The sequence below is a fragment of the Campylobacter sp. BCW_4321 genome (genome assembly GCF_001763075.1).
GTDB lineage: Bacteria > Campylobacterota > Campylobacteria > Campylobacterales > Campylobacteraceae > Campylobacter_D > Campylobacter_D jejuni.
The window spans coordinates 57,672-114,363 of sequence record NZ_MJYA01000035.1 but is presented as its reverse complement, the minus strand read 5'-3'; the positions used below and the strand labels follow the sequence as shown (position 1 = coordinate 114,363).

Here is a 56,692-nt window from a genome sequence, read left to right as displayed (position 1 = left end):
AAAATAAACCAAAAAGAGCAAAAAGATTTAAAAAAATAAAAGCATATAATAAAATTTGATCTAATTCCATTTTAATATACCTTAAAAGTATCTAAGCCAAGAGGGTAAATGGGCTTGTTCTTTTTTTAAAGTAGTCTCTTGTCCATGTCCTGGTAAAAGTTTAAAATCTTCTTTGTAAGTCATAACTTTTTCTAAGCTTTGTTTCATTAAATTTGCATCTGAATAAGGAAAATCCCATCTTCCTATGCTTCTATAAAATAAAAAATCTCCACTAAATATGATATTTTTACCTACAATTTCTATCATAGTGCAACCTGGCGTATGTCCTGGTAAAAAGTGAAATTTAAAATCAAATCCGCCTATAGAAATGATATTTTCATCATCAATCAAATAATCCGCTTTGCTAGATATAAAACCTTGATTAAAAGGATCTTCAAGCATAAAAGCATCATTTTTATGAATATAAATAGGGATTTGATAGGCTTGTTTTACTTTTTCATTATCCCAAACATGATCGTAATGTCCGTGAGTATTTAAAATCGCTAAAGGATTTTTTACATGTTTTTTGATGAAATTTAGCGCATCAAAACCAGGATCAATGATAATTTCTCCATGCTCACCAAATAAAATATAACAATTTGTCTCATAAGCTCCACAAGCTTGTTTGATAATTTGCATTTTTTGCCTCTTTAATGAAAAATTTGCCTTAAATAAATATAATTATACATTAAATTTTTAAAAGGCAAGCTTTATGGATTGGCAAAAGATAACAGAAAAAATGTGTGATTTTATACAAGAAAAAGTGAAAAATTCTCAAAGTCAAGGTGTGGTTTTGGGGCTTAGTGGCGGGATTGATTCTGCTTTAGTAGCAACGCTTTGCAAAATAGCTTTAAAAGAGAATGTTTTTGCTCTTTTAATGCCAACTCAAATTTCAAATAAAGCCAATCTCGAAGATGCTTTAAGGCTTTGTGCGGATTTAAATCTTGAATATAAAATCATAGAAATTCAAAGCATTTTAGATGCTTTTATAAAGCAAAGTGAAAATACTACTCTAGTATCGTTAGGAAATTTTGCAGCTCGCATTAGAATGAGTTTGCTTTATGATTATTCTGCTTTGAAAAATTCTTTAGTCATAGGCACTTCTAATAAAAGCGAATTACTTTTGGGTTATGGTACGATTTATGGGGATTTAGCTTGTGCTTTTAATCCTATAGGATCGCTTTATAAAAGTGAAATTTATGCCTTAGCAAAATACCTTAATTTGCATGAAAATTTTATCAAAAAAGCTCCAAGTGCGGATCTTTGGGAAAATCAAAGCGATGAGGGGGATTTAGGTTTTTCTTATGCAAAAATCGATGAAGGTTTAAAAGCCTTAGAAACTAATGACGAAAAACTTTTAAGAACGCTTGATCCTTCTTTGATTGCTATGTTAAAAAATCGCATGCAAAAAAATGCTTTTAAGGGAAAAATGCCTGAAATTTTGGAAATTTAAACAATGAGTGAAGAAAAAAATTATGAACTTTGGCTTGATAATTATTTTTTTAAGCCTAATTTTTGGCAAAAATGTCTTGCTTTTGTACTTTTACCTTTAAGTGTGCTTTATGCTTTTTTTGCGATTTTAAATACTTTTTTTCGTAAAAAAATAGTTTTTAAAAAGCCTGTTATTAGCGTTGGTAATTTAAGTTTTGGAGGTAATGGAAAAACCCCGCTTTGCAAAGCTATAGCAAGGGAATTTGATGACGTTTTTATAGTGCTTAGGGGCTATAAAAGAAAATCTAAAGGTTTGTTTGTTGTTAAAAATCAAAATGAAATTTTATGCACCTTAGCACAAAGTGGCGATGAAGCTATGGAGTATGCTTTTGAAGAAAATATCAAAGGTGTGATTGTAAGTGAAGATAGAGTAAAAGGTATTGAAAAAGCTTTTGAGTTGGGAGCTAAAATCGTTGTACTTGATGATGCTTTTTCTAAATTTCATATTAAAAAATTTGATATTTTGCTTGAAAGTAAAATCAAACCTTATTTTAATTTTACCTTACCAAGTGGAGCTTATCGTTTGCCAAAATTTTATGAAAAAAGGGCTGATTTTATTGCATTAGAAGGTAGGGATTTTGTGCGTTATTCTTTTGTAAAAGAAAATCCAAAGGCTGTTTTGGTAACTGCTATTGCTAAACCTTTTAGATTGTATGAGCATTTTATCAAAGCAAGGGCTTGTTATTTTTTTAAAGATCATTATGAGTTTAAAAAAGAAGAATTAGAAAATTTGCTAAAAAAACATAATTGCGATACACTAATGCTTACTTTTAAGGATTTTGTTAAAGTTAAAGATTTTGGTTTTAAATGTCAAATTATAGAGTTAAATATAGATTTAAAAGATACACTAAAAGAACAAATTAGAACTTATATTAAGGAGTTTGAGCAATGAAATTGGTCGAGAGTAGAAATGTAAATAATGTATCAAGCTTTAAGGAAGCTTTGATTAACCCAAACGCTCCAGAAGGAGGACTTTATTCGCCTTTAAATTTACCTATTTTTGAAGGAGAAAAATATGCCAATTTATCTTATAAAGATTTTGCTTTAAAGCTTATAGAAAGTTTTGGTTTTGGCGAAGAAGAGCTTTTTAAAAAGGCTTTGAAAAGTTATGAAAGCTTTGATGATAAAAATACACCTATTTCTTTGCAAAAAATCTCTGAAAAAACCTATATTAACGAGCTTTGGCATGGGCCTACAAGAGCTTTTAAAGATATGGCTTTACAGCCTTTTGGCGTGCTTTTAAGCGAATTTTCAAAGGATAAAAATATTTTAATTATCTGTGCTACAAGTGGCGATACGGGACCTGCAACTTTAAAAAGTTTTGAAAATGCAGAAAATGTTAAAGTAGTTTGTATGTATCCAAAAGGTGGTACAAGTGGAGTTCAAGAGTTGCAAATGCGAGCTTTAGATAAGGATAATTTGAAAGTTTTTGCCATAGATGAGGATTTTGATGCAGCGCAGCACACTTTAAAAGAATTGCTTTTTTCAAAAGATTTTCAAAATGAAATTAAAGCTTTAAATTATGAGCTTTGCGCAGCAAATTCTGTAAATTTTGGACGTATTTTATTTCAGATTATTTATCATTATTATGCGAGTTTAAAACTTTTTAATGAGTTTTTAGAAGAAGTGCAAATCATCGTTCCAAGTGGAAATTTTGGCAATGCTTTAGGAGCTTTTTATGCTAAAAAAATGGGAGCTAAAATTTCAAAAATCAAAATCGCTTCAAATGCGAATAATATTTTGAGTGAATTTTTTAATCAGGGCGTTTATGATTTGCGTGAAAAAAGTCTTAAGAAGACTATTTCTCCAGCTATGGATATACTTGTTTCATCTAATATCGAAAGACTCTTATTTGCGAAATTTAAAGATAAAAGAACTAAAGAACTGATGAATTTGTTAAAAAATGAGAGATATTTTAAACTTGAAAAAGAAGAATTACAAAGTTTGCAAGAAGATTTTGAGGCGGATTTTTGCACCGATGAAGAATGTATGCAATTTATCAAACAAAGTAAGATTTTAATCGATCCACACACCGCAACTTGTTTTAAAATGCTTGATCCTTTAAAACCTAGCATTATTACCTCTACAGCAGAATGGACAAAATTTACTCCAAGTATGATAAAAGCTTTATATGATAGGGATTCTAAGAATGAAAAAGAAGATTTAAAATTTATAGCTAAAGAGTTTAATGTCCAAGTTAAAGATGAAATTTTGGCTTTATTTGACTTGAAAAATAGCGATGAAAAGGTATTTGAAGCCAAAAATATAAAAAAAGAAATTTTAGATTGGATGCAAAAATGATTATTATTCCTGCAAGATTAAAATCAAGTCGTTTTCATGAGAAAATTTTATGTGATATAGGTGGAGTGCCTATGTTTGTGGCTACTGCAAGAAGGGTAAGTAGTGTGGATGAAGTTTGTATAGCTTTAGACGATGAAAAGGTTTTAAGTATCACTAAAGAATATGGTCTAAATGCGGTTTTAACAAGCAAAGATCATGAAAGTGGTACGGATAGGATTAATGAAGCATGTAAGAAACTATCTTTAAAAGATGATGAGATTATTATTAATGTCCAAGCTGATGAGCCTTTTATAGAATGTGAAAATTTATTAAAATTTAAAAAATTTGCAAGTTCTTGCTTGGATAAAAAAGCTTTTATGGCGAGTTGTTATAAAAAAATTACTCAAGAAGAAGCTATGGATCCTAATCTGGTTAAAGTGCTTTGCGATAAAGAAGGGTATGCCTTGTATTTTTCAAGAGTTAAAATCCCTTATGAAAGAGAAAATTACGAGGAAAGTTTTAAAGGGCATTTAGGCATTTACGCTTATAGTGTCAAAGCTTTAAGGGAGTTTTGTTCTTTATCAAGTTCTGCACTTGAAAGAGCGGAAAAGTTAGAGCAGTTAAGAGCTATAGAAAATGGTAAAAAAATCAAAATGCTTGAAATTTCAACAACAAGCATGGGGATTGATACTAAAGAAGACTATGAAAGGGCTTTAAAAATTTATTTAGAAAAATAACTCCACCCCAAAACGGAACAGATCTTGCTTATATTATTTTAATATATTTAGGTTGAAGGCAAAAAAATCTAAATCAAGGAATTAATATGAGTATCTTTTAGCATCAATGATAACTCAAACTATAATTCTATACTTTCACAAGCAAAAGCTAATAAAGAAAGTAAAGAAAATTCTAAAATAAGTTTTGCTAATGCTTTTTTAAAACAAAATGCTAGTAAATTAAATGAAATTCAAAGTGCAAATTCACAAACTTTAATAAGAAGTGAAGTATTAAATTCTACTAATACAACAAATACTAGCAATAATACTAATTTTAGTACAAGTAGTAAGACAAGTTCTCCTAATTATGATATATCTAGTGAATTTAAAAACTCTATTTATACTCTAAAATATAAACAAGCAGATATAAGTAATAATACAGCCTATGGTTATAGTGTAGATAAAGATGGTGATTTTAACAAAGCCGCAGGATTGCCTGAAGATTTTAAGATACATAAATCTACTTTGGATGAGATATATAACTTTAATGAAGCACAATATCAAGATATAAGAGAACAGCTAGGAATTTCTCGCTATTTTACCAATATCGATATGGCTGATACCATAAAACAATATTATAATCAATTTAATCAAATTGTTAATCATACTTTTAATGATACCAATAAAACAAGTTTCACTGAAGCAGATATAAATTCTATGCCTAAGGGTTATGCTATAAATGGTGGATTTTAATGATCCAAGCAATAGAATGAATATCACTCACCTAAGAGATTTTTCAAATTCTTCTATTACAAATATTTATCAAACCCCTGAACAAATGAAAGAAGCTGAAAGTTTATATATACAATCAGGATCTTTAATAGATGGCATAAATGGACATAGTTTTGGTTTATCTTTGGAAGAAATCAAAAATGTTTCTAAAGGTGAAGATTGGCAATTTAATCCTGATATGTCAGTTTATCCAAAAAATGAAGATGGAAGTTATTCTAAAGAAGCTTTGTTTATGAGTTTTTTAAAATCATATGGTAGCGGACAACCCGTTGAGAGTTCAGAAACTACACTTAACCCAAAAGTAGAAGCTTACAATAGGGCTATGGCTAAAGAAAGTTTTAATGGTGATAGCATTGCTTTAAATGACATCATGACAGGCAAAGTGGATTTTGCGGTTTATTAAAAGGTTATGCACAAGATGGCTGGCTTGATGCAGATATATATGCAATGGAAAAAGGAGTTGCTTGGCAAAATACAAGCATAGGTTATGGTGGAGCTTGGTTTGATAATCAGTTTAATCAAGCAAAAGCTAATGGCTGGAAAGCAAGTAACCAAAGTATAGACTCTTATGTTAATTCTATAATGGATAGATTAAATAATCTTATAGGGCAGACTAGGGTTTAAAGGTTTTAATTTTTTAAGTTTAAAACAAATTGCTAATAACAAAATAAGATAAAATTAGTATAATTTTTTACAAAAAATTTGAAAGGAAATTATGAAAAAAATTATTTTGATTTTTATCTCTTTTTTTGCTTTAAATTTGAGTGCAAAAGATTTGGTTGTAGGAATGGAGCTTGGATATCCGCCTTTTGAAATGAGCGATAAAACAGGCAAAGCAAGTGGAATTAGCGTGGATTTTTTAGAAGCTTTTGCAAAGAAAAACGGCTATAAACTTGTAGTAAAAAATATCGCTTGGGATGGTTTAATACCTGCTTTAAAAACAGCCAAGATAGATCTTATAATGTCTTCTATGACAATTACCGATGAGAGAAAGAAAGTGGTGGATTTTAGCATTCCTTATGCTAAGGCAAATTTGGCTATTTTAACTCCTTTGAACTCTGATATTACAAATATCAAAGATTTAGATAAAAAGGGCAAAGTTTTGGCTTTAAAGCGTGGTTCTACAGGGCATTTATATGCGGTTAAAAATTTAAAAAATGCAACTATTAATTTATTTGATAAAGAAAATGCTGCTATTTTGGAAGTGATTCAAGGCAAGGCTGATGGATTTTTTTATGATCAACTTACGATTTATCGCACTTGGCAAAAACATCAAGATACAACTAGAGCCATTTTGGCACCTTTTCAAGAAAATCCTGAGTTTTGGGGTATAGCAGTGCAAAAAGGTAATGCAGAACTTAAAAAAGAGCTTGATGAATTTATTGCAGAAAGCAAAAAAGATGGGCTTTTTGATTCTTTAGGAGAAAAATATCTTAAAGATGTTAAAGATACTTTTAAAAAGAATAATTTAGAATTCTTTTTCTAAGAAGGATTTTCCTTCTTAGGTTACAAAGCTTTCCACAAGCCTTTGCACTAGCAAATTCCATCCATCCACTAATACAAAAATCAAGAGTTTAAAAGGTAAAGAGATCATAGTAGGAGGTAGCATCATCATACCCATAGCCATTAAAACTGAGCTTACAACCATATCTATGACTAAAAAGGGTAGGTAGATTAAAAATCCTATTTCAAAAGCGGTTTTAAGCTCTGAAATCATAAAAGCAGGAACTAAAACCGTAAGGGGAACATCATCTATGGTTTTGGGATTGGGTAGATTGCGTATGCGATAAAAAAGGGCTAAATCTTTTTCGCGAGTATTTTTAAGCATAAAATCTTTAAAAGGCTTTGCTCCTTTTATAAAAGCCTCTTCATAGCCTATTTTTTCTGCTAAATAAGGTTTTATACCTTCATTATAGGATTTTGTAGCTACAGGTTCCATGATAAAAAAAGTTAAAATTAAAGCCAAGGTTACTAAAATAGTGTTAGGTGGCATACTTTGCGTCCCCATAGCTTGTCGCAAAAATGAAAATACCACAATAAGACGCAAGAAAGAAGTCATAACAAAAACTATACTTGGAGCGAGCGCAAGTATGGTTAAAACAATCACTATATTTAAAGTAGTAACAAGCTGATTAGGCGTATTGGGTGCACTTAAGCTTAAATTTACTGTAGGGATAGTTGCTTCAGCAGCAAATAAGCTCATGCTTAAAAGTAAAAATAATAATATTTTTTTCAAAATTTAAAAACCTTTTTTGTTTTTTATTAAAGAAATTTAAATTTTATCTTTTGATGACTAAAAACTAGTTTAAGGGTATTAGGATTTTAACTTTAAACTGCTAAAATAGTCTTTTAGACTTCTTAATAACAAAGGTAAAAAATGAAAACTTCTATTTTGATTTTAGCGGCAGGATTGGGCACTAGAATGAAATCACAAAAGCCAAAGGTTTTGCAAGAGCTTTGTCAAAAAAGTGTGATTTTACACATTTTAAAAAAGGCTTTTGCTTTAAGTGATGATGTAAGTGTAGTTTTATCGCATCAAAAAGAACGCGTTGAAAAAGAAATTTTAGAACATTTTCCAAAAACACAAATTTTAGAGCAAGACTTGCAAAATTATCCAGGAACTGCAGGAGCTTTAAGGGGGTTTGAGCCTAAAAATGAAAGAGTGTTGATTCTTTGTGGCGATATGCCTTTAGTTGAGCAAACAAGTTTGGAAGCTTTGTTAGGTAATAATGCAAAATTAAATCTAGCAGTTTTTAAAGCAAGAGATCCTAAAAGTTATGGTAGGGTGGTGATAAAAAACGATAGCGTTGAAAAAATTGTTGAATTTAAAGATGCAAATACACAAGAAAAAGAGATAAATACTTGCAATGCTGGGGTTTATGTGATTGAATCGAGACTTTTAAAAGAGCTTTTACCTTTGATTGATAACAATAATGCGGCAAAAGAGTATTATTTAACCGACATTGTAAAACTAGCAAAAGAAAAAGATGTGATGATTAAAGCGGTTTTTGTAGATGAAGATGAATTTATGGGGATTAATGATAAATTTGAACTCAGTATAGCTGAAAATTTCATGCAAGAAAAAATTAAAAAATACTGGATGCAACAGGGTGTGATTTTTCATTTACCGCAAAGCACTTTTATAGGTGCAGATGTTGAATTTGTAGGTGAATGCGAAGTATATGAAAATGTAAGGATAGAGGGTAAAAGTAAGATTATAAACTCTATCATTAAAAGCTCAAGTGTGATAGAAAATTCCATCGTAGAAAATAGCGATGTAGGGCCTTTGGCACATTTGCGTCCAAATTGTGAGTTAAAAAACACTCATATAGGAAATTTTGTAGAATGTAAAAATGCAAAGTTAAATACCGTAAAAGCAGGACATTTGAGCTATTTAGGAGATTGTGAGATAGATAGTGGAACTAATATAGGCTGTGGGACTATTACATGCAATTATGATGGGGTAAAAAAGCATAAAACCATCATAGGAAAAAATGTTTTTGTAGGTTCTGATACGCAATTTATCGCGCCTGTAAAAATCGAAGATGAAGTGATCATAGCAGCAGGAAGCACGGTAGGTATCAATGTAGAAAAAGGTGCTTTGTTTATCAATAGAGCAGAGCATAAGATGATAAAAGATTATTATTACAAAAAATTTCAAAAATGAAAACCATACTTTTGGCTATTAGTGGCAGTATAGCTTTTTATAAATCTTACGAGCTTATTTCTTTGTTTAAAAAAGAAGGCTTTAGGGTAAAAGTTTTGCTTTCTAATGGTTTGTTAAAATTTGCTAGCAAAATGAGTTTTGAAGCCTTGGCTGATGAGATTTTATGCGAGGAAAATGAAAGTTGGCAAAACTCAAACAATCACATAGTTTTTAGCAAGGATGTAGACCTTGTTTTGTTTGCCCCTGCAAGTGTTAATTCTATCAATAAACTTGCTTTTGGTATAGCGGATAATCTTTTTATCCAAACCTTAATCGCAGCAAATAAACCTCTTATCATAGCTCCTGCGGCAAATACAAATATGTTTCATCATTTTAGCACGCAAAATTCTTTAAAGATACTTAAAGAAAATAAAGCTTCGATTATAGAGCCTATTTGTAAAGTTTTAGCTTGTAAAGATGAAGGCGTAGGAGCCTTAGCTGAAGTTAAGGATATTTTTAATATCACCAAAAGAGAGCTTTTAAAAGAAAAGTTTTGGTGTGATAAAAGTGTAGTTATCACAGGTGGTGGCACAAAAGAAAAGATCGATGATGTGCGTTGTGTGAGTAATTTTTCAAGTGGAAAAATGGCAAAAGCCATAGCTGATGCTTTTTATTTTTTAGGAGCTAGGGTAAAACTTTTAAGCTCTGTGGAATTTGATACGCCTTATGAGCTTTGCAAATTTGAAAGTTCTAAGGAACTAAAAGAGCTTTTGGATAAAAATTTAAGTCATGACTTTTTGATTATGACGGCTGCAGTGAGTGATTTTATCCCTCAAAGTGTAAAAGGAAAAATTAAAAAAAATGAGCATTTACAGGGTTTAAACTTGCATCTATCTTTAAATGAAGATTTGCTTAAAACTTGCAAATTTCAAGGCAAAAAGATAGGTTTTAAGATGGAATTTGATTCTCAAAATGCCTTAGAAAATGCGAAAAAATCTTTAAAAGATAAGCAACTTGATATGGTTTGCCTTAATATCATTGGTCAAAAAAATTATTTTGGAAGCTATCAAAATGAACTTTATTTTATCACTTTCAACAATGAAAATAAAAGCACCTTGCAAAGCAAAGAAAAATTGGCATTTGAATTAGTAAAATGGTGTGAAAAATTATGAGTATGATTAATTCTACCTTGCCTATACAAATGAAAGTTTTGGCTAAATCAGGCTATGGACACTATACGCTTTTGTTAAATCACAAAAAGATTCAAACCAAAAGCATGATAGAGCTTGAAATTGGCGCTGAATATTTAGCCGAACTTTATATGCAAAATGGTGGAGTTATACAATTTAAACATCTTTCAAAGCGTCCTAATTTCAAACCTTTTGAAGAGGGATTGGCTTTAATAATCGCTATTTTAGAGGATAAAATTTCTTATAAAAAATTCATCATACAAAATCTTTTAGATTGTAAAGATATAGAGCGTTATCAGATATTAAAAGAAATGCTTTTTGCAAGTTTTGAAAATATTTATCATATTCCTTTTATCTTTGAAAATAAATCTTGCTTGTTTCAAATGCGTAAAAGAGCAAAATATTTAGAAATTTACTTATATTTTAGTGTTTTTGGAGCTTTGAAAATTTTAATAGATTTACAAGGTGTTAGCGTTTTTACACCTTTTGCCAAGGTACAAAAATTTTTAAACGAACATTTAGATTTTAATGTATCGCAAGAAAACAAGATTGAACCTTTGTTTGTTTTCAAAAGGCTTTTTGATTTTAAAGGATGAAAAATGAATGAATTAAAACACCTTGCTGTTGTTATGGATGGTAATAGGCGCTGGGCTAGGGCTAAGGGTTTTTTGGCAAAACTTGGATATTCCCAAGGAGTCAAAACTATGCAAAAATTGATGGAAGTTTGCATGGAAGAAAATATTTCAAATTTAAGCCTTTTTGCTTTTAGTACGGAAAATTGGAAGCGCCCTAAAGATGAAATTGATTTTATTTTTGAACTTTTAGATCGTTGTTTGGATGAAGCTTTAGAAAAATTTGAAAAAAATAATGTGCGTTTAAGAGCTATAGGTGATTTATCGCGTTTGGAAGATAAAGTAAGAGAAAAAATTACCTTAGTTGAAGAAAAAACAAAGCATTGTGACGCACTTTGTGTTAATTTGGCTATAAGTTATGGTGCAAGAGATGAAATTATAAGAGCTGCTAAGCGTGTGATCGAAAAAAAACTTGAGCTAAATGAAGAAAATTTAACGCAAAATTTAGATTTACCTTTAGATGTGGATTTGATGCTTCGCGTTGGAAATGCTAAAAGACTTTCAAATTTCTTACTTTGGCAGTGTTCATATGCTGAAATTTATTTTAGTGAAACTTTATTTCCATCTCTTACCAAGAGAGAATTTAAAAGGATTATTAAAGAATTTAGAAATAGAGAAAGAACTTTTGGAAAATGATACTTTTCATAATAATTCTAGGGGCTTGTTTGGGTTCTTTTTGCACAAGTTTGGCAAGTAGGATAATTGAAAAAAAGCCTTTTTTTATCTCGCGCTCTTTTTGTTTTTCTTGTGATGCAAAATTAAAATACTATGAAATTATTCCTATTTTTTCTTATATTTTTTTAAAGGCAAAATGTCAAACTTGCAAATGTCATTTGCCTATTTCTTTATTAATCAATGAAATTTTAGGCATAATTTTGCTTATTTTGGTTTATTTTTTAAGTCAAAATTTTTATGATTTTTTATTTTTATCTCTATTTTTATTTAATCTTTTCTTGCTTTCTTTAATTGATATTAAACTCAAAGCCGTACCACAAATCTTACTTTGGAGTGCTTTTTTATTTGCTTTTTTTTACGCCTTTAGGGAAAGTGAAATTTTACATTTTTTGATTTTTAAAGAGTTTAGCAGAGGTTTTTTACTAAATGCTTTTAGTTTTGGAGGATTTGTTTTTTTATTAAAAAGTTTAGTTTTTTTTCTAATGAATTTCCAAAAAAAAGATGAAATTTTAGAAAATTTGGGTGATGCTGATATTATCATTATGTCTTGTATAGGTGGAATTTTAGGTTTTGAGTATGGATTTTTAGTATTATTTATAGCTTCTATTTTAACTTTGCCTTTTTTTATTTTTTTTAAAATTAAAGCAATAAAAGAGCGAGAACTTGCTATGATACCCTTTTTAAATATCGCTTTTGTGGCAGTTTTATTTTATAAAAACTTAGGATTATTCTAATGAAGCTTAGTTTAAGATATGTTTTAAATCAATTTTTAAGTACGAATTTGTCTATATTTTTCGTACTTTTTGCTATTGTATCTATGGTGTTTTTTATTCAACTTGCAAAACTTACTTCAAGCATAGAGATTAGTTTTTTGGATCTTTTAAAGCTTTATGGATTTATGTTGCCTAGAATTTTAATTTTTACCTTGCCTATATCTTTTTTCATTTCTTTAACTTTGGCTTTGTTTAGACTTTCTAAGGAAAATGAAAGCATAGTACTTTTTACTTTGGGATTTTCACCAATGATTTTGGCAAAATTTTTCCTTAAAATTGCAAGCTTGATTAGTGCTTTTATGCTTGTTGTGGCTTTGGTAATGATACCTATAGTATTTGAGCTTCAGGATAACTTTGTAAACTATAAAAGCACTCAAGTGAAATTTAACTACAAAACAGGAGAATTTGGACAAAAATTTTTAGACTGGATGATTTTTATGGAAAAACAAGATAGTGATAAGTATGAAAACATAATTATGTATCGCCCTAAACATAAAGCTGATGATAAAGAACAGCTTATCATAGCCAAAGAAGCGCATGTGCAAAGAAAAGACGATAGCTTTGCTTTTAGCTTAAATCAAGGCAAAATGTATAATTTTGAGCAAGGTCAAAGTATTTTTAGTGGAGAATTTGACACTTTAGTAGTAAATACTCAGTTTAATACAGACAATCTTCAAACAAAGAAATTTTATGAATACTGGAATGATTTAAACGAAAATCCACAAAGAGCAAGAGAATTTGTGATTTATACAACTATAGCCTTGTTTCCACTTGCTAGTACGCTTTTTGCACTTTGTTTTGGTTTGGTTACTTATCGTTATGAAAAAGGCTATGTGTATTTAGGTATGTTTGGAGTGATTGCTATATATTTTGGACTTTTAAGTTCTTTTTCTCAACCTCCAATTTTGGCTTGCCTTGGAATTTTTTCTTTAAGTTTATTTGTTTCGGCTTATTGTTTTAAGAAAATGATTTTGAGTCGTTATTGATGAAAATAAAAATTATATTTTCTTATGATGGCTCTGCTTTTTTAGGTTCTGCTACTCAGCCTCATAAAAAAGGTGTTCAAGATGCTTTAAGTGGGGCTTTATCGCATTTGGGTATTTTTTCACCTCTTTTGATGGCTTCTCGTACGGATAAAGGAGTACATGCAAGCTATGCTGTAGCTAGTGTAGAATGTGGAGATCATTTTGTAAATTTAGAATATCTTCAAAAACAACTTAATAAATTTTCCCATCCTTTTATCCATATCAAAAAAATTGAAAAAGTAAAAGATGATTTTGAGGTAAGATTTGATGTAAAAAGTAGAGAATACCGCTATATATTTTCTCACTCTTCTTATAGTCCTTTTATGGCTTCTTATGTACATTTTTATCCTAAATTTGACCTAGGTAAAGCTAATGAGCTTTTGGGTTTTTTTGTAGGAAAAAAGGATTTAAAGTTTTTTTGTAAAAGTGGAGGGGATAATAAAACGACTTTAAGAGAAATTTTTATTGCTAGAGCTTATGCTTATAAAGATTTTAGCATTTTTCATTTTAAAGCTAATGGTTTTTTAAGAGGGCAAATTAGATTAAGCGTAGCAAGCGTTTTAAAGGTTTTAGAAGGAAAAATGAGTGAAAAAGAACTCAAAGAACAGATTGAGGCTAAAAAGCAATACAATCACTTTTTAGCACCGCCAAATGGGCTTTATTTAAGCCGTATATGTTATTAAAAACTTTCATAGAAATTAAACGCCTTTTGGGTTAAAATTTTTCTTATTTCTTCTTGATGTTCTTTGCCTTTGGTTTCTAGGGTAATTGAAATCATCGCATCGCCATAATCAAGCTTGGTGGAAAATCTATCATAGTCGATTTTTACTATATTTGCATTGGCTATTTTTAAGCTGTCTGTAAGGTGTAATAATGCCCCAGGTTTATCTACTAAAGTAACATGAATTTGCATTTTTCTGTAAGATTTAAATAAACCTTTTTCTATGATGATATTTAGCATTTGTGCATCGATATTGCCTCCGCTTAAAACTACGCCAATTTTTTTATGATTTTGTGTATTTATTTTTTGATGAAGTAGGGTGGCTACACTCGCAGCTCCTGCGCCTTCAACTATGATTTTATGTTTTTCAAGTAAAAACAATACCGCATTAGCGATTTCTTCATCATCAACTTGGATAAAATCATCTACGCATTCTAAAATAATATTAAAATTAATAGGATTTGCATCACGCACAGCAATACCATCGGCTATAGTGCGTACGCTTTTTGCATTTTTGATTTTTTTAGCATGAAAACTTTCATACATTGCAGGAGCTCCTTTGGCTCCAACGCCGATGATTTTAATGTTTGGATTGATTTGTTTAGCTGCACTTGCGATACCACTTATAAGTCCTCCACCTCCAACAGGTGCGATAATCATATCAAGATCACTTATTTCATCAAGCATTTCAAGCATCAAAGTTCCTTGTCCTGCCATTACAAATTCATCTTCAAAAGGATGGATAAAACTAAGATTATTTTCTTTAGCATAAGAGGTTGCAAAAGTATAGGATTCATCAAAATTATCTCCTTTGAGTATCACCTCTGCTCCTAAGGCTTTTGTAGCAGAAACTTTTAAGAGCGGAGTGGATTCTGGCATTACAATAACCGCTTTAATGCCAAATTTTTTTGCACTAATGGCCACGCCTTGAGCATGGTTTCCCGCACTTGCGGCAATGACTCCATGTTGTTTTTGTTCAGCGCTAAGATTGGCTATTTTATTATAAGCTCCACGAATTTTATAAGCACCTGTAATTTGTAAATTTTCATTTTTAAGATAAATCTCACTTTGACAAATATCACTTAAAAAAGAAGAGTATATGAAAGGAGTTTTGTTTACAAACCCTGAAATTTGTTGTTTTGCTTTGTAAATTTTATTAAGCTCTAACACTATTTTTCCTTTGTTTTAAAATACGGATATTCTAGCATAATGCAACGATTTTGTATAAAATTTATATCTAATTTTTTACATTCTTCTTTGGCTGTTTCATTACTAATACCAAGTTGAAGCCATAGGTTTTTAATATTTTTTTCAACAAGCTTAGGAAGAATTTCTAGTGCCGCTTCGCCTTTTCTAAAAAGTATAAGTGTATCGATTTTTTCTTCTATTTGATCTAAATTTCTATAAACTTTTTCATTTAAAATAAACTCTTCTTTAGGATAAATAGGAAAAATTTTATAATTTTTTCTTTGTAAAAATTCTGCTACCCTATAAGAAGCTTTTGTCTTATCTGGACTTAAAGCAAATATGGCAATATTTTTACTTGTATTTATAATATAAGAGATAGTTTCTTTTTCATTCATTATTAACCTTTGTTTTGGTATTTTATCTTAAATGATTAAAAAATTAACTAAAGTGAATTCAAAAAATGAAAAAAGTGTTATAATATAGCAAATTCCGAAGTTTAATAAGGAGGGAAAAATGGAAGAATTTTATCCATATACTTTAACAATCCATCTTCTTTGTGCTATTTTGTTTATAGGTTATTTGTTTGTTGATGTATTTGTTTTGGGCGTAGTTAAAAAGAAAAATCCTAATTTTGACAAAAGTCTTTTTAGTGCTACTGGGGTTAAAATAATGCCTTTTGTGGTTCTTTTGCTTTTTTTAAGCGGAGGTGCTTTGGCAGGTTTTCATTTTAAACCTTTAAATTTACTTTTTGCTATAAAAATTATTTTGGCTTTTGGAATTTTATCTTTAGTTGTTTTTTCTTTATTTTGTCATTTTATATTAAAGAAGAAAAACCCGCTTGGTGCTTTTATCCATCCTTTTGTATTTGTGCTTTGTATCGCGATAGTAATACTGGCTAAATTAATGAATTATTTTTTTATACCTTGCTAAGAAATACTCCACATTCAAGATGTGGAGTATTGGCAAATTGATCAAAAAGAGCAAACTCTTCCACTCTATGTGTTAGACTTAATTCTTTTAAATTTTCTTTTAAAGTGATAGGATTGCAAGAAATATAAATAATATTTTCATATTTTTTTATTAAGTCAATTACGCTTTTATCAAGTCCTGCACGGGGTGGATCAACTAAAACATGAGAGAAATTAAAATCATCTAATCGAATATCTTTTAAACGAAAAAATTCTCTTTCTTTTTTGATAGCAAGACTTAATTCTTCGCTTGAAAGTCTTGCAAAGTGGATATTTGTTGTATTGTTAAGCTCGCAATTTTTTAAAGCAAAATTAATATTGCTTTTTGAAATTTCAGTGGCTAAAATTTTAAAAAAGAATGGTGCTAAAGCTAAAGTAAAATTTCCATATCCACAGTAAAGCTCAAGTAAATCCATTCTTTTTTGAGTGCTTAAAATTTCACATACCCAAGTAATCATTTTTTCATTTATAGCAGTATTAGGCTGAATAAAACAATCGTTGTTAAATTCATAAAATATTTTTCTATCTTGAATATTTAAAGTTTGTCTTAGATTTTCTGTTTTAAAAATAAGTTTTTTGCCTTTACTTCTTGCTATAAGGTTGATATGAAGAATATTGCTTAAATTTTCTAAATTTGACTTTATATCTTCTATATTTTTATGATAAAGTAAAGTTATGCTAAGTTCTTGCTTTGTGGTTAAAAACTCCACGCCAAAAAGTTTTTCTTTTAATTTGCTATCTTGACGCAAGCATTCTAGAAGTTTTGGCATAAAAGCGCAAATTTTTTCATCAGCAAAATCTAAATATTCTATAATGTACTTTTTTTTGCTTTTTGGATCAAACATTGCATAAAAAAGAGTATCATTTTCATGATAAAATGAAAGTTCAACTCTTGTACGATAATGTTTATCTTTTGAGGCAAAAAGTTTAAATTCCTTTGTATAAAATTCTTTAAAATATTTTTTTATGAAAGAGTGTTTTTCATCTAAAGTAAGAAAATTTCCAAAATTTTCAAGACTCATGGAACTTTCTTTCCGATGAGTCTTAGTAAAAGCGCAATAAGTATAAAATTTAAAGGCAAGACAAACCAAACGCTAAGTCCTAAAGATACAGGAATATATCCAGCGATTAAAGAAATACCACAGATAAATAGAGCATAAGGAATTTGTGTTCTTACATGCTCCATATGATCGCATTTTGCACTCATAGATGAAAGGATTACATTATCTGAAATTGGTGAGCAATGGTTTCCAAAAATCGCACCTGTTAAAACGCAGCTTATATTAATGACCATATAATGATGCATAGCATTTGCATCCATACCATTGATTTTGGCGATTTCATGAGCTAAAGGCACAGCCAAAGGCATTAAAATCCCCATAGTTCCATAGCTTGTTCCTATGGCAAAAGAAATGGCTGAAGCAAAAGCAAAAATAGTAGCAGGTAAAATAAACTCAGGCAATTTATCTGCAAGTAGACTGGTGATAAATAAAGAAGTTCCTAGATCTTTTACTATACTTGAAAGCGACCAAGCAAATAAAAGCAATACTATGGTAAAAATCATGGTTTTCCAGCCATATATCCAAGTTTCTACCGCTTCTTTAAGATTGAAAATTTTACGACGCACCCCGATAAAAATCGCTGCAATAGCAGCAAACAAAGCAGCTTGGAATAACACCACAGAAGAATCAGCATTTCCAAAAGCAGCCCTAAAAGTTTCAAAAGACAAAGGATTGGCACTTGCTTTTGCAAGTTCTTCGCCTTCTAAAGTGCTAAGTCCATTAAAATAAAATCCTAATATAGCTAAAATGATTAAAGTAAAAATAGGAACAATAGCATCAAAAGCACGAATTTTAATACCTTCTTTTGGCGCTAAAAACTGATCTTCTAATTCAGCAGTATCTAGCGTGCCTGATTTAGGTAGAGGTGCAATTTGTCCTGTGGTTCTTGCACGCACTTCAGCCTTGTACATAGAGCCAAACTCACGTCCCATGATTGCAGTCATGACTACAAAAAAAAGCATGAAGATATTATAAAAACGATAAGGTATGGTTTCGACAAAAATTCCAAAAGCACTAATATCGCTAATGCCTATGTGTTCATAAGCGGTTTTAATTAAGGAAACTTCTAAGCCTATCCAAGTGGAAATTACAGCTATTCCTGCCACAGGAGCTGCGGTAGAGTCGATAATAAAGGCAAATTTTTCACGAGAAATTTTAAATTTATCCGCCAAAGGACGCATAATTGGACCTACGATCAGTAAATTAGCATAATCATCAAAAAATATTAAAAGCCCTAAAAACCAAGTATTAACTTGAGCTGATACAGCTGATTTGGCTCTTTTGGCAAATTTTAATGCTACAGCTTTTGCACCACCCATTTTTGTGATAAGCGCCACAAGACCACCTATACAAAGAATTTGTAAAATGATTCCCGCATTTACTGGATCAGAAGTTGAACCTAAGATATAAGAAATAATCTTTGAAAAAGATTCTACTGCAGTATTATAAAAATTTACAAAAGCTAAATGTTGTGCTTTGAAAATATTTGCAGAAAGGCTAAGTAGAAAAGTTCCACTTAAAACTCCAGCAAAGAGTGACAAAATAACATCTTTTGTGATAAAGGCTAAAGCAATAGCAACTAAAGGTGGTATAAGCGTAAAAACTCCAAATAAATTAGCATTTGCAGCTGCTTCTGAGGAGTTTGCAAATGCAACTAAAGGTAAAAACAATAAAACTAAAAATTTATTCATTCATCTCTTTCTATATAAAATCCATTCCAAGTTTGTGTTACCGGCATAAGCTCGATTTCATTAACATTAATATGGCTTGGTAGGTTAATAATAGACATTACCACTTTGGCAATATCATTAGCACTGATAAATTGCGTATTTTCATACACTGCATCAGCTTTTTGGATATCTCCTTTAAAACGCACTTCACTAAATTCAGTTTTGCAAAGTCCTGGAGCAATGTTTGTTACTTTGATATTGCTTCCTCTAAGATCATTTCTTAAGGCCAATGAAAATTGTCCTACAAAGGCTTTGGTTCCACAATACACATTGCCTCCAAAATAAGGATTGCGTCCTGCAACCGAACCTAAGTTAAAAATATAAGCATTTTTTTGTTTACGAAGTATAGGAATAACAGCTTTTGCAACATATAAAAATCCTTTGATGTTTGTATCTACCATAGTGTTAATATCTTCAAGGTTTAATTTATCAAATTCATCTACCCCTAAAGCTAAACCTGCATTATTAAAAAGCACATCAATTTCTTGAAATTCTTTGGGTAAATTTTCAATAGCCTCAAAGATTTCTTTTTGATTTCTTACATCTATGCAAAGCGTATAAATCTTATCTTTGTGAGCATTTTTTAACTCTTCTAGACGCTCTTTGCGTCTAGCAAGGGCGATTACTTTGTAGCCTTTTTGTATAAAAGCTTCAACGCAAGCTCTACCAAAACCTGAACTAGCTCCTGTAATAAATGCGGTTTTCATTCTAAACTACCTCCGTAAAATAGATTTTCGTTTGCTTTTAAACCCAAGCTTTTTAGATAATCAGCATTTTCTTTTTTACCTGCTGCTAGCGCAAAGTCAAGCGCATTAAAACCAAGATCATCAACAGCATTAAAATTTGCTCCTTTTGAAATAAGAAGTTTTAAAATTTCAACATTTCCATAGGCTGCAGCATGCATTAAAACATTTTTTGAAGTGTGCTCTAGAGCACAAAATGTAATAAAATAAGGCGTATTTGAACCTATGTTCGCACTTAATGCTAATTTTTCATTGTTATTAATATATTTTTGATTAAAATTTGCTCCATTATCAAGAAGTAGTTTTATGATATCAAGGCGATTAAACTCTATGGCATAAAAAAGTGGGGTTTTACCAAAGGCATTGGCTTGATTAACATTCGCTCCATTTTGGATTAAAAAATTTGTATTTTCATAATTTTCCAATGCGTAAAAAATAGCACTTTCATAACCTTCGTCAATCCTAGCACCAAAACGAATCAAAAGTTCTAAAATTTCTTTTTCTCTTTGATTTAGAAGCGCTGCTTGCAAGGCTATCGTAAGATCATCTTGGCTTGGATTATTTGAAAAAATAAAATCTTGTATATAAGATACCGAATAATTTTTATTTGACATGATTTTTGCTAAAGGACTAATGTCTTTGTAAATTTTTGTTTCACCAACAGCCCAATTTAAAAATTCGTTTAAAGCATTGCTAGTATAGTAAATATTACTACCTTTGTCAAAATTAAAATTACTTTCAAAATACTTTTCTAAAGGTTCTATAGCATTGTTATATTCTTTCCAAAAAGCTTTGTAAAGTCTAAAATTTCCTATACTTTGATATGCCCAATATCTAAAATAAGATTTTAAAATATCATATTTTTTTTCTAAATTTTCGGGTGTATCTAAAGTTTTTTGATAAGCGATGGGATCGATAGCTATTTTTAATAATAAAAAATCAAATTGTTGTAATTTGGGCAAATAAGCCACACCATTACAAGAGCTATTGCTTCCGCGAATTTCATTGGAAATCGCATAGAGTTTTTTTGTAAAATCTTGATTTTTTAAAGATTCTTTACAGCTTGAAGCTATATTTAAATAATCTAAATTTGAACTTTTATTTAGCAATGTTTTATTATTTTTAATGTTGTCGCAGTTAATGGCATCGCTAGCCATTAAACTTGCAAAACAACAAAAGGAAGTGAATAATAACTTCAATATTTTTCCTTTGAAAATTTTAATTTTGTTATTTAATCCAAATAAGTATTAAATTTGAATTAATTTTCAAGTTTGAAATTTTCAATCTCATTAAAATTTAAATATCTATAGATATTTGCCTTATGCTCATCACTTAGTTTTTCGCTGACAATTTGTAAGTATTCTTCCTTGCTTGGAATTTTACCCAAAATCGCACAAACTGCCGCAAGTTCTGCACTGCCTAAATATACTTTAGCACCCATTCCCATACGGTTGTCAAAATTTCTTGTAGAAGTTGAGAAAACTACAGCTCCATCATTTACTCTAGCTTGATTACCCATACATAAAGAACAACCAGGAACTTCTATTCTAGCACCTGCTGCACCAAAGATGCTGTAATAACCTTCATTGGTAAGTTGTGCTTTATCCATTTTTGTTGGAGGCACTACCCAAAGTCTGGTTTTAAGTATGCCTTTATCTTTTAAAATTTCTCCCAAAGCTCTATAATGTCCTATATTTGTCATACAAGAACCTACAAAAACTTCATCTATATTTTTTGGACGCTTATCATCGGCTAAAATTTCACTTAAGGTTGCTACATCATCAGGGTCATTTGGACAAGCTAGGATTGGCTCTTTAATGTCATTAAGGTTAATATCTATAATATAAGCGTATTTTGCATCTTTATCTGCTCTTAAAAGAGTAGGGTTTTTAAGCCATTCTCTCATTTTTTCAGCCCTTCTAGCAAGGGTAGCTTTATTCTCATATCCTGCTTCTATCATAGCTTCAATTAAAGAAATATTGGATTTGATATATTCGCTTACACTTTCTATGCTTAAATCCACACTACAAGCAGCTGCAGATCTTTCAGCACTTGCATCACTAAGTTCAAAAGCTTGTTCGACTTTTAAGTTTGGCAAGCCTTCTATTTCTAAAATTTTTCCTGCAAAAATATTTTTCTTATTTTTCTTTTCAACGGTAAGTTGTCCTTGTTTGATTGCGTAATAAGGTATAGCATTAACCAAATCTCTTAAGGTAACTCCAGCTTGTAATTCCCCGCTAAAACGCACTAAAACACTTTCAGGGACATTTAAAGGCATAGAACCAGTAACTGCAGCAAAAGCCACAAGTCCACTTCCCGCAGGGAAAGAAATTCCTATAGGAAAGCGTGTGTGAGAATCCCCACCCGTTCCTACGGTATCTGGCAATACAAAACGATTAAGCCAAGAGTGAATAACCCCATCACCTGGTTTTAAACTTACCCCACCACGACTTGTCATGAAATTGGGCAAGGTTTTATGTAAATTTGAATCGCTTACTTTTGGATAAGCAGCTGTATGGCAAAAGCTTTGCATCACAAAGTCTGCATTAAAACCTAGGCTTGCAAGTTCTTTAATTTCATCTCTAGTCATAGGACCTGTGGTATCTTGAGAGCCTACAGTTAAAGTTATAGGTTCTATATACATACCTGGACGCACGCCTTCAACTCCACAGGCACGACCTAGCATTTTTTGAGCCAAGGTATAACCACCGCTTGAAGATTTAGGTTGTTCAGGTTTGGTAAAGATATTTTCACTTTCCATTCCTAAAAATTCTCTAGCCTTAGTACAAAGCCCGCGACCTATGATAAGTGGGATTCTTCCTCCTGCTCTAACTTCATCTAAGAGAGTGTTTGGACTGAGTGTAAATTCTGCAATTGTAGAGCCATTTTTTATGATTTTTCCCTCATAAGGATGAATTTCAAACTCATCGCCCATTTCTAAGTTTGTTACATCACAGATAATAGGTAAAGCCCCGCTATCTTGAGCAGTGTTAAAGAAAATCGGTGCTATAGTTGAACCCATTACTATACCACCGCTATGCTTGTTTGGCACACCTTCTATTTCTTTTCCTAAATGCCATTGTATAGAATTTATTGCTGATTTTCTACTTGAACCTGTTCCTACAACATCACCTACATAAACTACTTCGCGACCGCTTTTTTTAAGCTCTTTGATTTTTTCTAAGGATCCTGCTTGTCTTACCTTTAGCATGGCATTTGCATGCAAAGGAATATCGCTTCTTGTAAAAGCATCTCCTGCAGGGCTTAGATCGTCGGTATTTGTTTCACCTGCTACTTTGAAAACTATACATTTAATCACTTGAGGTAATTTTTCTTTTTTGTTAAACCAGTCCGCATTTGCCCAGCTTTGTAAAACTTCCTTAGCGTGTGGATTGTTTTTGCTAAGTTCAGCTATGGTATGAAAATTATCATGAACAAAAATAATATTTTTCAACACTTCTGCAGAATCTTTGGCTATGTTTTCATCTTTTAAGGCATCAATTAAAACTTTAACATTATATCCGCCTAGCATAGTTCCAAGCATTCTTAAGGCTCTTTTTTTGTCTATATTTGGAGCGCTGATTTTGCCTTTAAGTATAGAATCTAAAAATTCACATTTTACTAAAGCTGCATCATCAACACCAGGATTTACTCTATTTTCTAAAAGATTTGCAAGCTCTTCATTATTTTCATTTTCAAGTAGTTTACAAAGTTCTTTAGTTTGATTTGCATTTAAAGGAAGGGGTGGTATACCCAAAGCGGCTCTTTCTTCAACAAGTTTATTGTATTCTTGCATAAAAGACATTTTCTACTCCTTAAATATTTTTTATTATAATTGTAGCTCTTTGAAGGATAAAAAATGTTTAAAGTTTATTATAAAATGCCTTTATGTTACCTATCTTTACATAGTGATGGAAAATTTTTAACTAGAGTCGATTTTTGTGATAATAAAAGATCAGAAAAAAATTGTAGTTTGCTTGACTTAGCAAAATATGAACTTGATTTATATTTTACTCATAAGCTTAGAAAATTTAGCATTCCTGTTTTGATACAAGGTACAGATTTTGAATCAAAGGTTTATAAGGCTTTAATGAAAATTCCTTATGGTAAAATAGCTACTTATAAAGATATAGCAGAAAAAATTAATCATCCAAAAGCTTTTAGAGCTGTCGGAAATGCAAATTCTAAAAATCAAATTCCTATTTTTATACCTTGTCATAGAGTTATTGCAAGCAATGGCATAGGAGGATATAATGGAGGGCTTGAAATAAAAAGATTTTTGCTTGAAAATGAAGGAGTGAATTTAAAATAAGCTTGGGGTTTGATTTTCTTTGTTTTCAAATTCTTGTTCAAAAATATCATAATTTTCAAGAATTAAACAATATTTAAAATTTTTTAATTTTCTTAAATCTGAAAGCTGATTATAGGAAAAATCACAAAATAAAGAATTTTTAGAAGCAATTTTAAAGTCTTTTATGTTTTTAAATTTTTCTTTCCAGAATTCAAAGGTATTTTGGTTGTTGCTTACAATAAACGCTTGAGAGCTTGAACCAAAAGGAGTGATTTCAAATTTATCATCAATAAAATAAATTTTAAAATCATCAATCTTATTAAAGTCAAATATTATTTTTTGATTTTTTTCTTTTAAAAAAGAAATAATTTTTGCAAAACTATTTGCGTAAAAAAAAGGTAAATTAAGATTTTTAAAATATAAATTTTCACAAATCAAAGTTGTAAAAAAAAAGCTAGATCGCGATAATAAAGTAAAATTAGCATCTTTTAGACTATGAGAATAGGCACAAAGTTTATTTAAGTAATTTTCTTCACAGTAGCAAAAAATTTCACCCTTTTTTGCTTTGATTAGTTTTTCAAAATCAGCAAAAATATTTCCTTTTAAAATGTTAAAATAAAAAGCCTTGCAAAGACTTAGTTCGTAAGATTTAAAAAGTAAAAATTCACATTCTTTATCTTCACAAAAAAAGCGTAAAAATCTTACAAGAGCTTGTTCTAGATTTTCTACTCTAAAGTAAAAAATGTCTTTATCTTCAATAGTAATGTCATTTTCTGTAATTATAGCATAAGCGCCTTTTTTTACAGCTTGGGTAATTTCTTTTTTATCGTTATTAAAGAAGGCAAAGCCTGCTTTAAGTTCGTTTAAATTTATGGCAAAACCTTCCACGCTTAAAACGCTACCTTCATGAACGAGTGTCGCGTTTAAAAGTTCACCTAAATTGCTAATTTGCATATTTTAGCCTACTAAAGAACCGTTTTGCACAAGTTGTTCAGGGGTGATTAAAACAAGTTTATCTCCGCTTTTTGCAGAAAGTATCATACCATCGCTTTCATGTCCAAAAATTTTAGCTTTTTTAAGATTACTTATAACACATACTTGTTTACCGATTAAATCACTGGCTTTATAGTATTTTGCTATGCCTGAGAGTACTTGACGGATCTCTTTATTGTCAAGTTCGAGTTGAAATTTTAAAAGTTTTTCACTCCCTTCTATATTTTGACAATCAAGTACCTTAGCAACTTTGATTTCAATTTTTGCAAAATCATCGATTTTTATTTTAGGACTTTCTTCTTTTTTAGGTTCTTCTTTAATTTCTTGTTTTAAAAGAGCTTTTTCTACTTTTGGAAATAAAGCTTCACAAGGATTTGCTTTAAAATCTAAAAGTTTATTATCAAGTATCATTTTTGCGTAATTTGCAGACGAAATTTCAAAATTTAAAGCCAAAGCTACTTTTTGACAAGATTTTGGTAGAGCAGGGCTTAGCAAAAGACTTGTTTTAGCTAAAATATTTGCACAAAGTGCTACTAAAGCATTAGCTTGTTCGTGTTTGTTTTCTTTGATTAAATTCCAAGGTTCGTATTTGCTAATGGCTAAATTTGCCACACTTAAGGCTTTAAAAAGTTCTTCTAAATAACGATTACACTGTAAGTTTTCTAAAAATTCTACCGCTAAATTTAAGTGTTCTTTTACTTGATTTAATTCAGCATTGTAAAATTTTAAAACACTTTCTTTTGAAATATTTCCTTGAGAATATTTTGTACTCATACCTATAATGCGATTAAGTAAATTTCCAAATTCATTGCTTAGTTCAGCATTGATACGATTTATCAGCATATTTTCGCTAAAATCCCCATCATTACCAAAAGGTACTTCTCTAAGCAAGAAATACCTAAAAGCTTCGCTTCCATAAGCATCAACTATTTCTTTAGGTTTTACAACATTGCCTTTAGATTTGCTCATTTTTTCACCTTCTTTAGTCCACCAGCCATGTGCACCTATAAATTTTGGCAAAGGCAAATCCACGCTCATTAAAAAAGCTGGCCAATAAATGGCATGAAAACGCAAGATATCTTTTCCTACTAAATGCACATGCGCAGGCCAAAATTTAGCATTTTCTCCCTTGCTTTGAAAATCAAGCGAACTTATATAGATAAAAAGTGCATCAAGCCATACATAAATAATATGTTTATCATCATTAATTTCTTGAGGCAGTTTAATCCCCCAATCAAAACTTGTTCTTGTAATAGAAAGATCTTTAAGGCCGCTTTGGACAAAATTTATAAGTTCGTTTTTTTTGTTTTTTGGTAGGATGGGATCTTTTTCTTCATACCATTGTAAAATTTTATCTTGATATTTTGAAAGTTTGAAAAAATAGCTTTCCTCTTTTAAAATTCTAGTTTGTTTGCCACAATCCGGACAAGAACAATCATTGATAAGCTGACTTTGAGTAAAAAAGCTTTCACAAGAAATACAATAGTGTCCTTCGTATTCATCTTTATAAATATCACCTTTTTGCCACATTTTTAAAAACATAGCTTTAACAAATTCAATATGTCTTGTATCAGTTGTTCTTGCGTAAATATCATAGGTGATTTCAAATTCATCCCATAATTTTTTAAATTCAAAACTGATTTTATCAGCATATTCTTGAGGAGTGGAATTTCTTAGTTTGGCAGCTTCTTCGATTTTTTGTCCATGCTCATCTGTTCCTGTTAGAAATCTTGTTTCATGTCCTTGCAAACGATAAAATCTTGCTAAAGTATCGGCTATGATGGTAGTATAAGCATGACCTAAATGAGGTACATCATTTACATAATAAATTGGTGTTGTAATATAACGCATTTTTTTCCTTTAAAAGTCAAATCCGCCTTCGGTTTTACCCTTAGACATACTATTATAGACTGCATCAACATAATTTTTTCTAGTTTGGCAGTTAAAAATTTCATTGCAATTATAACAAGAGTTTAGGTTTTTTGAGTTTTGACATGAAAGTAAAATTTCTTTCTTTTTATCCATATCAAGTTCAAATTCATCTCTAATCTCACTCATTGTAAGCCTTTAAAAGTTTTGAAATTTCATATTCTGAGCCAAAAAAACAAGGAGTTGTAGCATGGATTTTATCAAATTCAAGTTCAAGTAAGGAGTGATTTTTTCCATTTGTGGTTTTTCCGCCTGCTTTTTCTATAATAAAGGCTAAAGGAAAGACTTCAAAAAAAGCACGAAGTTTGCCATTAGGCGCATCTTGTGTTGCAGGATAACTAAAAATCCCACCCCCTTTTAATAAAATTTGATTGATATCGCTTACCATAGCCCCAGAATATCTTAAGCGATATCCTTCATCAAAAAGACTTTTGACAAATTTAGCGTGTTTTTCTTCCCAAAATTTTTGCGTTCCGCCTGTAGCATTAATTTTGCCTTTTTCATTCATTTTAAGATCTTTTATAAAAATAAATTCATTATTTGCATTTAGGCGATAAAGTTTTGGTTGATCTTTGCAAATCACAAGTTCTAAGCGCGCTCCATACATACTATAAAGTGCAGCTCTTAAATTTTTGGCATTTGCTTTTTCTTCATAGATGGCAAAAATAGAACCTATAGCAAAATTAACATCCATTAAGCTAGAACCATCTAAAGGATCATAAGCTACGATAAAATTTGCTTTTTTATTAAGCGTTAAAATTTCGTCTTTTTCTTCACTTATGATGGCTTTAATGCTTGAACATTGACTTAGGGTTTTTGTGATGATTTCATCGCTTAAAACATCAAATTTGAGTTGGGTATCGCCTGTAAAATTTTGATTTTGACTGTAGCTTGTATCGGGAAATTTTAAAGCGTTAGAAATTTCTAAAACAGCTTTTTGTATATAAGAAATCACTTCTTGCATTTTATAATTCTCCTTGTAAATTTTTAGCATTTTTAAGTATATATTGACAAATAGCTTGTATATCGTTTAAATCAAGCCAAGTAAGATAAGGGTGAGAAATTTTTTCATAGCTTGCAATGGCGTTTGAAAAAGTAAAATAACTTTCATCAATTTCTTTGCAAAATACGCTAATGCGTGGTAAATCAAGAGTTTTCAATCCTTCAACCAAACAAATGTCAAAATCAGGGCTTAATTTTAAAGCTTTTAAAATATCTCTATTTTCATGAGAAAAAAAAGTTGTTCTTGTAGGGCTTAAAACCATGACTTCAGCTCCGCTTTGAAAAAATTTAAAACTATCTTTACCGTTAAAATCAAATTGAGATTTATCGGCAGGATCATGTTTAATGATTAAAACTTTTAAATTTTGTTGCAAAAAATTATCAGCTATTTTGGTGATGAGTGTAGTTTTTCCTGAATTTGAAGGCCCGCTAAAAGCTATGATAAGTTGTTTCATAAAATATACTCTTAATTTTTTTTGTAAAATTATATCTTTTTAAACCAAAAAATAGGGTTAAAAGGCTACAATAATACTAAAAAATATGGAAAAAGAATGAAAATTTATAGTGTAATTTTAGGTACTTTTTTGCTTGGAGCTTGTTCTTTAAAAGATCAGGCGATTGTGGATACAAATTTAAAATCTCAAACTTTAATGTTTACTCAAAAATACAAAATCACACAAGATAAGATTAATGCCATTATAACCATGTCTTATTTAAACCCAATTCTAGACAAGATAAGTAAAGATGATGTATTGGCCTTGTCTTTTACTCCAAATACATTAAAAATTCAAAATTTAGAAGTTTTTATCAATAATAAAAAAGCCAATATTGAAAAACTGGATGATGAGTATTTAAAATATATAATACAAAATAACTATACTGATTATTTTAAAGTATCTCTTCCTAGTGTCAAGGAAGAGACTAGGCTTGTAGCTAAGATTTGTTTAGATCATTTGCCTTGTTTTGAATTAAATTTTCAAAAATATCCGAAATCTTTATACTATCGTTCAGAAGATGTCGATACACAATATAATTAGCTAGAACTTTTTTTCCGTAAATTCGGCTTTCTTGATAAGGAACTAGCTCCATAGACAAGAAAGGCTCAAATTTGCCCGTCTTAAACATATCATTTCTTGCAAGCATACGGTTAGTAAATCCTATACCACCATTATAAGCATAAGCGACAAAAAGTGGAGATTTTAAACGTGATTCAAGGTAATTTAGATGATAGTTTCCAAAGTAATATGCTATTTCAGGTTTAAACATAAAATCTTGATCGAAATTTGGAATTTTTAATTCTTTTTCCCCTATGTGATTGGCTAAAAATGGCATAAATTGCATCATGCCTAAAGCATAAGAAACTGAAATAGCAGTTGGAATAAAACGACTTTCTTGTCTGGCAATAGCCAAAATTAAAGCTTGTCTTGTTTTATTATAGTCTTTTATATTGTCATAATAAGGCATTATAAAATAATGTTTTTTAAAATTATTTTTGCGTTCTAATATGTAAGCATAAATAGGCAAGGTTTCTTGTGTGTCAAATTCTTTTGCCAAGACATCTAGTTGACTTGCATTAGCATCGCGAATTTGTTTGTTTATTTTTTGCCAAGCAAAAGGATCTTGCATATTAAAATTATTTTTTTTCTTGCTTGGATTAAGGCTTTCTATCTTTGGAAAAGGTGTGTTAGTAAGTTCTTTTGCGTAAAGACTATAAATATTTAAAGAAGAACTTTGCGATAAAGTTTTTAAATCTTCTTCATTGTTTTTAATCAACCACATCCAAAATATAGCATTGTCTTTATTGCTTTGCGATTTAAAACTTTGAGCCGCCTTTTTAAAAAAGTCATAAGCAAGCTCTGTTTTATCATAAGTTAAGGCATTGACTCCTAAATAGAAAGCAGAATCTTCACTTACATTTTCAGGATTTATTTCTAGCATAGAATGTCTAAATTTTGGATTTTCTTTTTTAATAATAATATTTTGTGCAAAATCTTTAAAACCAATGTGGTTTGGTAGTTTATTGACTAAACTTGTATTTAAATCTAAGTCGTATTTTTTAGAATAATTATAAAGTTTAAAAAAACCATTAATATCTTCTTTTTGTGCTATATAGCTCATAGGATCAGAAGTATTAAAAGCTAGCAATAAATTTGTCAAATCAGGTCTTTGATTTTCAAAGGTTTGAGCTAAAGTAGTTCGGTCTTTGGAATTTAAACTCGCTATAAAAACTAATGAATTTAAGCGCACACTTTGACAAGTTAAATTTGCATCTAAGATAGTATTTGCTGTATAGGTATAGCATTTAGCATATTTTGGGTTGATATAAGGCTTTAAAGGGATGATTTTTTCAAGTTCGGATTTAATTTTTCCTATATAGCGAAAAATATGAGAATTTAAATCCTGTGCATCTTTTTTACTGATTTTATTTTTTTCTAAAAGCCTATAAATATAATAATCCTTAGCAAGTGAATTTTCTTCTTTTTTGAGTTTTTCTATGCTATATTGTGTAGCATTTAAACTTGAAAAAATAAATAAAAAAACGAGTATTTTTTTTATCACAATATACTCCTTAAGATATTCCCAAGAAAAATACCAAGAAACTGCAATGCTAAGACTATAATCAAAGGTGCAAGATCAATATTACCAATGCGTGTTGGAATTTTTCTAACTAAGGCGTAAGCAGGGTAGCTTAGTTTATATAAAATTTGCACTATAGGATTATAAGGATCAGGATTTACCCAGCTTAAAAGTGCCGTGATAATAATAATCCAAGTATAAATGTTAATGACAATTTGTAGTACTTGAAAAATAGAAATAATAAAAGAGTCTATAACCATAATTAAATCCTTGCTAATTCGTGAATAAAATTTTTAATATAAGGATAAAGATCGCTAAGCTCAGGTCCGTGAATATTTCCTGTTAAAATTATCCTTAAAGGCATGAAAAATTTTTTACCTTTTAAGCCGCTTTTGCTTAAAAGTTCATTTTTAAAATCTTCATAGTTTTCAAAAAGTTCAATATCTTTTAAGAGTTCTTTTAAAATTTTACATTCTGTTTCAAACTCTCCAAAGTCTTTTGTGTTGAAAATAGCTCGCATTTTTTCTTTAAGTTCTTTTGTGGTGCTTGCTTCTTGAGTGTAAAATTTAGCAAGTTGTGCAAGATCTTTGTTTAAATCTAAAGTTTTATTAAGCTCATCATCTTTTATCATTTTGATATGTTCACGATTAATTTGCAAAAGTTTTTTAAGATCAAATCTTGCTGGAGCTTTTGAAACTTTAGAAATATCAAACCATTTTATAGCTTCTTCTAAGGTAAAAATTTCACAAGGAGTTTTATTGCCTAGCATGATAAGATAATTTGCGATTGCACTAGGTAAAATTCCACTTTCAAGTAGCCATTTTACAGAAGAATGTGCTTCTCTTTTGCTCATTTTAACACCTTCTTCGTTTAAAATGATAGGCAAGTGCGCATAAGTTATGGCTTTGTTATAGTCTAAACTTGCGCGGATATGTTCTTGTTTTGGAGTGTTTGAAACATGATCTTCTCCGCGTATAATACAAGTAACATTTTCAAGCATATCATCAACCGCACAAGCAAAATTATAAGTTGGAGTTTTATCCGTTCTCATAATCACAAAAGAGTCTATATTTTCAGGTTCAAAACTTAATTCACCTTTGATAAAATCTGTAAATTTCATAGTGTGAGTAGGTTTTTTAAGACGGATAACAAAGGGTTTTTCACATTCTAAAACATCGATATCGGCTAGTTTTTCACAAGTGCCATCGTAGCGATAAGCTTTACCTTGTTTTTTAGCTAGCTCTTTTTTTGCTTCAAGTTCTTCTTCGGTGCAAAAACAAGCAAAAGCTTTCTTTTCACTTATAAGTTTTAAAGCCATTTGGCGATGGAATTTTAAATTTTCACTTTGTATATAGTAATGCTGCCATGAAATACCAAAAAGATTTAAAATTTCTTTGATTTCTTCTTCTTTTCCTGCTATATTTCTAGCCTTATCAGTATCTTCAATACGTAAGATAAAATCCATATTTTTTTGTCTTGCACAGATATAATTAAAAATTGCTGCGCGTAAATTTCCTATGTGCATATCACCTGTGGGAGAAGGTGCAAAACGGTACATTTTATAGCCTTTAAAATTATTTAAAAGTTTATTATAACAGAAAAATTTATACGGATATTTAATTTTACTTGGTTATAATACTTTTATGATATTTTTAATTTTTTCTTTCATTGTATTATTGATTTTTGGCTTAGCAAATGTTTATATTTATAAAAGATTAATCAAGAAAATTACTCTTTTTAAGTATTTTTATAAAATTTTTGCCTTTATTTTTATTGTGCTTTTTTTAGCCCAAGCTGTGTTTTTAATATTTCGTAGAGATGAATATTTAAGTGATACTTGGTATGAAATTTTAGCCATGCTTTATGCGCCAACTTATTGTTTGTTTTTTATGACTTTAGCTTGGGATTTTATTAAATTGATTTTAGCTCTTATGGGTAAAAGAGATAAAAAATATAATCTTATTTTGCGTTTGATTTTTGAGCTTTCTCTTATAGTTTTAAGTGTGTTTTTAATTTATATAAGTATAAATAATGCTCTAAAAACACCTGAAGTAAAGAGTGTTGATGTTGAAATACCAAATCTTAAACAAGATTTAAAAATTGTCATGCTTACTGATATACATTTGGGTAAAAATTTGCATGAAAATTTTTTAGATAAGCTCATCACTAAAGTGAATTTGCAAAGTCCTGATATGGTTGTAATAGTAGGAGATCTGATTGATACTAATCCTAAAGATTTAAAAAATTACATCTCAAAACTTAATGATTTTAATTCCACTTATGGAACTTTTTATGCCTTGGGAAATCATGAGTATTATCATGGTATCAATAAAGTTTTGGATTTACTTAGAAAACATACTAATATGAAAATTTTAGTCAATCAAAATTTAGATTTAGGTTTTATAAATATTGCTGGACTTGGAGATTTAGCCGGGCTTGATAAGGGTTTATATGCTCCTGATTTAGCAAGAATAAAAGTGGATTTAAATACAAGTAAAGCTAGTATTTTACTCACACATCAACCCAAAACAGCTTTGCTTTATGATTTAAGTGATTTTGACCTTGTTTTAAGTGGGCATACGCATGGAGGGCAAATTTTCCCTTTTATGTTTTTAGTTAAACTTCAGCAAGGTTTTGTTCATGGGCTTTATGATTTAGGAGAAAAAACTAAGCTTTATGTGAGTAGTGGAGCAGGATTTTGGGGGCCAAGTCTTAGAGTTTTTGCTCCGAGTGAAATAGTGATTTTAAATTTAAAAGGAAAAAAATGAGTTTTTCAAAAGAAAGTTCGAGGCTTTTTGGTTTTGTAGCGGGGATTAAATTTCCCAAAATGATACAAAAAGTTATTAATGAAAATTATGTTAAGTATTTTAATATCGATATGAGTGAATTTAAAGCTCCTTGTGAATACGAGAGTTTAAATGCTCTTTTTACAAGAACTTTGCAAATTCCAAGGAAACTTGAAGAAGGTTTTATCAGTCCAAGTGATGGTAAAATTTTAGAGTGTGGAAGTACTTTTTTAGCAAATGAAGAACATTTTGCTTTTTCTATAAAAGGACATGCTTATAGCGTTGAGGAGCTTTTAAAAGATAGCTTTGAAAAAGATGAACTTAAAAATGGGCTTGATTATGTCAATATTTATCTTTCTCCAAAAGATTATCATCGTTATCACAGCCCTTGTGATATGCAAATTTTAAGTGCAACTTACACAAGTGGAGTGCTTTATAGCGTAAATGAAAAACATTTAGAACGCATTAGTAATTTATATGTAAAAAATGAAAGAGTGAGTTTAAAATGTCAAAATGAAAAAGGTATTTTTTGGCTTGTTTTTGTAGGAGCGCAAAATGTAGGAAAAATGCGTTTTAATTTTGATGCAAGCATACAAACCAATGCTAAAATTTCTCATAATTTTACTAGAAAATATGAAAATTTAAATTTCAAAAAAGGCGGAGAACTAGGAAATTTTGAGCTAGGTTCTACTATAGTTTTAATCTCTCAAAAAGGACTTTTAACTTTTAATTTAAAAGTAGGGCAGGGTATTAAATTTGGAGAAAAAATAGCGGATTAGTTTTTAGGAGTTTTATTTGCCATTTGATAGATAAAGGCAAAAACTTCAGCTACAGCTTTATACATATTAGGTGGAATTTCATCACCTAAGTCAAGCTTGCTTAAAATTTCTATTAAATCTTCATCTTCTTTAATAGGAACTCCGTGTTCCTTGGCTAAAGAAATAATTTTAGCAGCACTTTCGCCTTTGCCACTTGCAAGCACTTTTGGTGCAGAGTTTTTTTCTTTTTGATAGCCTAGAGCTACAGCTTTTTTAATCGATCTTTTGATTTTGCTCATACTTTTTTATCCATACCCATTTCAAGATCTAAATTTTTCATATTTCTAGTATCAAATTTACTTCTTATGATATCACCTACAAAGAAATTTGCACTTAAAAGTCCTGCTTTATTGATATTTCTTTTAAGCTCATGGGCATTTTCATAGATGGTTTTTCTAAATTCAATATTTTCTGCCATAATATTAATATCTATATATTTTTCATTATTTAAAGAAATAAGAATTTCCAAATCCCCAAGTTTTGCAAATTCGAGTTTAATCTGAGCAAAAAATTTGTCCTTTTTTCCGCGTCTAAACATAATTTTAGAATCATTTAAATCATCCCAAGAAAAAGGCAGATAAGTATTGATAGAATCATTAGCTAAAGACATAAGCTGATTGATTTCAATTTGCGCTAAAAGACGATTAGCTTGATTGTATACAGCTTCATTGCCTTCATTTTTAGCTAAATTTGAAATTTGCAAAAGTGTTGATTTTACATCATGATGTAAAGATTCAGCTATATCTTGTTCTGTTTTTGGTTTAATTTGCGCTAGATCTTTGATAGAAAGATTGAGTTTGTGTTCGAGATTTTTAAGTTCTGCTTGATTAAGCTTGGCATTTTGAGTATAGGGTTCAAGTTCTTTTAAGCTTTCATTAAGTCTACGAGAAAGATTGCTTAAATTTTTACTTAAATCTTGCACTTGTTCTAGATCTAAATTTTCTACATTAAATGCTAAATTTTTTACAATATTTTGTTTTATAAATTCCTGATTTTTAAAAATATTTTGCATAGTTTGGTTATTGTTAGATTGAATATTTTGAGAATTATTTAAATTTTGCATATTGTTTGTGTTAGGATTATTTGTATTGATTGAAGTTTTGTTTTCTGTTTTTGTTTCATAAAATTTTGGATTTTCTTTGATATTTTCTTTTGATTTTTCTTGTTTTTCATCTTTAATTTTTTCTTGGTTTGGAGTAGAATTTTTTATATCATTGTCTGGATTATTTTCTGTTTCATTGTTTTGAATATCATTTTTTGTATCTTGGGTATCTTCTTCGTGGGTTTTTATATCAGAATCTAATTTTGAATCTTGCTTGGTATCATCTGTGAGATTTTCTTCTTTTGATGCTTTTATATGTTTTTCTTCATCTTGGTTTTTTGTGTTATGATTAAGTTTTTCTTCTTTGATATTTTCTTTGTTACTTAAAAGATTTTCTAAAATATTTTCTTTATCTTGTATTTTAGAAGCTTGATTGCCTAGTATATTTTTTAAAGTATTTTCAAGTTTTTCAAAGGCGGTAGCAGTTTGCTTAAGGATGTTTGGATCTTTTATCATTAAATTTTCTGGCTTATTAAGAGCTTTGAAAAAATCATTTTTGATGGAATTTAATTCTTTTAAAATTTTATTAGCCATAGGGGTGATTTTTTCTTGAGCATGACTGGGATTTTTACTTATATAATTTTTAAAATTTTCCAATTTAGAACTTAAATTTAAAAGTGCTTTAAAAGAACTTTGATTTAAAATTTGCTTATTTTCATTTTTGCTAGAATTAATAATATTTTTTAATTCTTTTAAAGTTTCTTTTGGGTTTAAATTTGCATTTGCAAGTTGGGCTATCTGAATACTTAGTTTTTCACTACTAAGACCTTTGATTGTACTTAAAAGAGAGTGAAAACTTTTGGGCAGCAATTCTTCGTTTAGGGCATCTTTTAATTTAGCTTCTAAAAATACGCCTGAATTTTTAAACAAAGGAGCTAAGTTGTTGTTTTTTATTTCACTGGCAGGTTTTAAAATTTGATTTAATCTGTCTAAAACTTGTGTAAAAGTATCGCTTTTTGCAAGTTCTGTGCTTAAAGTTTTTAATTCATTAGCAAAATTAGGAGCTAAATTTAAATTTTTTCCTTGTTTAAGCACAGGGGAATCGGGGTTTTTTTGAGCATTGATTTGATCTAAAAGTTTATTAACAAGTTCTTTTAATTTGGTGCCTGTTTCATTTTGAACAAATTTTGCTAGTATTTCTTCACTGCTAGCGTCCTTGCTTAAACCTAAATTTTGCTTTAAAGCTTGCGCAAGTGCTTCTTTTGGATTGTCCTTTAAATTTGTTTTATCTTTTGAAGTAGAGTTATCTACTTTTAAATCATTTTTTTGCGTATTGGCAATTTGACTTGCTAGTTGAGTATTAATCATCAAATATCACCATATTTCCAGGCTTTTTCTTAAATTTTTTATTTAAAATATTTGGTTTATTGATAGCAAAAAGAATTAAAAATGCTAAAGAAACTATATAAAACCATATAAAACCTTTGATTTCAAAGTATTGCATTAAAAAACCTAAAATTAAAGGGCCAAACAAAGAGCCCAAAGAATAGCAAAAAAGAACCCCACGACCTAACTCTACGCCTTTATTTTTGCTTACTAAAACATCATTTGCTCTAGCAAGTGCTAAAGCATATAAACAAAATATTCCTATACCAAGAGTAATTCCTAAAAAATATTGCATATACAAATGAAGTTTAAAAAAGATAAATATAAGCATAGTGATAAATCCTATGCTTGCGCAAGTGATAATGGCAAATTTGCGACCAAGTTTATCTGAAATAGTTCCTATGATGGTTTGTGCAATAAAACCACCTAAAACCCCACAAAATATAAAATAAGAAACCGCTTTTGTATCAAAACCTTGCAAAAGTATAAATAAAGATGCCATAGAAAAAAAGCCATTTATAAGCATTCCGGCTATAAAGCTTGTGACGATAGCTAAAGGAGCTATATCAAAAATTTTAGGTATAGAAATAGGACTTGATGCGGGCAAAACAGGTTCTTTGATTTTAATTAGATTTAAAGGTAAAGATGAAAGTAAAATTAAAGTTGCACTGAGGATAAATACACTATGTTTGCTTAAATTTAACGCTATGATTAAAACTCCAATACCAAATGCAAGATAAAAAACAATTTCATAAAAACCTAAAATTCTAGATCGAATGGCATTTTTGCTTTTTTCATTAAGCCATGATTCTATGACCATTAAAAGACCATAGTAGCAAATTCCTATGAAAAATCTTAAAACAGCCCAAAAAATAAGATTTTCGCTTACTGTATGAAGCATAGCTGAAATTCCAAAAATAGCCCCAAATAGCCCAAAAGAGCGTATATGACCTATACGAGAAATAATTTTATGAGCACTGATGGTTCCAACAAGAGCGCCTATAAAAAAACAAGAACTTACTACTCCAACAGCTAAAGAACTTTCTCCGTTTTCTTTTAATATAACACCTATAGAGCTTACTATCAAGGCATTACCTGCAAATAAAAATGCCATACCAGCAAAAAGTGCTGTCATTGATTTAATAATTTTTTTTGGACTCATACTTTTTTATATATAAAATAAAAATAAACACACAAACTAGCAAGGATGAAATTCCACAAATATAAGCAAAGATATCTAATTTATCTTGGCGATGTAAAAATAAAAATCCAGCAACCAATATTACATAAGCCATCAATTTAAAGAGAGTAAAAAACATAGTAAAAAAATGGATTTTCTCTTTAATATTTGGCTTTAAATCGTCTTTTAGAACTTTAAAATGAATAATTTTTGATAAATTTTGTTTTTTTTTGATAAAAAGCGATGAAATGAAATTAAAATCTTTTTCATAATTTTTTGATTTTTTTATAATGACTTTTTTATAATTTAAATAAGAAGCAAAAATAATCAATAAAACACTAAAAAAAGCTATTTCATAGCTTAAAAATGTGTCTAATTTAAAATGATTTAACGATAAAAATATGATCCAAAAAAATAAATGAATAATGGCAAAAATACAAAATAGAGCTTTTTTATGTTCCATTATTTGTTCTTTTCTTTTTGAATTTTTTCTTTGATCAACTCATCTCTTTCTTTAAATTCTTCATAGCTTTTTACTTGAACTTTATAAGCTTTATAAACATTAAGTATAGCAGCACTGATCCCCCAAAAAACTCCAAGCCAAAAAAGCCAAGGATAAGGAGTAAATTTTTTAAGCAAATATCCTATTCCCACACCTATAAATACAGCAATAACCATAGAGATACCAAGACTTAAACCATCCGCAGCTTCAAGAGTTTTGCGAATGATTTTTTGTCTTTTGCTGTTGGAATTTTCTAAGTGATTTTTTTCTTCTTTTAAAATATTGCTCATATTCTTTTAAAGCTTTCCCTAACAGCCTCTAATGTTGTATCTATAATTTTATCATCCATTTTTGAACATATAAAGCTTGTTTCAAATTGAGAAGGCGCTAAATAAACTCCATTTTCAAGCATATTTTTGTGAAATTTTGAAAATAATGCTAGATCAGATTTTAATGCATCTTGGTAGTTTGATACAGGATTTTTGGTGAAAAAGTATCCAAACATAGAACCTACATGACAAACTTGTAGCGGAAGTCCTTTTTCATCTGCTAATTTTTTCATTCCTTGGGTAAGTTTTTTTGCTAATTTTCCAAGCTTGTCATAAAGCTTGATTTTCTTTTTGGCTTTTGTAAGACTTGCTATACCTGCAGCCATTGCCAAAGGATTTCCACTTAAAGTTCCTGCTTGATAGACTCCACCCAAAGGACTTAAAATATCCATAATTTGAGCTCTAGAAGCAAATGCTGCTGCAGGTAGACCGCCTCCTATTACTTTGCCAAAAGTAATTATATCTGCTTGGATATGATTGATTCCATAGGAACCAAGGTAAGATGCTCTATATCCACTCATTACTTCATCAAAAATCAGCAGAGTTTGATTGTTTTTACAGATCTTAGCAAGTTCTTCTAAAAAATCTTGTTTAGCTGGAACTAACCCCATATTTCCAGCAATAGGCTCAATGATAACACATGCAATATCTTTATTTTTTTCAAAAAGCTCTTTAACGCTATTTATATCATTATATTTTGCTACTAAAGTGTGTTTAGCTACATCTTCTAAAACACCCAAGGAGCTAGGAGAGTTAAAAGTAGCAGCACCACTTCCTGCACTCACCAATAATGAATCAGAATGCCCGTGATAACATCCTTCAAATTTTAAAATTTTATCTTTTTTAGTAAAGCCACGGGCAAGACGAATAGCACTCATGGTTGCTTCTGTTCCACTACTTACAAAGCGGATTTTTTCTAAATGAGGAAAATCAGATAAAACAAGTTTGGCAAGTTCAGTTTCTAATAAAGTCGGAGCTCCAAAACTTGAACCTTTATGAAGTGCTTTTTGACAAGCTTTTTGTATATCTTTATCGCAATGTCCAAAAAGTAAAGGCCCCCAGCTTTGAACATAGTCTATATAAGAATTTCCATCTATATCGAAAATATAAGCACCTTTTCCATGGGAAATAAATTTTGGCTCACTTTGAACATTTGCAAAAGCACGAACTGGAGAATTTACACCACCTGCGATGAATTTACACGCTTCTTTAAAAGCTTTTTTGTTTGTCATTTTTCTTCCTTGCTAAATTGCTTGATGTAATTATATAAAGTTACAATTTCATCATTTGTTAAAGAGTAATTTGGCATGATTGATTTTGCGTCTTTACTCTGATTAAGAGAATTTTTAAAATTCTCAAAACTAAGATTTTGTATACTTGGAACTTTATAAGCTGTTTTAATACCATTTTTCATATAATATCCTAAAATTTGTTCGCTTCCATCTGCTCCATGACATTCTTTACAACTAATACCCCTTGGATTTTCATAAAGCATTTTAGAGTATTCTTTAAGAGTGATAAAATCAGCACCAAAAAGACTAATACTAAATAAAAAAAACATTAAAACAATTTTCAAAGTTTCACCTTGTTAATGAAGTTTTAATATGATACAATTTTTACTTTAAAAAAGTGATTAAATTTATAGAAGGAAAATAATGACTTTGCTTGATGGTAAAGCTTTGAGCGCAAAAATTAAAGAAGAATTAAAAGAAAAAAATCAATTTTTAAAAAGCAAAGGGATTGAAAGCTGTTTAGCTGTTATCTTGGTTGGAGATAATCCTGCAAGTCAAACTTATGTAAAATCTAAGGCTAAAGCCTGCGAAGAATGTGGAATTAAATCTTTAGTTTATCATCTTAATGAAAATACTACGCAAAATGAACTTTTGGCATTGATTAATACCTTAAATCACGATGATAGTGTTCATGGAATTTTGGTTCAGCTTCCTTTGCCTGATCATATTTGTAAAGATTTAATACTTGAAAGCATTATAAGCAGTAAAGATGTTGATGGTTTTCATCCTATTAATGTAGGATATTTAAATTTAGGCTTAGAAACTGGGTTTTTGCCTTGTACTCCACTTGGAGTTATGAAGCTTTTACGGGCTTATGAAATTGATTTAGAAGGAAAAGACGCTGTTATTATAGGTGCTTCAAATATAGTAGGTCGTCCTATGGCTACTATGCTTTTAAATGCTGGAGCTACAGTAAGCGTTTGTCATATCAAAACCAAAGATTTGAGCTTTTATACTAGACAGGCTGATTTGATTATAGTAGCAGCAGGTTGTGTGAATTTACTTCGATCAGATATGGTAAAAGAAGGAGTGATTGTTATTGATGTTGGAATCAATCGTCTTGAAAGTGGAAAGATAGTTGGAGATGTAGATTTTGAAGAAGTATCTAAAAAATCTAGTTATATAACTCCTGTTCCAGGTGGAGTAGGTCCTATGACTATAGCCATGCTTTTAGAAAATACAGTTAAATCTGCTAAAAATAGACTTAATTAGGAAAAATCTATGGAATTTTTAAAGAGATTATATAAATTTTCGCAGTCTTGGACTGGAACTGTAGTTATTGTTCTTTTGGTGATTTTTTTCTTTATACAAGCTTTTGTTATTCCTTCTGGTTCTATGAAAAACACCTTATTAGTGGGGGATTTTTTATTTGTTAAAAAATTTAGCTATGGTATCCCAACTCCTCATATTCCTTGGTTGGAAATTCCTGTTTTGCCAGATTTTAATAAAAATGGACATTTGATAAAAGCACAAGGGCCACAAAGAGGAGATATAGTTGTTTTTAGAAACCCTAGAAATGAAAAAGAACACTTTGTAAAGCGTTGTGTAGGTACAGGAGGAGATAGGATAGTTTATGCAAATAAAACACTTTATGTAAGAATGCATGAAGGTGATGATTTTATGAAAGAACATTATCCAAATGATCTTGTTACTCTTGGAGGGCAAATTTATGTAAAAGAACCTTATAAACAAAAAGGCATTCATTATGATCCAAAAAAAGATATAGAAAGTGATATCTTGCGCTTTCTTAGCATAGGTGATTTTGCTATGTCTCCAACTTATATTAAAGAACTTGGAAATCATATAGGTTTTAGTGGCGGAAATGCTTATGTTTTTGATGTACCTGAAAATGAGTATTTCATGATGGGTGATAATCGCGATTATTCTTATGATAGTCGTTTTTGGGGTTCTGTTCCTTATAAGTTGATAGTAGGTAAACCTTGGTTTGTATATTTCTCTTGGGATAAAGATAAAAATGTTCGCTGGGAAAGGATAGGGCGTTTTGTTGACACCTTGGAAAATGATGAACAATATATCCATGATCATGATGATGAGGATAAATTAAGCTAATGTTTGTGAAAAACACAAACATTATATTTTTAAAAGCGTGATTTCATCACCTTTTTTTAATTCACTTGTATTTTCTTCGCTTATAAGTAAAAACTCACTTTTAATAAGTGGAAGTATCATACCAGATCCAAATTTATTTTCATTAAATGGTGTAAAAATATCTTTTTCTAAATTTCCTAAGATGAGATTATTTCTTCCACTTTTAAGCTTTAAATCCATACCCATTTTGGCGTAAAATGTTAAAGGATTATCTAGGTTTCCACTTAATAAATCAATGATTTTTTTAGTAAAAATAAAACAAGAAAGATAAGCTGCCATAGGATTTCCTGGTAAAATCAATACGAAATTTTTACCCTTTTGATAAAGCTTAGTAGGCCTTGCAGGGCGTGCTTTTAAACCTTTAAAAAGCGGAGTAAAGCCTAATTCATCTAAAGCTTTTTCCATAAAATCAGCCTCGCCAACGCTTGCACCTCCTGAAGTGATTAAAAGATCAAAATTTGTATTTTTTAAAGCCTCTTTAGTGCTTTTAAAATTATCTTTGATAATACCTAAATAAGAAGCATTTTGAAGCATGGTTAGTAAAGGCAAAGCATTGGCATTATAAATACTTTCTTCATCACATTCTTGCCAAGGTTCTTTTAGCTCATTTCCACTTGAAAAAATACCTATGCGAATTTTTCTTATGACTTCTATTTTATAAAGCCCTTGAGAAGCAAGTAGGGCGATATGTTTATCATTAAGTTTAGTGCCTTTTTGAAGTAAAAGTTCACCTTTTTTTAATTCTTCGCCTTTATAACGATAGGCATTGTATTGTTTAGGAGCTTTTTTAATGATGAGTTTATTTTCTTCTATATACTCATCTTCTAGCATTAAGATAGTATCAGCATTTTTGGGCATTTTAGCCCCTGTCATGATTTTATAGCATTCATTTTTAGCAACTGTATAAAAATTTTTATCTCCTGCAAAAATAGTTCCTTTAATTTCCAAAGCCTCATTGATATCAGCATAATTAAAAGCATAGCCATCAAGAGCAGCATTGTCAAAACTGGGTAGATTTTTTCTAGCATATAAATCTTTAGCTAAAATTCTATCTTTTGCTTTTTCAAGGCTAATAAGTTCACTTTCATCTAAGCATGAAATTTGATTTTCTAAGTCTTTTAAGGTTTCAAAGATATTTTTCATTCTTCAAGCCTTGTGATTTTTACACCTAAACCTTTAAATTTTTCTTCTAAATTTTCATACCCCCTATCAAGATGGTAAATTCTATGGACTTTGCTTGTACCTTTAGCTGCAAGAGCTGCTAAGATAAGGGCTGAGGAAGCACGCAAATCTGTAGCCATGACATCAGCAGCGTTAAGTTCTTTTCCGCCTACTATAGTAGCAATATGACCATTGAGTTTAATATCCGCACCCATTCTTAAAAGTTCACTTACATGCATGAAACGATTTTCAAATAGTCTTTCATCGATAATACTAGTTCCATTAGCTTTTAAGGCTAATGCCATAAACTGCGCTTGCATATCGGTTGGAAAGCCTGGATATTCACTTGTCATGATTTCTACAGGTTTAATTTCTTTAGCAGGAAGTAGGGTGATACCATCTTCTGCAATCAGAGTTTCAAAACCCATTTGATGAAGTTTTGCTAAAACTGCACTAAGATGAGTGGCGTTAACTTTATCTAAAGTAATTTTAGAATTTGTAATAGCCCCTGCACAAAGATAAGTTCCTGCTTCAATTCTATCAGGTATAACGCTAAATTCTTTAAATTCTAAAAGTTCCCCATCACTACCATAAATTTCAAGCTCATCTGCACCTATGCCTTTGATTTCAAGTCCTGCGTCTTTTAAAACTTCGCAAAGTTGAACTACTTCGGGTTCTTTTGCAACATTTAAGAGTTTAGTTTTACCTTTAGCTAAAGCTGCTGCCATGATGATGTTTTCGCTACCTGTAACCGTGATTTTATCAAAAAGAATTTCATTGCCTTTTAAATTTCCACTAGCTACGACATAACCTTGTTTGATTTGTATATTTGCCCCCATTTTTTCCAAGGCTAAAAGATGTAAATCAATAGGTCTTTGTCCTATAGCGCATCCTCCAGGTAAAGATACTTCACAATGTCCAAAACGAGCAAGTAAAGGCCCTAGAGTAAGTATGGAAGCACGCATTTTACGCACAATGTCATATTTGGCTATAGTTTGATTAAGAGTGATTGTGTTTAATAAAGCACTATTGTTTTCAAAATTGACCTTAGCTCCTAAATTTTCTAGTAAAGATATAAGAGTTTTTATATCAGCAACATTAGGAACATTGTTGATTTTTACTTCGTTTTTGGCAAGTATGCTTGAAACGATCAAGGGTAGGGCGGCATTTTTTGCTCCGCTTATTGTAACATTTCCGCTTAGATGATTTGTGCCTTCGATTTCTAGATAAGTCATATTTTTCCTTGAAAAAGTTTAAAAATGCATCATTATAGCATTCTTAAACTTTTGAAAAAATATAATCAAGCTTGTTGGCTTTGGAGTTCTTGAATTTGAGCTTGAATTACATCTGCTTGAGATTTTAGCACATCAATTTGTTTTTGAAATGTCGTTTTCATTTGTTCGTTAGCGTTTGTCATTTTTTGAGTAAGTTCTGCAATTTTAGCTAAAATTTCAGCTAATTTTGCTATTAAAGCCTCTAATGCGGGATTTACGCCACCTTTGCTACTTTGGATGGAATTTTGGTCTTTGTGGTTTTCTATTTTTTCTTGACTTACTTTGATTTCATATTCTTTTTCATTTTTTGAATTTGTTTGACTTAAACTTCTTGCTTCATCTGAAATTTGAATTTTAACCACATTGTCACTATGAACATTACTTACCAAATCATTGTCTTTGTTTATTTGTGTTTGATAATTGCTAAAATTTTTTGTCAAAGTATCTATTTTCATCTTAAATCTTTTTAAATTAATTTATATTGTTATCGGTTTTTTTATTTATAAATTTATATTAATGATAATTATTTTAAGGATATTTTATTTTAGATTTTCATATTTATATTTTAAATGCAAAAAAGACTAAAGCTTCATAAAGTTTTTAAGTATTTTTTTACCTTTTTGAGTTAAAACCGCTTCGGGGTGAAATTGCAATCCATAAATAGGATATTTTTTATGTTTAATTGCCATAATAATATTTTCTGAATTATGAGCTAAAATTTTGCATTTTTTAGGCATAGAACTGATATACAAAGAATGATATAAGCAAATTTCAATTTCTTTTTTAATACCCTTAAAAATAGGATCTTTCTTAAAATAAAGTTTAGAAATTTTACCATGCGTAGGATTTTCCATTTTAGAAATGCTACCGCCAAAAACTTTAGCTATACACTGATGTCCTAAACATATACCTAAAATTTTTTTATTTTTTTTAAAATATTTGATTGCTTTTAGGCTTAATTTAGATTCCTTCGGAGAGTGAGGGCCAGGAGAAATGATAAGATGAGTAAAATCAAATTTTTCTAATTCTTTAGCTTTTTTAAAGGCATCATTTTTTATCACTTTACATTCAAAACCAAGTTCTTTAAGATAATAGATGATGGTATAACTAAAAGAATCATAATTATCTATAAATAAAATTTTCTTCATTGTAATTTTACCTTTTTTAAACCACGCACGGAATTAATACAATAAATATTTTCTGCTTCAAATAAATCTTGTTTAAATAATGCTTTTTCTTTTATCAAACCAAGATTGATTAAGAAATTTCTATATACGCCATTTAACATACCGCTTTGAATTTGTGGAGTATAAAATTGAGAGTTTTTTTCTAAGATGAGATTGGTTCTTGAACCTTCGCAAAGTTCATCTTTTTCGTTAAAAAAAGCTATGTCATAACACAAGTTTTGATGCCATTTGTATGAGTGTTGATTATAAAAAGTACGCAAAGAGCTTTTGTGATAGAGATTGTCACTTTTTGAGTTAATTTTATCATCACTTAAAAGCAAAATATCGTTTGAATTTTGTTTTAAGGCACTTTGTTGAAATTCGTATCTTCCGTCTTTGTATAAAATAAGCTTTAAAATTCCTTCTTTGTGTGGATTTTTAAAGGGTAGGGGAAAATTATAAAATAAAGAGTGTTTTTTATGGAAAATTTTTTCATCGAGTTTAAAAAGTGTAAAATTTTGATATTCTTTATAAGAATTTTTTTGATTTAAAATATTATAAAAATCTTTAAAGATGTTGTGAGTATTAAAATTAAATTTAAGAGCTGAATTTATAAGCCTTAATAAATGTTCTTTTAAAAATAAAATTTGAGAATTTTTAAAATACATGGTTTCAAAAAGATGAAAATCACAAGGATTTAAGATCGCGCTTTTAAGTTTTAATTCTTCAAATTCATCTTTGAAATTTGAGTCCCAAACCAAGCCACTACCCGTGCTATAAGTATAAATTTCATCTTGTTTTTCTAAGGTGCGTATGGCTACGCTAAATTTATTTTTATTTTTGTGTATTAAACCTATGGTTCCGCAGTAAATACCACGCTCTCTTTGTTCTAATTCTTTAATAAATTTGATACTTTCAAGCTTTGGAGCACCTGTAATAGAACCGCAAGGAAAGAGAGCTTTAAAAATTTGATATAAAGAAATATTTTTTTTAAGTTTTCCTTGTACGCTTGAAGTCATTTGATGTAAAGTAGGATGACTTTGAATTTCAAAAAGTTTGGTTTTTAAGCTTTTTTTTGTGATGATTTTTGAAAGATCGTTGCGTAAAAGATCGCAAATCATAACATTTTCACTTAGATTTTTTGTATCATTTTGCAAGAAGGTTTTATTTTCTTCATCTTTTATAGGATCTTTATCACGCTTAATTGTGCCTTTCATAGGTTTTGTAAATATTTTTCTTTTTTTGGTCTTGAAGAAAAGTTCAGGTGAGAAGGACAAAATTTCTCTTGTTTCATCTTTTATAAAAGCTTTAAATTCAGTATTTTGTCTAGAAAGCAAAAGTTTAAAAAGTTCAAAAGAATCCATTTTGCTATGAAATTTAAAATTTTGAGTGAGGTTGATTTGATAAACTCTTCCTTTGGAGATTGCCTCTTTAACCTTGATGAAATTTTCTTTGTAATTATCTTGATCTAAAAAATTTATAAATTCAGGAATAAATTTTTCTTCATCAATATCTTCTTTTTGAAATTTTTTTCTTTTTTTAAAAGCAAATATAGACAAATAAGCTTTTTTACTTGTGAAATTTTTATCTTGAAAATATCTATATAGCTCATAATCAGCAAGCATTAAAATATAAAAATCATTTTTATATTTTTCTATAAATTTAAAGCACTTTTTACTTTCTTTGTGGTTAAAGGCTTTTAAAGTGTGTTTTAAATCATAGTAAAAATATCCACCAAAAACAGCATAGTTTTCAAGAGTCACTTAATTCCTTTGCAACCTGTGCGGCAAGTTTTAATTTATCATTATCAAAATGAGTATAAATTCTTGAAGTATTTAAACTCGCATGTCCTAAAGCTTCTTGAACTAAAATTAAATCTTTTTGCTTTTTATAAAGTAGGGTGGCAAAAGTATGACGCAACATGTGAGCACCATTTTTTTGTTTGCGAATTCCTGCACGAAATAAAAGCTGTTCTACTATGCGACTGACATAAGATTGGGTCAGTGGAGTGCCTTTTTTATTGACAAAAAGCAGGGCGTCTTTGCTCATATAATTAATACTTACATTTTTAAGCAAATCGTAAATAAGTTCTTTTTTTATCATTACAACACGATATTTATTGCCTTTAGCTCTTATTCTTATGATATAAAGATCGTTTTCTTCGCTAATATCACCCATTTTGATATTGATAGCTTCGCTTACCCGTATGCCTGTAAAAATGATGATTTTAATAATAAGTTTATTGCGTATGGTATTGTTTTTAAAATCTGCATTTTCAATAGCATCAAGAAATTTTTTAAGTTCTTCTTCACTCATAAATTCAGGTAATTTTACCCCTTTAGAACCCGCTATACCTGCCCAGTTTTTAAGATTGATATTGAAAATATGCGCTTTTTCATCTTCTTCATTTTGCTTGTCTAAAAAATCAAAAAAATTAATCACAGCAATACGGTAATTTTTTTTACTTGCATCTGATAAAGCACCTGTTATACTTGCTAAAACTTCTACAATGAGTTCTTCATCAATCTGTTTTAAAGAGTAAAGCTTGTAAAAATTTAAATATTCAAATACTTTTTTTAAAGGATTAAAATAAGTATTAATTCCACTTAAACCAGCATTTCTTGCTTTTTTTGCTAGAGCGTCAAGTTCTTCAATGTTTTTTACACCTTTTGCAAGAGCAAAATTAACTTCTGCTAAAGCTTGTGGATTTTTTAATTCTTTGTTAGATAGCGAGTTGAGTTTAAATTTTACATATTTTGCTAGCCAAAATAAGAATGATTTTTCAAAATTTTCTTCACAATCTAAAGGGTATTTCATAAAAACTTTTCCTAAATCTAAAATTTTAGCTTTTTAACTAGAAAAGGTATTTTAGTATTAACTTAGTAAAAAAAAGCTTTTTTAGGAAAAAGTTTGTCTTTATATGCAAGCCAAAAAGATTGAAATATTTTTATTAAATAAATCTTATATCAATCATAAAAAGATATGATAAAAGGTAAAAATATGTAAAATTTATAATTTTGTATTGAAAACTGTAATTTTCAAACTTTTTTATATACACCTAGATTATTCTACTTTGATATAGATTAAGCTACTATTTTTACATACTTTTATGATTTTACCTTTTGAGTGAAATAAACTTATCCATAAAATATAATGTAAAAAATTGATAATTTTATTTTGTAAATTAAAATTATATTTTATTTTTCTTGAAAACTATAAAGAATATTTAAAAATTAAATGATTTTATATTATTATCAAAATATACATAAAAATGATAACTTGTGCATTAAATTTTTTAATCCCCTATTCTTGATTTTTAGTTAAAGTAAATATTCTTAGTTATAAAATTTTTAAGAATATTTTTATTTTAATAGTTTTATAATGGTTATTACATAAAAACTTAATAAAAAGTTTTATCAAAACCAAATTTCAAGGAGAAGGTAATGAAATTTCCAGTAAAATTAGCAAGATCTATTGTTGTATGTGCTTTTTTAGCAGGTATAAGTGCCAGTGCATTAAGTGAAGGTAAAGAATATGTAATTCTTAAAAATCCTATTGCTAACGCTGATAATTCATTGATTGAAATTTTTTCTTATCGCTGTACTCATTGCTATGATCATCACAAATTTAATACCATGGGTAAAGTTAAAGAAAAATTACCTAATTTAACTTATAAATTTTATCCTGTAAGTTCTATGGGAGATTATGGAAAGCAAGCTAATGAAATTTTTGCTTTTGCGGCATTTAAAGATGGTGTAAATAAAGCTGATCCTACGGATAAAAATAGCTTAACTCATAAAGTTGCTGAAGCTTATTTTAATGCATATTTTAAGAAAAAACAAAGATGGGAAAATGGTAAAAATCCTGAAGCTTTTTATAGTGTCGGTTTAAAAGCAATGAATGTAAGTAAAGCTGATTTTGAAAATTTCTTAAAAACTCCAGAGGCTGCAGAGCTTTTAAAAAGTTATGAAATTGCCAATCCTATTTCGCAAAATTATGGCACCCCTGCTTTTGTTGTTAATGGAAAATATCAAATCGTTCCAAGTGCAATTAACTCTCCAGAGGCTTTGATTGAAATTACTAAAGAACTTAGCAAGCAAAAATGAGTTGTATAAAAATGAAAGATAATTGCAGAAATTTTTCACTTTCCAAATGGCAAGATACGCGCAAACCTTGGTTAATTTTGATTATAGTTACTATAGGGCTTACTTGTATAGCGCATTTTTTATTTCAAGAATATCTTTTTATGGAACCTTGCGAACAATGTGTGTATATAAGATTTGATATGCTTGTTATGGCTATAGGTGGTATGATTGCATTAATCAACCCTAAAAATAATATTATAAAAATTTTTTCTTATGGCTTAGCTTTTTATGGAATTTGGCTTGGCTTGGAGCATTGTATAACTTTAAATCATATTCATGAAGTGGTTCATTCTGAAAATCCTTTTGCAGGTGTAGATGGATGTCGTGAAATTCCTATTTATCCATTTAATTTACCTTTGCATGAGTGGGCTCCTAGTTGGTTTTTGCCAACAGGAGAATGTGGGATGGATACCCCTGTAGTTCCAGAAAATGCTTATAATCATCTTAATGCTTTTCAAAAATTTTTTATAGGAACTCCACCTAATTTTGAAAATGGGCTTTATAGCAATGGTTGGTATTTGATTCCTAGTTTAAAGTTTATGAATATGGCAATTTGCTGTCTTATAGCATTTTTATGTTGTTTTATTGTGCTTTTTGCAATGTTTATAGTCTATGTTTTAGATAAAAATAAACCTAATGCTAAAATTTTTGCATTGGTGATTGTTATTTTGGTTTTGATGCTTAAATTTATAGGCGAACCAAAAAATCCAAATCAAAATATAGCTAGTTTAAATCATTTAAATCAAGTCATTTAAAGATACTCTTAAAATACGCAACAAATTATTTTTGTTGTGTATTATTAAAATTTTATTAAGCTATCTTAGGATGGCTTAAATAATTTTAAAGGATTGATCATGAGACTTAGCAAAACTCTTTGTATGGCACTTTTGGCGGGTTCTACCCTACTTGCACCTAATGCTTTAATGGCCATGGGTGGTCCTAGTGGAGCGAAAATAGATTGGCAAATTCAAGGACAAATAGGTGCGATTAAAATGAATCCTTATGGATTGTCTCCTTTGACCGCTATTATTATGGATAATGGTTATGTCTTAAGTGATATAAAAGTAACCATTGTTCCTAAACCAAATGGTCAAACTATTTCTTATAATGTGAATTCTAAAATGGCTAAGACTTATGGTGGAATTCCTATTTTTGGACTTTATCCTTCTTATTTAAATACAGTAAAGGTAAGTTATACTAAAACTGCAAATGGTAAAAGTCAAAAAGTCATTGATGAGATTTATAAAATTACAACTCCAGGGGTTAGCATAGAACCAAGTGGAAGTACTGATCAAAGAGGAACTCCTTTTGAAAATGTGAAAGTATTAAAAATGGATCCAAAATTTTCAGATAGGCTATATTTAGTAAATAATGCTCCTGGAAAACAATCTGGCAAAGGCTCACAATCTGTATGGAATAATCCTGTAGGTGGTGCTATGGAATGGGATGAAAATTCAAATGTCTTTATCATAGATACTAAGGGTGAAATCAGATGGTATTTTGATAACGATAAACTAATGAACTGGGATAATATTTACAATCGTGGAATTATGATGGGTTTTCATCAAAACAAAGATGGAGCTTTAACTTGGGGATTTGGTCAAAGATATGTAAAATACGATATCTTAGGAAGAGAAATTTTCAATCGCAAATTACCTGCTACCTATATAGATTTTTCTCATGCTATGGACAATATGCAAAATGGGCATTATTTATTAAGAGTAGCTTCAGCAAATACTTTGCGTCCAGATGGTAAGCATGTACGCACAGTGCGTGATACTATTATAGAAGTAGATGAGAATGGTAATGTTGTTGATGATTGGAGATTGTATGAGATTTTAGATCCTTATAGAAGTACTATTATCAAAGCTTTAGATCAAGGTGCAGTGTGTTTAAATATAGATGCAAGCAAAGCGGGTAAAACTTTAAGCGATGAAGAACTTGCCAAAATGGATGAAAGCGACAAATTTGGAGATATAGCAGGTACAGGTATAGGTAGGAATTGGGCTCATGTAAATAGCGTTGATTATGATCCAAGTGATGATAGTATTATTATTTCTAGTCGCCATCAAAGTGCTGTTGTTAAAATTGGTCGTGATAAAAAAATAAAATGGATTTTAGGGGCACATAAAGGGTGGAATAAAGAATTTCAAAAATATTTATTGCAACCTGTAGATAAAAATGGCAAAAAAATTGTTTGTGATGATGATTATAGCAAATGCCCAGGTTATGAAAATGACAATGGTGGATTTGATTTCACTTGGACGCAACATACAGGCTGGAGAATTGATAGTAAATCAAACAAGCGTTATATTTATATAAGTGTTTTTGATAATGGTGATGCAAGAGGAGCTGAACAACCTGCGTTTGCAAGTCAAAAATATTCTCGTGCTGTAATTTATAAAATCGATCAGCAAAATAAAACTGTGGAACAAATTTGGGAATATGGTAAAAATCGTGGAAATGAATGGTTTTCTCCTGTAACTTCTCTAACTCAATATGAACCAGATAAAGATTCTATTATGGTTTATAGCGCAACAGCTGGAATGGCTTTTGATCTTAGCAAAGGTGTAAGTCTTGGAGAGCCAAAACCTGAAATTGATGAATTTAACTGGGGTGCTAAGGAGCCTTCGGTTCAAATTCAATTTAGCGGTTCAGGCACGGGTTATCAAGCAATGCCTTTTAGCGTTGATCAAGCATTCAATCCTAAAAAATAAAACAATAAGCCCAAAAATAAATTTGGGCTTATTTATTTTTTTTAAATAAAATTATCTCTGAAAATTTTATTTAATCAAGGATATAGTATGCGTAATTTTTTTTGCAAATTTGTTTTAGCGCTTGTATTTTGCTCAAGTTTTGCGTTAGCAAATAATAGTTTTATTACTCTTAATCCAAATTTACCCAACTCCGAAAATAGTGTAATAGAAGCATTTTCTTATAAATGTATACATTGTTATAATCATCATAAATTTGGAACCCTTGAAAAACTAAGAGAAGCTTTTCCAAATTTGCATTTTAAACTCTATCCTGTAAGTTTAATGAATGGAGATTTTTCCAAAGAAATGAATGATCTTTTTGCCTTTGCTCAATACAAAGATGAGCAAAATGGTAAAGACGCGAGTTATTCTGATAGTTTATCTCATAAACTTGCTGATGTTTATTTTGTTTCTTATTTTTTAAACAAGCAAAGAAATTTTTCGAATTTAGATGAATTTTACGACATAGGTTTAAAGGCTATGAATGTAAATAAAAATGAAGTATTAAATTTTTTAAATACCCCAAAAGCTAAAGAAATTTTAAGCGAGTTTCAAAGAGCTAATGATATAGCTAAAACCTATGGCACCCCTGCTTTTGTTGTTAATGGAAAATATCAAATTAACCCAAGTGCAATCAATTCGATGCAAGATTTAGAAGATCTAGTTAAAAAATTAAGCAATATGAAATAATAAATTTTTTAAGGCAATAAAAATTGCCTTAAAATTATTTTTTGATCATATTTGTATAAGGTCCATAGCGATGTTGGGTTGTAGAAAAGCTATCATCATAAGGTCCTACATCCATATCTAAAGGTTTAACCTTTCTATCTGGAAAGTCTTTATCTCTATTTGCTTTAATAGGGCGAGCTTGTGAATTCATGTAAGCTGCTACATCATAAGCATCTTCAAGACTTAAGTCAGGCGCACCTTGAGGCATATTTTCTTTAATATAAGAAGCAGCTTTGATAAGACGATACATTCCAGCTCCTGTATTATAACTATCATTGCCCCAAAGTGGTGGATAAAGATAATACGCCCCTGCACTATCCTCATTTTTAAGCCCTAATCCATTTTCTTGATGACAAACGGCACATTTATCCATATAAATTGCCTTACCTTTTTTAGGATCAGCTGCTCTCGAGATGAAATCTATCTTCTTAAGCCCCTGCCCTTCTATCTTAGCTCCTACTGGAACTCCTTGAGATAACCATTGCATATAAGTTAGCATGGCTTTCATTTCAGGCGCATCACTAGGCATTCTTTTGCCATTCATAGAGCGTTCAAAACAGCCATTGATCCTATCTGCTAAGGTAATTACTTTATCTCCTCTGGCATTATATTGTGGAAATCTTGCCCAAATTCCTACAAAACCTGATTGATTTTGTACACTTCCACCATTAGCATGGCAACTTGAACAAGAAAGATTATTTCCCGCAAATCTTTTTTTAGGATCTTTGGCCTGTGGACCTACATATTTACTTGTTTCATTAAGAATTTTATTTCCCAAAATAACCATTTTGCTATATTCTGAATTTTTTGGCATTTTAGTTTCATCTATAGTACCATCTTCATTTAAAGCCTTAGGTAAATTCCATTTGGCAGTAGGTAGATCAATACCTGTTGCACTCTTAGTTTTTTCCAAATTTGGATCTAAGGCTAAAGCACAACTTCCACATAACAACAAAGTTAAAACTATAGAAAATTTATTCATCGTTTTTCCTCCTTAAATTTGTCTAATTCGAATTCAGTATATAACTTTGCTTCAAAAAAGTCAATAAAAGTTAATAATATTTCAATAAAAAACTTCAAATTCTTAAAACAATATTTATTTGCCTTATAATTAAAACTTTAAAATAAAAATAAAGTTTTTTTTGATAAAATTGAAGCTTGCAATATTTTTAAAGGTTGGTTTAATGAAAAATTTAAGCATTCAAGAAAAAAAAGACTTAGATAACTGCGTTTTTCAAAATCTTGGAAGGCAAGATACTTTTACTTTAAGTGTGATTTTTAAAAATTTTTATTTAAAAATTAAAACATTTATTTATTCTAAATAATACCACTTAAAATCTTTTTTTGTGTAAGAAAGATCTTTAAAAGAAGGCGATTGGATAAATAGTTTGCACTCTTTATCCAAATTTTCTATTCCGTATATTTTCATAGCCATTCTTGAGTCATGTCTTGTAAGTTCTATTCCAACGCAAGCTTGATTGTTGATTTTATAAAGCAAAGTACCGCCATCTTTTTCATCTATATTTAAAACATCCAAATTCTTATCTTTACTCATATCTTTTACATCTTTACTAAAAGAATATCGGAGTTTATAATATATCATAATATCCTGCATGGTATTTTTCAAATTTTGTAAATTTTCATTAATCAAGTATCCATTATTTTTATAAAGTTTTAAAAAATCTTCATTAAGAAATTTTTGAAAACTTTTATCTTTAGATAATTTTTGACAAGAGTTATAGCTATTTAAAATTCTAACTTGACCAGCTTCTATTAAAAGCTCAAGGCAATCTTTATTTTCTTGTGAAAATTGTACTAATTTAACTTCTTGAATCTTAAAATCTTTGTTCGGTTTTTTTTCATAAGCAAAATCATTTAATTTTTCGTAAATATTAGCAAAACTTAAAGAATATAAACTAAAAAAAAATAAAATACACTTTTTCATTGAAAAAAATCTTTGTATTTATTTTTTAGAAATTCCACGACTTCTAAAATTTCATCAACCCCTTCTTTGTTCGAATTTTCGAGCACATTATCTATATTATCGATATAAGCTTCTATTGCATTTTCTAATTTTTCTCTTTTAACTCCAGCGTATAAAAGCATAGCTTCTAAAACTATGCTAAGCTCATATTGTAAATCTTCTAGTTCATTTTTTAAGGTTTTATTATTGTTTTGATTCATTGTTTTCCTTTTTAAGTTCTTTGCTTTTAATTAAATCAATAATTTGAGCCTTAATATGATTATAATTTGCTCCATCTTTAAATGTCGCAAAAAGTCCACCACTAGCATTTTTATGTCCACCACCACCTACTAAATTTTTAGCCATTAAACTTACATCTATTTTTCCATTTGCACGAAAACTTAAGGTTTTTCTAGAACTAACATCAATAAAAAAGTCATAATCAGGATTTTTTACTAAAAAATCATTTCCAATAACAGAAGTATTGCCTATATTTGAAGTTAAGATGCCTTTATGGCCTTCATATTCTATACTGAAATTTTCTTTTAGCTCACTTAGTTTTTCAACTACAAAATAAGAAATTAAATTAGAAAGAGTATCATCATTTTTTCTGGCAAAATAATCCTTTTTTATAAAATGAGTAGCATTATCGAGTAAAATATTCGCATTTTCTTTTCCTATAAATTTCCAAGCCTTATCAAGCAAGAAAAACATATAATCAATTTGCGATTCTTTAAACATTACGCGATTTATTTCTTTTGCATTGGCAATCAAGCCTAAAAAAACCTTTCCAAGTTCAAAATTTTCATCCTCGCTTAGCCAAATATCAACAGCATTAACTACATCAACAAATTTTGAAAGTTTTAAAACTGGGGTGCAGATTTTAGAGAAAAAATCATAAACGATTTTAGTTGCACATCTTTTAGAATCAAGTAAATACCAAGAATATTTTTGAGCGCATTCTTCACCACTCTGATGATGATCAAGAAGAAAAATTTTAATATTTTTCTCTTTACAAATTTTTTCAAATTCTTCGCATTGATTTAAATTTAAATTTAAATCTGTTATTAGAATAATAGCTTTTCCGAAATTTTCATCTTTTTCTATATCGCCTATAATAGAGTTAAAATTTTCATTAATTTCTTTACCATAATTAGAATTATAAAATTTCACATTTTTAAAATAAAAATTTACTACAAATTGACAAGCATAACCATCAAGATCTGTGTGCGAAAGATGATAAATTTTCATTATATTCCTTAAAGTTCTATCCTAATAATACCCTCGGTATTAAAATTTGTATTTTCTGCAATTTCTGCAAAACTTAACACTACTATATTAATGCTAAAATTATAACAAATATCAGCAATGAATTTTCTAAGTTGCGGTTCAACGCAAAGTATAAAAGGCTTGATACGACCATTTGCTACCGCGGCAACTTCAGCCCTTAGAGTATCTACTAAAGTGCCTGTTTGAGCTACACTTAAAGGCAAGTGATAACTTCCATCTCTAAATTGTACATTTTCCATTAAAACTGCAGAGCTAGCAGAGTCTAAGATAAAAATATCCAAATTTCCTTTATCATCTAAATA

60 protein-coding genes and 1 pseudogene (2 of these 61 only partly in view) are annotated in these 56,692 nt (G+C 29.7%); 25 read left to right on the top strand and 36 right to left on the bottom strand.

What is annotated here, in order from left to right:
* On the bottom strand, positions 1–70 hold the 5' portion of the coding sequence (locus tag AJN58_RS05630) for a hypothetical protein (protein WP_070278346.1). The gene continues 236 nt to the left of window position 1, outside the view; 70 of the gene's 306 nt are visible here — the first part of the coding sequence; it begins with the start codon at positions 68–70; its stop codon lies beyond the left edge, outside the window.
* Positions 71–81: 11 nt separating this feature from the next.
* Complete coding sequence (locus AJN58_RS05625) at positions 82–678, bottom strand: MBL fold metallo-hydrolase (protein ID WP_070278344.1); 597 nt, start codon at positions 676–678, stop codon at positions 82–84.
* A gap of 73 nt (positions 679–751) precedes the next feature.
* Here AJN58_RS05625 and AJN58_RS05620 point away from each other — a divergent pair, with 73 nt between their 5' ends.
* From AJN58_RS05620 to AJN58_RS05595, 6 genes and pseudogenes are all read left to right on the top strand, one after another.
* Positions 752–1,492 carry an NAD+ synthase gene (locus AJN58_RS05620; RefSeq protein WP_070278342.1) on the top strand — a complete coding sequence of 247 codons (741 nt, stop codon included), beginning with the start codon at positions 752–754 and terminating at the stop codon, positions 1,490–1,492.
* A gap of 3 nt (positions 1,493–1,495) precedes the next feature.
* Entirely contained in the window at positions 1,496–2,422 is a 927-nt protein-coding gene (locus tag AJN58_RS05615) for a tetraacyldisaccharide 4'-kinase (RefSeq protein WP_070278339.1), read from the top strand.
* On the top strand, positions 2,419–3,831 hold the full coding sequence (gene thrC, locus AJN58_RS05610) for a threonine synthase (protein WP_070278337.1): 1,413 nt from the start codon (positions 2,419–2,421) through the stop codon (positions 3,829–3,831). Before AJN58_RS05615 ends, thrC begins: the two co-directional genes overlap by 4 nt.
* Positions 3,828–4,547, top strand: a complete 720-nt coding sequence (kdsB, locus tag AJN58_RS05605; protein WP_070278360.1) for a 3-deoxy-manno-octulosonate cytidylyltransferase — start codon at positions 3,828–3,830, stop codon at positions 4,545–4,547. The genes thrC and kdsB overlap by 4 nt, the downstream gene beginning before the upstream one ends.
* A 102-nt stretch (positions 4,548–4,649) precedes the next feature.
* A pseudogene (locus AJN58_RS05600) lies at positions 4,650–5,942 on the top strand (Cj0814 family flagellar-dependent secreted protein).
* A gap of 91 nt (positions 5,943–6,033) precedes the next feature.
* Positions 6,034–6,804: a transporter substrate-binding domain-containing protein gene (locus AJN58_RS05595; RefSeq protein ID WP_002859503.1), complete on the top strand. Its 771-nt coding sequence runs from the start codon at positions 6,034–6,036 to the stop codon at positions 6,802–6,804.
* Between the two features lie 15 nt (positions 6,805–6,819).
* Here AJN58_RS05595 and fliP read toward each other — a convergent pair whose 3' ends face one another.
* On the bottom strand, positions 6,820–7,554 hold the full coding sequence (gene fliP, locus AJN58_RS05590) for a flagellar type III secretion system pore protein FliP (protein WP_002852529.1): 735 nt from the start codon (positions 7,552–7,554) through the stop codon (positions 6,820–6,822).
* Positions 7,555–7,695: 141 nt separating this feature from the next.
* Here fliP and glmU point away from each other — a divergent pair, with 141 nt between their 5' ends.
* Genes glmU through truA form a run of 7 tightly spaced genes read left to right on the top strand, consistent with a single transcriptional unit; the run spans position 7,696 to position 13,942 of the window.
* Complete coding sequence (glmU, locus tag AJN58_RS05585) at positions 7,696–8,985, top strand: bifunctional UDP-N-acetylglucosamine diphosphorylase/glucosamine-1-phosphate N-acetyltransferase GlmU (RefSeq protein ID WP_070278588.1); 1,290 nt, start codon at positions 7,696–7,698, stop codon at positions 8,983–8,985.
* Positions 8,982–10,136 (top strand): bifunctional phosphopantothenoylcysteine decarboxylase/phosphopantothenate--cysteine ligase CoaBC, encoded by a 1,155-nt coding sequence (gene coaBC, locus AJN58_RS05580; protein WP_070278586.1) that lies wholly within the window; start codon positions 8,982–8,984, stop codon positions 10,134–10,136. Before glmU ends, coaBC begins: the two co-directional genes overlap by 4 nt.
* Positions 10,133–10,750 carry a hypothetical protein gene (locus AJN58_RS05575; protein WP_070278584.1) on the top strand — a complete coding sequence of 206 codons (618 nt, stop codon included), beginning with the start codon at positions 10,133–10,135 and terminating at the stop codon, positions 10,748–10,750. The genes coaBC and AJN58_RS05575 overlap by 4 nt, the downstream gene beginning before the upstream one ends.
* A 3-nt stretch (positions 10,751–10,753) precedes the next feature.
* Complete coding sequence (gene uppS / locus AJN58_RS05570; protein ID WP_002852565.1) at positions 10,754–11,422, top strand: polyprenyl diphosphate synthase; 669 nt, start codon at positions 10,754–10,756, stop codon at positions 11,420–11,422.
* Positions 11,419–12,195, top strand: a complete 777-nt coding sequence (locus tag AJN58_RS05565) for an A24 family peptidase (protein WP_070278583.1) — start codon at positions 11,419–11,421, stop codon at positions 12,193–12,195. Before uppS ends, AJN58_RS05565 begins: the two co-directional genes overlap by 4 nt.
* Positions 12,195–13,220: an LptF/LptG family permease gene (locus AJN58_RS05560; RefSeq protein WP_070292069.1), complete on the top strand. Its 1,026-nt coding sequence runs from the start codon at positions 12,195–12,197 to the stop codon at positions 13,218–13,220. Before AJN58_RS05565 ends, AJN58_RS05560 begins: the two co-directional genes overlap by 1 nt.
* Positions 13,217–13,942, top strand: a complete 726-nt coding sequence (gene truA, locus AJN58_RS05555; protein ID WP_074469222.1) for a tRNA pseudouridine(38-40) synthase TruA — start codon at positions 13,217–13,219, stop codon at positions 13,940–13,942. The genes AJN58_RS05560 and truA overlap by 4 nt, the downstream gene beginning before the upstream one ends.
* Here the strand turns inward: truA and ilvA are convergent.
* Together ilvA and AJN58_RS05545 are read right to left on the bottom strand one after the other, a co-directional pair.
* Complete coding sequence (ilvA, locus tag AJN58_RS05550) at positions 13,939–15,150, bottom strand: threonine ammonia-lyase (RefSeq protein ID WP_002861469.1); 1,212 nt, start codon at positions 15,148–15,150, stop codon at positions 13,939–13,941. The genes truA and ilvA overlap by 4 nt on opposite strands.
* Positions 15,150–15,563 (bottom strand): CoA-binding protein, encoded by a 414-nt coding sequence (locus AJN58_RS05545; RefSeq protein ID WP_002861470.1) that lies wholly within the window; start codon positions 15,561–15,563, stop codon positions 15,150–15,152. Before AJN58_RS05545 ends, ilvA begins: the two co-directional genes overlap by 1 nt.
* 118 nt (positions 15,564–15,681) lie before the next feature.
* On the opposite strand from AJN58_RS05545, the gene AJN58_RS05540 reads away from it, so the two are divergent.
* The gene (locus AJN58_RS05540; RefSeq protein ID WP_002861471.1) at positions 15,682–16,098 is read left to right on the top strand and encodes a membrane protein; all 417 of its coding nucleotides are present in this window, start codon (positions 15,682–15,684) and stop codon (positions 16,096–16,098) included.
* Here the strand turns inward: AJN58_RS05540 and trmA are convergent.
* Genes trmA through AJN58_RS05515 form a run of 5 tightly spaced genes read right to left on the bottom strand, consistent with a single transcriptional unit; the run spans position 16,085 to position 23,475 of the window.
* On the bottom strand, positions 16,085–17,158 hold the full coding sequence (gene trmA, locus AJN58_RS05535) for a tRNA (uridine(54)-C5)-methyltransferase TrmA (protein WP_002861472.1): 1,074 nt from the start codon (positions 17,156–17,158) through the stop codon (positions 16,085–16,087). The genes AJN58_RS05540 and trmA overlap by 14 nt on opposite strands.
* Positions 17,155–18,888, bottom strand: a complete 1,734-nt coding sequence (locus AJN58_RS05530; RefSeq protein WP_002861473.1) for a Na+/H+ antiporter NhaC family protein — start codon at positions 18,886–18,888, stop codon at positions 17,155–17,157. The genes trmA and AJN58_RS05530 overlap by 4 nt, the downstream gene beginning before the upstream one ends.
* Positions 18,885–19,634, bottom strand: coding sequence for an SDR family NAD(P)-dependent oxidoreductase (locus AJN58_RS05525; protein WP_002861474.1), 750 nt, complete (start codon positions 19,632–19,634; stop codon positions 18,885–18,887). The genes AJN58_RS05530 and AJN58_RS05525 overlap by 4 nt, the downstream gene beginning before the upstream one ends.
* Entirely contained in the window at positions 19,631–20,869 is a 1,239-nt protein-coding gene (locus AJN58_RS05520) for an ankyrin repeat domain-containing protein (protein ID WP_032603315.1), read from the bottom strand. Before AJN58_RS05520 ends, AJN58_RS05525 begins: the two co-directional genes overlap by 4 nt.
* A gap of 59 nt (positions 20,870–20,928) precedes the next feature.
* The gene (locus AJN58_RS05515; RefSeq protein WP_070278581.1) at positions 20,929–23,475 is read right to left on the bottom strand and encodes a bifunctional aconitate hydratase 2/2-methylisocitrate dehydratase; all 2,547 of its coding nucleotides are present in this window, start codon (positions 23,473–23,475) and stop codon (positions 20,929–20,931) included.
* A 54-nt stretch (positions 23,476–23,529) separates the two neighbouring features.
* On the opposite strand from AJN58_RS05515, the gene AJN58_RS05510 reads away from it, so the two are divergent.
* Positions 23,530–23,982 carry a methylated-DNA--[protein]-cysteine S-methyltransferase gene (locus AJN58_RS05510; RefSeq protein WP_002856786.1) on the top strand — a complete coding sequence of 151 codons (453 nt, stop codon included), beginning with the start codon at positions 23,530–23,532 and terminating at the stop codon, positions 23,980–23,982.
* Here AJN58_RS05510 and AJN58_RS05505 read toward each other — a convergent pair.
* The 5 genes from AJN58_RS05505 to mobB are packed head-to-tail and all read right to left on the bottom strand — an operon-like array spanning position 23,974 to position 28,340.
* Positions 23,974–24,915, bottom strand: coding sequence for a hypothetical protein (locus AJN58_RS05505; protein ID WP_002861477.1), 942 nt, complete (start codon positions 24,913–24,915; stop codon positions 23,974–23,976). The genes AJN58_RS05510 and AJN58_RS05505 overlap by 9 nt on opposite strands.
* Before the next feature lie 3 nt (positions 24,916–24,918).
* A complete protein-coding gene (metG, locus tag AJN58_RS05500; protein ID WP_070233330.1) occupies positions 24,919–26,805 on the bottom strand; it encodes a methionine--tRNA ligase in 1,887 nt (628 codons plus the stop codon).
* Positions 26,806–26,814: 9 nt separating this feature from the next.
* Positions 26,815–27,012, bottom strand: coding sequence for a hypothetical protein (locus tag AJN58_RS05495; protein WP_070248169.1), 198 nt, complete (start codon positions 27,010–27,012; stop codon positions 26,815–26,817).
* Complete coding sequence (locus tag AJN58_RS05490) at positions 27,005–27,847, bottom strand: class 1 fructose-bisphosphatase (protein ID WP_002861480.1); 843 nt, start codon at positions 27,845–27,847, stop codon at positions 27,005–27,007. The genes AJN58_RS05495 and AJN58_RS05490 overlap by 8 nt, the downstream gene beginning before the upstream one ends.
* 1 nt (position 27,848) lies before the next feature.
* On the bottom strand, positions 27,849–28,340 hold the full coding sequence (gene mobB, locus AJN58_RS05485; RefSeq protein ID WP_070233331.1) for a molybdopterin-guanine dinucleotide biosynthesis protein B: 492 nt from the start codon (positions 28,338–28,340) through the stop codon (positions 27,849–27,851).
* A 96-nt stretch (positions 28,341–28,436) separates the two neighbouring features.
* Between mobB and AJN58_RS05480 the strand changes: the two genes are divergently transcribed.
* Positions 28,437–28,922 (top strand): hypothetical protein, encoded by a 486-nt coding sequence (locus AJN58_RS05480; RefSeq protein ID WP_070276264.1) that lies wholly within the window; start codon positions 28,437–28,439, stop codon positions 28,920–28,922.
* On the opposite strand, the gene AJN58_RS05475 is transcribed toward AJN58_RS05480, so the two are convergent.
* From AJN58_RS05475 to gltX, 3 genes are read right to left on the bottom strand one after another with little or no spacing between them, the layout of a single operon-like run.
* Positions 28,819–30,444 carry a lytic transglycosylase domain-containing protein gene (locus AJN58_RS05475; protein WP_083265168.1) on the bottom strand — a complete coding sequence of 542 codons (1,626 nt, stop codon included), beginning with the start codon at positions 30,442–30,444 and terminating at the stop codon, positions 28,819–28,821. The genes AJN58_RS05480 and AJN58_RS05475 overlap by 104 nt on opposite strands.
* Positions 30,441–30,722, bottom strand: coding sequence for a YggT family protein (locus AJN58_RS05470; protein ID WP_002852501.1), 282 nt, complete (start codon positions 30,720–30,722; stop codon positions 30,441–30,443). Before AJN58_RS05470 ends, AJN58_RS05475 begins: the two co-directional genes overlap by 4 nt.
* A gap of 2 nt (positions 30,723–30,724) precedes the next feature.
* Positions 30,725–32,020 (bottom strand): glutamate--tRNA ligase, encoded by a 1,296-nt coding sequence (gene gltX / locus AJN58_RS05465; protein ID WP_044780349.1) that lies wholly within the window; start codon positions 32,018–32,020, stop codon positions 30,725–30,727.
* 85 nt (positions 32,021–32,105) lie between these two features.
* On the opposite strand from gltX, the gene AJN58_RS05460 reads away from it, so the two are divergent.
* Both AJN58_RS05460 and AJN58_RS05455 read left to right on the top strand, forming a co-directional pair.
* On the top strand, positions 32,106–33,230 hold the full coding sequence (locus AJN58_RS05460; protein ID WP_070233334.1) for a metallophosphoesterase: 1,125 nt from the start codon (positions 32,106–32,108) through the stop codon (positions 33,228–33,230).
* Positions 33,227–34,027, top strand: coding sequence for a phosphatidylserine decarboxylase (locus tag AJN58_RS05455; protein ID WP_070233335.1), 801 nt, complete (start codon positions 33,227–33,229; stop codon positions 34,025–34,027). The genes AJN58_RS05460 and AJN58_RS05455 overlap by 4 nt, the downstream gene beginning before the upstream one ends.
* Here AJN58_RS05455 and AJN58_RS05450 read toward each other — a convergent pair.
* The 7 genes from AJN58_RS05450 to AJN58_RS05420 are packed head-to-tail and all read right to left on the bottom strand — an operon-like array spanning position 34,024 to position 40,081.
* Positions 34,024–34,305 (bottom strand): FlhB-like flagellar biosynthesis protein, encoded by a 282-nt coding sequence (locus AJN58_RS05450; protein ID WP_002852641.1) that lies wholly within the window; start codon positions 34,303–34,305, stop codon positions 34,024–34,026. The two genes, AJN58_RS05455 and AJN58_RS05450, sit on opposite strands and share 4 nt — an antisense overlap.
* Complete coding sequence (locus AJN58_RS05445) at positions 34,302–36,476, bottom strand: flagellar hook-length control protein FliK (RefSeq protein ID WP_070278579.1); 2,175 nt, start codon at positions 36,474–36,476, stop codon at positions 34,302–34,304. Before AJN58_RS05445 ends, AJN58_RS05450 begins: the two co-directional genes overlap by 4 nt.
* Complete coding sequence (locus tag AJN58_RS05440) at positions 36,469–37,656, bottom strand: MFS transporter (protein WP_070233337.1); 1,188 nt, start codon at positions 37,654–37,656, stop codon at positions 36,469–36,471. The genes AJN58_RS05445 and AJN58_RS05440 overlap by 8 nt, the downstream gene beginning before the upstream one ends.
* Positions 37,634–38,137 carry a hypothetical protein gene (locus AJN58_RS05435; protein ID WP_070233338.1) on the bottom strand — a complete coding sequence of 168 codons (504 nt, stop codon included), beginning with the start codon at positions 38,135–38,137 and terminating at the stop codon, positions 37,634–37,636. Before AJN58_RS05435 ends, AJN58_RS05440 begins: the two co-directional genes overlap by 23 nt.
* Positions 38,137–38,466 carry an AtpZ/AtpI family protein gene (locus tag AJN58_RS05430; protein ID WP_044780763.1) on the bottom strand — a complete coding sequence of 110 codons (330 nt, stop codon included), beginning with the start codon at positions 38,464–38,466 and terminating at the stop codon, positions 38,137–38,139. The genes AJN58_RS05435 and AJN58_RS05430 overlap by 1 nt, the downstream gene beginning before the upstream one ends.
* Positions 38,463–39,737, bottom strand: coding sequence for a glutamate-1-semialdehyde 2,1-aminomutase (gene hemL / locus AJN58_RS05425; RefSeq protein ID WP_070292067.1), 1,275 nt, complete (start codon positions 39,735–39,737; stop codon positions 38,463–38,465). Before hemL ends, AJN58_RS05430 begins: the two co-directional genes overlap by 4 nt.
* Positions 39,734–40,081: a c-type cytochrome gene (locus tag AJN58_RS05420; protein WP_002852485.1), complete on the bottom strand. Its 348-nt coding sequence runs from the start codon at positions 40,079–40,081 to the stop codon at positions 39,734–39,736. The genes hemL and AJN58_RS05420 overlap by 4 nt, the downstream gene beginning before the upstream one ends.
* A gap of 79 nt (positions 40,082–40,160) precedes the next feature.
* Between AJN58_RS05420 and folD the strand changes: the two genes are divergently transcribed.
* The gene (folD, locus tag AJN58_RS05415) at positions 40,161–41,009 is read left to right on the top strand and encodes a bifunctional methylenetetrahydrofolate dehydrogenase/methenyltetrahydrofolate cyclohydrolase FolD (RefSeq protein WP_052950044.1); all 849 of its coding nucleotides are present in this window, start codon (positions 40,161–40,163) and stop codon (positions 41,007–41,009) included.
* Between the two features lie 9 nt (positions 41,010–41,018).
* Positions 41,019–41,867 carry a signal peptidase I gene (lepB, locus tag AJN58_RS05410; RefSeq protein WP_070233340.1) on the top strand — a complete coding sequence of 283 codons (849 nt, stop codon included), beginning with the start codon at positions 41,019–41,021 and terminating at the stop codon, positions 41,865–41,867.
* Positions 41,868–41,888: 21 nt separating this feature from the next.
* Here the strand turns inward: lepB and AJN58_RS05405 are convergent, their stop codons facing one another.
* The 6 genes from AJN58_RS05405 to AJN58_RS05380 all read right to left on the bottom strand — a co-directional run bounded on the left by AJN58_RS05405 (position 41,889) and on the right by AJN58_RS05380 (position 48,324).
* On the bottom strand, positions 41,889–43,049 hold the full coding sequence (locus AJN58_RS05405; protein ID WP_070233341.1) for a molybdopterin molybdotransferase MoeA: 1,161 nt from the start codon (positions 43,047–43,049) through the stop codon (positions 41,889–41,891).
* Complete coding sequence (gene murA, locus AJN58_RS05400; RefSeq protein WP_070233342.1) at positions 43,046–44,302, bottom strand: UDP-N-acetylglucosamine 1-carboxyvinyltransferase; 1,257 nt, start codon at positions 44,300–44,302, stop codon at positions 43,046–43,048. Before murA ends, AJN58_RS05405 begins: the two co-directional genes overlap by 4 nt.
* Before the next feature lie 65 nt (positions 44,303–44,367).
* Complete coding sequence (gene fspA2 / locus AJN58_RS05395; RefSeq protein WP_070233343.1) at positions 44,368–44,796, bottom strand: flagellum-secreted nonflagellar protein FspA2; 429 nt, start codon at positions 44,794–44,796, stop codon at positions 44,368–44,370.
* 126 nt (positions 44,797–44,922) lie between these two features.
* Positions 44,923–45,489, bottom strand: a complete 567-nt coding sequence (locus AJN58_RS05390) for an anthranilate synthase component II (protein WP_070292065.1) — start codon at positions 45,487–45,489, stop codon at positions 44,923–44,925.
* Positions 45,486–47,270, bottom strand: coding sequence for a bifunctional chorismate-binding protein/class IV aminotransferase (locus AJN58_RS05385; protein WP_044794263.1), 1,785 nt, complete (start codon positions 47,268–47,270; stop codon positions 45,486–45,488). Before AJN58_RS05385 ends, AJN58_RS05390 begins: the two co-directional genes overlap by 4 nt.
* Positions 47,260–48,324, bottom strand: a complete 1,065-nt coding sequence (locus AJN58_RS05380; protein ID WP_002861500.1) for a tyrosine-type recombinase/integrase — start codon at positions 48,322–48,324, stop codon at positions 47,260–47,262. The genes AJN58_RS05385 and AJN58_RS05380 overlap by 11 nt, the downstream gene beginning before the upstream one ends.
* A 626-nt stretch (positions 48,325–48,950) precedes the next feature.
* Here AJN58_RS05380 and AJN58_RS05375 point away from each other — a divergent pair.
* The 4 genes from AJN58_RS05375 to AJN58_RS05360 all read left to right on the top strand — a co-directional run bounded on the left by AJN58_RS05375 (position 48,951) and on the right by AJN58_RS05360 (position 53,098).
* The gene (locus AJN58_RS05375) at positions 48,951–49,613 is read left to right on the top strand and encodes a thiol:disulfide interchange protein DsbA/DsbL (RefSeq protein WP_052780819.1); all 663 of its coding nucleotides are present in this window, start codon (positions 48,951–48,953) and stop codon (positions 49,611–49,613) included.
* Entirely contained in the window at positions 49,610–50,407 is a 798-nt protein-coding gene (gene dsbI / locus AJN58_RS05370) for a protein-disulfide oxidoreductase DsbI (protein WP_070233345.1), read from the top strand. Before AJN58_RS05375 ends, dsbI begins: the two co-directional genes overlap by 4 nt.
* 99 nt (positions 50,408–50,506) lie before the next feature.
* Positions 50,507–52,369, top strand: coding sequence for an aryl-sulfate sulfotransferase (locus AJN58_RS05365; RefSeq protein WP_002861503.1), 1,863 nt, complete (start codon positions 50,507–50,509; stop codon positions 52,367–52,369).
* Between the two features lie 87 nt (positions 52,370–52,456).
* Positions 52,457–53,098, top strand: coding sequence for a thiol:disulfide interchange protein DsbA/DsbL (locus AJN58_RS05360; RefSeq protein ID WP_044779244.1), 642 nt, complete (start codon positions 52,457–52,459; stop codon positions 53,096–53,098).
* Positions 53,099–53,132: 34 nt separating this feature from the next.
* On the opposite strand, the gene AJN58_RS05355 is transcribed toward AJN58_RS05360, so the two are convergent.
* Complete coding sequence (locus tag AJN58_RS05355; RefSeq protein ID WP_044779283.1) at positions 53,133–54,119, bottom strand: c-type cytochrome; 987 nt, start codon at positions 54,117–54,119, stop codon at positions 53,133–53,135.
* 202 nt (positions 54,120–54,321) lie between these two features.
* On the opposite strand from AJN58_RS05355, the gene AJN58_RS10095 reads away from it, so the two are divergent.
* Positions 54,322–54,462 (top strand): hypothetical protein, encoded by a 141-nt coding sequence (locus AJN58_RS10095; protein WP_070292064.1) that lies wholly within the window; start codon positions 54,322–54,324, stop codon positions 54,460–54,462.
* Here AJN58_RS10095 and AJN58_RS05345 read toward each other — a convergent pair.
* The 4 genes in view from AJN58_RS05345 to flhA are tightly spaced (at most 8 nt apart) and all read right to left on the bottom strand, a layout consistent with a single transcriptional unit that may run on beyond the window.
* The gene (locus AJN58_RS05345; protein ID WP_002861507.1) at positions 54,450–55,082 is read right to left on the bottom strand and encodes a hypothetical protein; all 633 of its coding nucleotides are present in this window, start codon (positions 55,080–55,082) and stop codon (positions 54,450–54,452) included. The genes AJN58_RS10095 and AJN58_RS05345 overlap by 13 nt on opposite strands.
* A complete protein-coding gene (locus AJN58_RS05340; RefSeq protein WP_002852415.1) occupies positions 55,079–55,321 on the bottom strand; it encodes a hypothetical protein in 243 nt (80 codons plus the stop codon). The genes AJN58_RS05345 and AJN58_RS05340 overlap by 4 nt, the downstream gene beginning before the upstream one ends.
* Complete coding sequence (locus tag AJN58_RS05335; RefSeq protein WP_002861508.1) at positions 55,305–56,351, bottom strand: DHH family phosphoesterase; 1,047 nt, start codon at positions 56,349–56,351, stop codon at positions 55,305–55,307. Before AJN58_RS05335 ends, AJN58_RS05340 begins: the two co-directional genes overlap by 17 nt.
* 8 nt (positions 56,352–56,359) lie before the next feature.
* Positions 56,360–56,692, bottom strand: the final stretch of a protein-coding gene (flhA, locus tag AJN58_RS05330) for a flagellar biosynthesis protein FlhA (protein ID WP_002890378.1). It continues 1,842 nt past the right edge of the window; 333 of the gene's 2,175 nt are visible here — the last part of the coding sequence; its start codon lies beyond the right edge, outside the window; its stop codon occupies positions 56,360–56,362.

Excerpts from the sequence above, each read along its gene's own strand:
- kdsB (WP_070278360.1), top strand. The coding sequence starts at position 3,828 with ATGATTATTATTCCTGCAAGATTAAAATCAAGTCGTTTTCATGAGAAA.
- AJN58_RS05390 (WP_070292065.1), bottom strand. The coding sequence starts at position 45,489 with ATGAAGAAAATTTTATTTATAGATAATTATGATTCTTTTAGTTATACC.
- gltX (WP_044780349.1), bottom strand. The coding sequence starts at position 32,020 with ATGTACCGTTTTGCACCTTCTCCCACAGGTGATATGCACATAGGAAAT.
- AJN58_RS05625 (WP_070278344.1), bottom strand. The coding sequence starts at position 678 with ATGCAAATTATCAAACAAGCTTGTGGAGCTTATGAGACAAATTGTTAT.
- AJN58_RS05565 (WP_070278583.1), top strand. The coding sequence starts at position 11,419 with ATGATACTTTTCATAATAATTCTAGGGGCTTGTTTGGGTTCTTTTTGC.
- AJN58_RS05620 (WP_070278342.1), top strand. The coding sequence starts at position 752 with ATGGATTGGCAAAAGATAACAGAAAAAATGTGTGATTTTATACAAGAA.
- murA (WP_070233342.1), bottom strand. The coding sequence starts at position 44,302 with ATGACTTATCTAGAAATCGAAGGCACAAATCATCTAAGCGGAAATGTT.
- AJN58_RS05460 (WP_070233334.1), top strand. The coding sequence starts at position 32,106 with ATGATATTTTTAATTTTTTCTTTCATTGTATTATTGATTTTTGGCTTA.
- metG (WP_070233330.1), bottom strand. The coding sequence starts at position 26,805 with ATGCGTTATATTACAACACCAATTTATTATGTAAATGATGTACCTCAT.
- AJN58_RS05440 (WP_070233337.1), bottom strand. The coding sequence starts at position 37,656 with ATGAGTCCAAAAAAAATTATTAAATCAATGACAGCACTTTTTGCTGGT.
- AJN58_RS05575 (WP_070278584.1), top strand. The coding sequence starts at position 10,133 with ATGAGTATGATTAATTCTACCTTGCCTATACAAATGAAAGTTTTGGCT.
- AJN58_RS05445 (WP_070278579.1), bottom strand. The coding sequence starts at position 36,476 with ATGATTAATACTCAACTAGCAAGTCAAATTGCCAATACGCAAAAAAAT.
- thrC (WP_070278337.1), top strand. The coding sequence starts at position 2,419 with ATGAAATTGGTCGAGAGTAGAAATGTAAATAATGTATCAAGCTTTAAG.
- AJN58_RS05505 (WP_002861477.1), bottom strand. The coding sequence starts at position 24,915 with ATGCAAATTAGCAATTTAGGTGAACTTTTAAACGCGACACTCGTTCAT.
- AJN58_RS05525 (WP_002861474.1), bottom strand. The coding sequence starts at position 19,634 with ATGAAAACCGCATTTATTACAGGAGCTAGTTCAGGTTTTGGTAGAGCT.
- coaBC (WP_070278586.1), top strand. The coding sequence starts at position 8,982 with ATGAAAACCATACTTTTGGCTATTAGTGGCAGTATAGCTTTTTATAAA.
- AJN58_RS05435 (WP_070233338.1), bottom strand. The coding sequence starts at position 38,137 with ATGGAACATAAAAAAGCTCTATTTTGTATTTTTGCCATTATTCATTTA.
- AJN58_RS05380 (WP_002861500.1), bottom strand. The coding sequence starts at position 48,324 with ATGAAATACCCTTTAGATTGTGAAGAAAATTTTGAAAAATCATTCTTA.
- AJN58_RS05340 (WP_002852415.1), bottom strand. The coding sequence starts at position 55,321 with ATGAATCAAAACAATAATAAAACCTTAAAAAATGAACTAGAAGATTTA.
- AJN58_RS05360 (WP_044779244.1), top strand. The coding sequence starts at position 52,457 with ATGCGTAATTTTTTTTGCAAATTTGTTTTAGCGCTTGTATTTTGCTCA.
- glmU (WP_070278588.1), top strand. The coding sequence starts at position 7,696 with ATGAAAACTTCTATTTTGATTTTAGCGGCAGGATTGGGCACTAGAATG.
- AJN58_RS05405 (WP_070233341.1), bottom strand. The coding sequence starts at position 43,049 with ATGAAAAATATCTTTGAAACCTTAAAAGACTTAGAAAATCAAATTTCA.
- AJN58_RS05450 (WP_002852641.1), bottom strand. The coding sequence starts at position 34,305 with ATGAGCAAAATCAAAAGATCGATTAAAAAAGCTGTAGCTCTAGGCTAT.
- AJN58_RS05495 (WP_070248169.1), bottom strand. The coding sequence starts at position 27,012 with ATGAGTGAGATTAGAGATGAATTTGAACTTGATATGGATAAAAAGAAA.
- hemL (WP_070292067.1), bottom strand. The coding sequence starts at position 39,737 with ATGACAAACAAAAAAGCTTTTAAAGAAGCGTGTAAATTCATCGCAGGT.
- mobB (WP_070233331.1), bottom strand. The coding sequence starts at position 28,340 with ATGAAACAACTTATCATAGCTTTTAGCGGGCCTTCAAATTCAGGAAAA.
- AJN58_RS05355 (WP_044779283.1), bottom strand. The coding sequence starts at position 54,119 with ATGAATAAATTTTCTATAGTTTTAACTTTGTTGTTATGTGGAAGTTGT.
- AJN58_RS05430 (WP_044780763.1), bottom strand. The coding sequence starts at position 38,466 with ATGAGCAATATTTTAAAAGAAGAAAAAAATCACTTAGAAAATTCCAAC.
- uppS (WP_002852565.1), top strand. The coding sequence starts at position 10,754 with ATGAATGAATTAAAACACCTTGCTGTTGTTATGGATGGTAATAGGCGC.
- AJN58_RS05470 (WP_002852501.1), bottom strand. The coding sequence starts at position 30,722 with ATGGTTATAGACTCTTTTATTATTTCTATTTTTCAAGTACTACAAATT.
- AJN58_RS05480 (WP_070276264.1), top strand. The coding sequence starts at position 28,437 with ATGAAAATTTATAGTGTAATTTTAGGTACTTTTTTGCTTGGAGCTTGT.
- AJN58_RS05455 (WP_070233335.1), top strand. The coding sequence starts at position 33,227 with ATGAGTTTTTCAAAAGAAAGTTCGAGGCTTTTTGGTTTTGTAGCGGGG.
- AJN58_RS05545 (WP_002861470.1), bottom strand. The coding sequence starts at position 15,563 with ATGAATGAAAAAGAAACTATCTCTTATATTATAAATACAAGTAAAAAT.
- lepB (WP_070233340.1), top strand. The coding sequence starts at position 41,019 with ATGGAATTTTTAAAGAGATTATATAAATTTTCGCAGTCTTGGACTGGA.
- AJN58_RS05615 (WP_070278339.1), top strand. The coding sequence starts at position 1,496 with ATGAGTGAAGAAAAAAATTATGAACTTTGGCTTGATAATTATTTTTTT.
- AJN58_RS05375 (WP_052780819.1), top strand. The coding sequence starts at position 48,951 with ATGAAATTTCCAGTAAAATTAGCAAGATCTATTGTTGTATGTGCTTTT.
- AJN58_RS05515 (WP_070278581.1), bottom strand. The coding sequence starts at position 23,475 with ATGTCTTTTATGCAAGAATACAATAAACTTGTTGAAGAAAGAGCCGCT.
- trmA (WP_002861472.1), bottom strand. The coding sequence starts at position 17,158 with ATGAGTCTTGAAAATTTTGGAAATTTTCTTACTTTAGATGAAAAACAC.
- AJN58_RS05530 (WP_002861473.1), bottom strand. The coding sequence starts at position 18,888 with ATGAATAAATTTTTAGTTTTATTGTTTTTACCTTTAGTTGCATTTGCA.
- dsbI (WP_070233345.1), top strand. The coding sequence starts at position 49,610 with ATGAGTTGTATAAAAATGAAAGATAATTGCAGAAATTTTTCACTTTCC.
- AJN58_RS05365 (WP_002861503.1), top strand. The coding sequence starts at position 50,507 with ATGAGACTTAGCAAAACTCTTTGTATGGCACTTTTGGCGGGTTCTACC.
- AJN58_RS05510 (WP_002856786.1), top strand. The coding sequence starts at position 23,530 with ATGTTTAAAGTTTATTATAAAATGCCTTTATGTTACCTATCTTTACAT.
- folD (WP_052950044.1), top strand. The coding sequence starts at position 40,161 with ATGACTTTGCTTGATGGTAAAGCTTTGAGCGCAAAAATTAAAGAAGAA.
- AJN58_RS05540 (WP_002861471.1), top strand. The coding sequence starts at position 15,682 with ATGGAAGAATTTTATCCATATACTTTAACAATCCATCTTCTTTGTGCT.
- AJN58_RS05490 (WP_002861480.1), bottom strand. The coding sequence starts at position 27,847 with ATGCAAGAAGTGATTTCTTATATACAAAAAGCTGTTTTAGAAATTTCT.
- AJN58_RS05335 (WP_002861508.1), bottom strand. The coding sequence starts at position 56,351 with ATGAAAATTTATCATCTTTCGCACACAGATCTTGATGGTTATGCTTGT.
- AJN58_RS05560 (WP_070292069.1), top strand. The coding sequence starts at position 12,195 with ATGAAGCTTAGTTTAAGATATGTTTTAAATCAATTTTTAAGTACGAAT.
- AJN58_RS05595 (WP_002859503.1), top strand. The coding sequence starts at position 6,034 with ATGAAAAAAATTATTTTGATTTTTATCTCTTTTTTTGCTTTAAATTTG.
- fspA2 (WP_070233343.1), bottom strand. The coding sequence starts at position 44,796 with ATGAAAATAGATACTTTGACAAAAAATTTTAGCAATTATCAAACACAA.
- AJN58_RS10095 (WP_070292064.1), top strand. The coding sequence starts at position 54,322 with ATGAAAAATTTAAGCATTCAAGAAAAAAAAGACTTAGATAACTGCGTT.
- AJN58_RS05345 (WP_002861507.1), bottom strand. The coding sequence starts at position 55,082 with ATGAAAAAGTGTATTTTATTTTTTTTTAGTTTATATTCTTTAAGTTTT.